This is a genomic window from Sphingomonas sp. BK481, assembly GCF_014194875.1.
Classification (GTDB): Bacteria; Pseudomonadota; Alphaproteobacteria; order Sphingomonadales; family Sphingomonadaceae; genus Sphingomonas; species Sphingomonas aerolata.
The window spans coordinates 288,358-346,028 of record NZ_JACIAP010000005.1 but is presented as its reverse complement, the minus strand read 5'-3'; the positions used below and the strand labels follow the sequence as shown (position 1 = coordinate 346,028).

Below are 57,671 nucleotides of genomic sequence, written 5' to 3'. Positions count from 1 at the left end.
CGGTCCACGCTGTCGTCGCTGTCGGTCGCGCGCGAGACGTCGCTCGACCGCGCGCTGGTCGCCTATCTCGAGCAATTGTGCGCGCGCGCCTACTTCCAGCTCTACGGCGTGTCGGATTCGGCTTGGCGGAATCTCGGGCGCTTCTTCACCAGGGGATGGCCGACTGCGGTCGCCGCGCTGTGGTGCGAGACTCTGGTCATGGCGTTCCTGACGGTCGCGGGCGCGGTCGCGGCCTATATGCTGGTCCGGGCCGATCCGACCTGGTTCGCAAGCCTCGTCCCCCCCGGGATGGCGGGCGGGCGCGATCCGAGCGCGTCGGTGGCAGCGCTGCGTGCGACGCTGTACCAGAGCAAGGACGACGGGCTGGGCGTGTTCGCGAGCTTCCTGTTCGGCCATAACGCCCAAATCGCGATCTTCGCCTTCGCGCTCGGTTTCGCCTTCGTCGTGCCGACCGCGCTGCTGATCTTCTACAACGGGCTGATGCTCGGCGCGATGGTCGCGGTGTTCGCGGCCAAGGGGCTGGGTCCGAACTTCTTGGCCTGGCTGGCGATCCACGGCACGACCGAATTGTTCGCGGTCATGATCGCGGGCGCGGCCGGGATGCGCATCGGCACCGCCATCGCGTTTCCCGGCGGGCAGGAACGGATGGAGGCGGTGGTCGCCGCCGGCCGCACCGCCGCGATCGCCACGGCGGGCGTGGTGCTGATGCTCGCGATCGCAGCGGTGCTGGAGGGCGTCGGTCGTCAGGTGGTGACCGGCGACGGTGCGCGCGCGGGGATCGGCGCGGCGATGCTTGCTGCGTGGCTGATCTATTATTGCGGCATGGGGAGGCGTCATGCGCACCGCTCGGCAGACTAAGGCACCCGTGGCCCGGCGCCGCAGCTTCGTCACGCCCGAAGGTGTCGACCTGCAGCTGGAACTGGGCGGGGCGGGGACGCGCGCTGCGGCGTTCCTGATCGACATGCTCCTGATGCTGGTCGTGCTGATCGCCGTGACGTTCGCCTTGTCCGCACTGGATCACGCCACCCGCGCGGATATCGCCGAGATCCTGTGGCTGATCGGCGCATTCGTGTTGCGCAACGGCTGGTTCGTCCTGTTCGAGATGGGTGGGCGCGGCGCGACCCCGGGCAAGCGCGTGATGAAGCTGCGCGTAGTCGCGCGTGACGGCGCGCGGCTGACCGCGGGCGCCGTGCTCGCGCGCAACGCGATGCGCGAGATCGAGGTGTTCCTGCCGCTCTCGTTCCTCGGCGCGCACGCGGCGATGGGAACCGCGGATGCGTTCCTGACGATCTTCGCGTTGTTGTGGAGCGGCATCTTCCTGTTCTTCCCGCTGTTCAACCGCGACCGGTTGCGGATCGGGGATCTGGTCGCGGGAACCTGGGTGGTGCAGACCGCCGTCCGCACGCTGGCGGCCGATCTTGCATCGGCCGGCGATCGGCCGCGACACGTCTTTTCCGAAGCTGCGCTGGCGCTGTACGGCATCTACGAATTGCAGGCGCTGGAAGACGTGATCCGTGGCGGCGACGATCTTGCCCGGATCACCGTCGCGGCGGCGATCCGGCGCAAGGCGGGGCTCCCCGACGATCGTGACGACGACGGCTTCCTCGCTGATTATTACGCCGCGCTCTGTGCTAGGTTGGAGGGCGGACTACTGGTGGGCCGACGCCGCCTCGACAAGCTCAGCGCCGTAAGCCAACCGTAGTTCGGACCGCGCGGTGATTGATAAAAACTGCGACCGCTGCCTAGAAGCTCTTGAGGCACTCTTATCTATTTTCGAGGCGCCGAAAGCGGGTGCCGCAAGACGACAAGAGGTCGGCCCAGGACCTGTAGAAATGTGCAATCCACGCAGCACCCTAGAGCGCTGGACTGCGGCTTTCTGTGCGCGGCGGACTTACCTTCGTGATGAACAAATGGCGTAAGTCGAGTTGCTTTGATGCAGCAGTAGTGGCCAACTCGCAATGGTGGCGGTCCCGCAAAACGCTCCTGCCTTGCTATCATACCCAGGTCAGATCGGGGGGGCTTCACTCAAGTCGCTACCTACTCCGCGTCTGCACCGTTCCTGCACATCTTTTCCCGAAAGTCTTCACGGAGTCATCATCTCGGCTCGGCATCGTTGCGGCAAACGGCTCCCGAAGGAGCCATTCGCCATGTCGTATCCTGACCATTCCCGCCCGGGCACAGGCGCGCTTGTCGTCGCTAGTATCTTTCCCGCCATCGTCATCCTGATCGAACTGGTGACGGGGATCTGTGCCGGCGCGTTCTTCGATCCGGTGCCGACGGTCGGCCATGTCGTCATCATCTCCCTGGTACCGATCGTCAACTTTCTGCTCTGGCGCGCACTGCGGACGGAGGATACGGCGCCTGTGTGGTTGGTGATCGTCGGCGGCGTGAGTATCGCGGTGGCGGCGAGCTATAGTCTCTTGTTTCTGCCGATGCTGCCCTTCGCGTTCATCGCGATCATTCTCGTCGGTATCGGCTTGTTGCCGTTCGCCCCGCTCGCGGGACTAGTTTTTGCGGTTCGTTGGACGGGTGAAACGGCGGCATCGCGCGACTGCGGCGGCCGAATCGCTGTCGGCGGTGTCGCGTTGGGCGTGGTCGCGCTGCTGCTGGTCGATCTGCCCGCCACGATCACGCAGGTCGCCCTGGATCGCTATGACGGGAGCGTCCAGCGGCGGCGGAGCGCGGTGGCGCTCATGCGCGCGCTCGGCGACCGCGACATGCTGCTCCGCCAATCCTATGGCGATAGCGCACGTGCGAGCGGCGTCGCGAGCTTCCTCGTGTCCGCCTGGACCAACGGGGTGTTCTGGAACGAACCGCGCCGGACCGACGCGGCGCGCGAGCTTTATTACCGAGTGACGGGGAAGGCATTCAACGCCGCTGCGCGGCCGGGGTACGCCGTCGGCGATCGGACGAGGCTGTTCGCGTGGGACGATGACCAGGGCGGCGAGGCGGTCGGCGGGGGCGTGCCGGATCTGGCACTGGCGGGATCGCGTATCGACGGCGCGGTCGCCGCACGCGACAGTCTCGCCTATCTCGAATGGACGATCGACTTGGCCAACCGGGGCGACATACAGCGCGAGGCGCGTTTCACCATTGCGCTGCCGGAGGGGGCAGTCGCGTCGCGCGCGACCTTGTGGATCAACGGCGAGCCGCGCGAGGCGAGCATCGCCGGCCGCGGCGAGACGCGGGCTGCGTACAGGAAGGTGGTCAGCGCGTCGCGCGATCCCCTGCTGGTGACGACCGATGGCGCGCAACGTTTACTCGTACAGGTGTTCCCGATCCAGCCGCGTGCGTCGATGCGGCTTAGGATCGGCGTGACCGCGCCGTTCGCGATCCGGCCGGACGGGCGCCGGACGCTGGCTTTGCCGACCATGGTCGAGCGCAATTTCGATCTCGACGCCGACCTGCGACACGCCATCTGGATCGAGGGGGGCAGGGCGGCGCGCACGGCGCTGAACGATGCGGCTTTGCTTACCGGGCGATTTCGCCTGACATTGCCGCCGGTGACGGTGCCATTGACGACGTTCGGCAGCATGACGATGCAAGGCAAGGCTGCAGCTGTGTCGGTCGAGCAGCGGATCGTACGGGAAACCTCATCACGCGGCCCGGTCATGCTCGTCGTAGACAGCGCAGCGGACATGGCGGCCATCGCCACCGCGCTGCCGGCTGCGTTGGAGGCGATTGCTCCCGGACGTGTCGTCGGGCTGGTCGTCGCTGGCGACGAGCCCGGCTTCGTTATGCCGCGTCCCTGGTCGCGCGAGCAGGCTGCGGAGGTGCGCGCGGTGCTGGCGGGTATGAGCTTCCGGGGAGGACAGGACGACCGTGCCGGGCTTGCGGTTGCGCTCCAGGCGATGCCACGTGCCGATGCCACGCTGCTGTGGCTGCACGGTGCGCAGCCTATCCGGTTCACTTCGCCCGAGCCGGCGCTGGAGCAAGCGCTCGAGCGGCTTCCCGCGCTGCCGCGATTGGTTCGGTATCAGGTCGCACCAGGACGAGCGATGACGCTCGCCGGAAGCCGCTGGTTTGACACGGCGCGATTGCCCGCCCCGAGCGGCGATGCAACGGCGGATCTCCGCATAATCCTAGCCGATGTTGGCGGGAACGCGCCGCGCTGGACGGTCGCGAGGACCGCGCTTGCTCGCGCTGCAATTCCGGGGTCGCCGCATATCGTGCGGCTCTGGGCAGCCGAGCGATTAGCGGGAATGGGCGGCAGTCGGGGCAAAGCACGCGAGGGCGCAATAAGCCTCGCGCATCGGGTCAACGTGATCACGCCCGTCAGCGGCGCTGTCGTCCTTGAGACCGTGCGCGACTATACCGCGAACGGGCTGCCGGTCCCCGATCCTGACGCGGTGCCTACGGTGCCCGAGCCGGAAACCTGGGCGCTCTTGATCCTGACGGCGCTGGCCGGCGCATGGCTGGTCAAACGACAGCGCGACTTGCGGGCGGTGGCGGCGTGATCCCCGCGCGGATCGCCGCCGTGACCGTCGCGGGCGGCGGTTGGCACGGCCTGTTCTTGCTGGCCGGTCGCGCCGACGGCGTCGGGCTCGCGACGACACTGGCGCTGCTCGCCGCGCTCGGCTGGGCGCTGGTCCACGCAACGCACGAAGTCCGAGCCGATGGGGTGGTCGCCGTGCTGGTCGCCAGCGCCGCTGCAGCGCTGACCAGCGTGGCGCTGATCGAGATCGGCGTGGTTGTCGCCGGGCTGAGCTGGAGCGCGATGCCGCGGTTGCGATGGCCGGTGCTGGCGCTGGCGCTGCTGGCGGTGCCGATCCTGCCGACGCTCGACATATTGGTCGCCGGACCGCTGCGCCGTGTCTCCGCGCTCCTGACAGCGGGGTTGCTACGGATGAACGGGATCGGCGTCACGCTTGAGGGCGTCGCGCTAGAATGGCATGGCCGCGAACTGCTGTTCGACGGGCCGTGCAGTGGTGTGCGGATGCTGTGGGCGCTCCTTGTTTTGGCGAGCCTCGTAGGAGCGATCGTTCGGGCCCCGCCGCTCCGTTTCGCCTTGCTGCTGGCGGGCGCTGTTGCGGTCGCGATCACGGGCAACGCATTGCGTGCCGCAAGCCTGTTCTATGTCGAGAGCAGTTTCATCCCGATGCTGCACGGCCCGGTAGTCCATGAGGCGGTGGGACTTGCCGCGTTCCTGTCGCCGCGCTTCGTGGCGACGCACGGTGGCGCGGCCGAAAGCGTGCGGCAGGGGCTGATCGCGATGGCCGATGCCGGCTATGCGGGTTGCGGTGCAGCGATCCGTGATATGGCGCTGATCGAGCGGTTGCCGGCGATCGGTATGCCGACACTCGTCGTCGCGGGCGGTCGCGATATCTCGACGCCGTTTGCGGGGCATGGCGACCGCATCGTGGCAGCGGTTCCCGGCGCACGGGTGGTGCATCTCGATGCCGCACATCTCGCACCAATTGAGACACCCGCGGTGCTTGCAGTAACGCTTCGCGATTTCCTGAAACCGGCCGATACCCACGATGCCGCAAACACATTGTTCGAGGCGGGGCTGCTCAACCGGCGCCGGGTACTCGGCGATGCGTGGGTCGACGCGTCGCTGGCCGGGCGGACTGACTTCACCGCCGATTTCCAGGCGATGATCACCCGGATCGCCTGGAATGAAATTTGGGGCCGGCCGGGCCTCGATGACCGCAGCCGTAGGTTCATCGTGCTTGCGATCACCATAGCACTCGGTCGTTGGGAGGAGTTCGCGCTTCACGTTCGCACCGGATTGATGCGTGCCGGCTTCACCCGTGAGGAACTCAAGGAAGTGCTGATGCAATCGGCCATCTACGCGGGCGTCCCCGCGGCAAATACCGCCTTCGCCGAAGCGGGCAAGATCATTGCCGAGCTCGATTCTGACAGTTGAAATTTGAAGGACACGACGCTCGGCTGGCGGTTCGTCAACCCGCCTTGACGACGGCGCGGGCACGATGAAATAGGGCCGCAGAGCTCTGGCGCGGCGATGAACGAATGGCCAAAATTGGGAATGGGGAAGGGCGCTTTGAATGACCGGTTATGGGTCATCTGGAAGATCTCGCGAGGAGGAGCACACCGCCGAGAACGCCCCCCTAAGGTAAGACGACGAAATCGCCCCTCGGCAGGCGTCTGGACCCGTCCGTCCGGCAGGATTCCCGTCGACAGCTCTCGGTCCTTTCAGGCTGTGTCGTCGGGCAACTTGGCCACGCGTGCGATCGACGTGGCAAGGCATGCATTTGTCGCGGCGAGGATCTGGTAGAATACGTGGCGGCCAACATCGCGCGGCGGTGTCTGCTCATTGGGAAGACGATGGTGACAGAGCAGCTTGCGCCGTCACCATCGCCCCGAGCCTGGTGACGGTCGTCAGTCGGACGTCGGCGTCGACGCTGCCAGCGCCGGATATTTGATGCCGAGCTGGTCGAGATAGGTCGGATATTTGGCCGGGTCGTAGTAGAATTTCTTCATCGCCGGGCGCATCCGCTCCATGATCTCCGTGTTCAGGTGGATGGCGGGCGGGTCGTTGGCGGTGACGACGGGGTCGTATTTCTGGTCCTTGAACTGCACGGTCTGCTGGAACGCCTTGGCGTCGGTCACGAGTTGCGGCGTCGTCATGATGTCGAGCACGGTCATCGACACCGCCTTGGCGCCCGCCACCGCGCCCTTGTGCGCGATCGGCGTGGCCATCGCGATCGCCGACAGCACGTTGTGGCCGATCATGCTGGGGATGTTGGAGGGATAGCGCACCGTGATCGTCGGCACGGTCCACATGATGTCGCCGATATCGTCCGATCCGCCGCCGAGCGAGCGTTCGCGGTTGGCCGGCGTCGACAGTTCGGCGACCGTGCTGGGCAGCGGCTTGACGGTTCGCTTGTTGGTCTGCTGCACCGTCCTGGCGAAGGCCTGGTCATCGGCGCTCCAGCTCGGCATGCCGACCGCGCTGATATTGGCATAGGCGGCCTCCGCCAGCGGCTTGTTGCCGTAATTGGGCGCGGCATAGCCGAGCAGCTTGTGTTCGACGGTGGTGCCGGTCGCCCTGGCGGCCGCATCGGCGATCTCGTTGCCGGTCGTGTAGAGGTCGCGGACGCTGCCGAAATCCAGGTCGCGGAAATAATACCAGACGCTGGCGATGTCGGGGACGATGTTGGGCTGCCCGCCGCCATTGGTGATGACGTAGTGCGAGCGCTGCGTGACGGGCAGGTGCTCGCGGCGCATGTTCCAGGCGACGTCCATCACCTCGACCCCGTCGAGCGCGCTGCGCCCCTCCCACGGCATCCCCGCCGCATGCGCGGTCTTGCCGTGGAAGGTGTATTCGGCGGACACCAGCGCATTGTTGCCGCTATTGCCCCAGCCGGTGCTGAAATCGCTGCTGACATGGGCGAAGATCGACATGTCCACGCCCTTGAACAGGCCTTCGCGGACATACCAGGCCTTGGTCGCGAGCAGTTCCTCGGCGACCCCGGGCCACAGCATCAGCCGGCCGGCGATCCTGTTCTTCACCATCACGTCCTTTGCCGCGATCGCGGCGGCGATCATCATCGGCATGCCCGAATTATGCCCTTCGCCATGGCCCGGCGCGCCTGCGATCATTGGTTTCAGCGCCGGCGAGCCGGGATATTGCGACAGGCCGAGCAGTCCGTCGACGTCGCTGCCGAGCGCGACCAGCGGTCCGCCGGTGCCCCAGGTCGCGGTCCAGGCGGTCGGGATGCCCGCGACGCCCCGGGTGATGGTGAAGCCTTCCTTCTTCAGGATGCCGGTCAGATATTCCATCGTCTGGAATTCCTGAAAGCCCGGTTCGGCGAAGCTGAAGAGGGAATCGACCATCTGCTGGATCAGCTTGGCGTGCGCCTCGACATCGGCGACCGCCTGTTTCTTCAAGGCGTCGCGATCGATGCCTGCGGCGGCGGGGGAGGCCTGGATCGGGGCAGGTTCGGCGGCAGCGGCGGTGCTGCACAGGGCGGCGGCGATCAGCGCGGTAATCATCGGGCGGGTATCGGCCATGTCTTTATCTCCTGAACGGTGATGTCGTAGGGGTGGGAGAGGGCACGTGCCCTCAGAGGCCGATCCGCACGCCCATCCGGAACACGCGGCCGAGCACGTCGTAGAGCGCGCGGTTGGTCTGCGGATAAGCGGGGGTGTTGTTGCCGGTCGGCCCGTTGGCGACGAGCACCGGCTCGCTGTTCAGCACGTTGCGGATCGACAGGAAGACCTGTGCCTTCGCGCCGCCGGTCTCGAACGCGTAGCTTGCGTTGACGTCGTAGAAGAACTGCCCGTCGATCCGGTTCATGTTGACCGTGCGGTAATCGGCAGTCGAGAGCGGGCAGTCGGTGGCGCAGACGACGTAGTTGTTGTTGTACACCCCGCCGCTGACGCCGCGGGCGATGCCCTGGACGCTGAACCCGGAATCGTGATCGTAGCCAGCGGTGAAACGATAGGTCCAGTCGGGCAGGCCACCGGTATTCTGGCCGGCCAGATCGGTGGTCGCGGTCACGCCGTTGTTGCTGGTCAGTTCGAACGCGTAGCTGGCCAGTGCGCGCAGCGTCATCGTGCCGGGCCCGACCTGCCGACGATAGCTCGACTCGATATCGATGCCGCGCGTCTTCACGCTGACGAAGTTGGTCGGTTTCACCTCGATGCTGGTCACCGGCAGGCCCAAGGTCGTGACGCCGCGGCCGCCGGTGGTCGAGATGAACGAACACGCATCGGCAATGCCCTGCTGATAGCATTGGTCGACGATCGTCTGCGCGAGCAGCGAGTCGATCGCCCCGTCGAGCTTGATGTCGTAATAGTCCACCGAGGCGGCGAAGCCCGGTAGGAAGGTCGGCGTCAGCACCACGCCTGCGCCATAGGTCTTGGCGATTTCGGGGCGCAGGTCGGGATTGCCGACGGTGGATTCGTTGAACTGGTTGGCAGCGATGCTGCCGTTGACCTGCGGCACGTTGACGGTGTTGGTGCGACCCGTGCCGGGCGCAAACAGTTCGCTGAGATTGGGCGCACGGATATCGCGCGAGATCGTGCCGCGCAGCTTGATGTCCGGGATGACCTGCCAGGTCAGGCCGGTCTTCCACGTCTCGACGGTGCCCGAGGTCGAATAATCGGTGAAGCGGAACGCGCCGTTGAAATCCATGCCCTTGAAGATCGGAACGACCGATTCGAGATAAGCTTCCTTGACGGTGTACCGGCCCTTGGTCGGCAGGTAGTTGCCGTAGATCCAGGTGCCGGTGGTGACGCCGTTGGCGACGATCGGCTGGTAGAGCTGGTCGACCGACCCGGTGACCGATTCTTTGCGGGATTCCGCGCCGAACGCCACCGAGATCGGGCCTGCCCAGAGATCGACCAGGCTGTTGGTCGAAAAGTTGATCGCCGCGACTTCCTGCTTCAACGTCTGTTTGCGCAGCGGCTGGCGGCCATTGTAGAGGACATAGGCGATCGCCTCGGGCGATGCGCCGTTGGTGCCGAGCCGGTTGAGCGGCGCGCAGGACGGGTCATTGTTGCCCGCATTCGCATCGACATTGATCCGGCACACGATTGTGCCGGGAGCGTAGCCGCCGCTGTTGCCCGCTACGGCAACGACCGAGTCGGTCGCCGCCGCCATCCGCGAGACGTTCCAGGCGTTGGTCAGCCGCTCGTTCGTCTTCGTCTTGCCCAGCTGATAATAGCCGCCCCATTTCCAGTCGATCGTGCCGGTCGAGAAGGCCCCGTCGGCGCCGGCGACGTAGCGGAACACCTGCCGCTCGTTGTCGCTGCCCTGCGGCGGCAGGAAGATGTTGCTGGTGCCGATCTGGATCGAGCTGAGGTTGTTCGCGGCCATCGCCGCGCGCGTCGCATCGGGCAGATAGGCGTTGTCGCGCTGGATCGTCACGCCGGTGGTCGGCGTCTGCTGATAATAGCTCTGGCCGCGATAGTTGCTGTACGAGAACTGGCCGTAGAGTTCGACCAGCGGCGAGACCTCGTAGCTCAGCCGGCCGAATACGCTGCTGCGCTTTTCCTCGGGCTGCAACGTCGCGCTGCTGCGATGCCCGGCGGTGGTGATGTCGGTGTCGCCGCCGACCATCCACTGGCCGCTGGTGGCGCCGAAGTTCAGCTGGTTGACGCTCGCCTTGCCGGTCGCGGGATCGACCGAGCCGAAATAGGTGCCGCGCAACGGACCGGTGCTGACGAGCCCGCCCGGCGTGAACTGGCCCGTGCCGATGCCCGATGCGATCAGGAATTCATTGACGCAGGGCGTGTTCAGCGACGCGGCGTCGGTGCATCGCGCTGCGGAATAAGCGGGATTGTTGGCAAGGTAATAGCCGCTGTCATTCCAGTCGCGGTCGATCGTCTGGATGCCCTTTTGCGAGAAATGCTCGCCCGACACGATCAGATGGCCGCGCCCGTCCGCGAACGCCTTGCCGCTGGTCGCGGTCACCTTGTGGTTCGGCGCGTCGCCATAGGTGGTGACGCCGTGCTCATACTCCATCTTGAAACCGGTATAGTCGCGGTCGAGGATGAAGTTGATCACACCCGACACCGCGTCCGAGCCATAGGCGGACGAGGCGCCGCCGGTCACGACCTCGACCCGTTCGATCAGCGCCTGGGGGAAGGTGTTGACGTCGACCTGGCCGGTGGTGGTCGAGGCGACCGAGCGCTGGCCGTCGAAGAGCACCAGGGTGCGGTTCGCGCCGAGGTTGCGCAGGTTGACCGAGTTGATGCCGGCGGCCCCGTTGCTGAGCGAGCCGTTGCTGCTGGCCGAGGTACCGCTGCCGCGCACCGCGGGCAGCGTGTTGACGAAATCGGAGATGTTGGCGGGCGCTTCCGCCTTGAGTTCCTTGGCCGTGATGACGCTGACGGGGGTGGGGGCGCTATAGCCGTCGCGTTCGATCCGCGATCCCGTGACGACGATCGTGTCGTCCCCGGGTACGACGTCGCCGGTGACGGGATCGGTCGCGAGTTCGGGCTTGCCGCCCGGGACGTTCGTCGTCTCCTGATCCGTCGGGGCGGACTTGGCCGGGCCACGTTCGGTCTGGAGCGCCGTATCGGGCGGGCCCGCAACCGTCCGGGCTGAAGCCGTCTGCGTGGCGAGGCTCAGCGCCAGCACGCCCACGCTGACGAGGCTGGCGGATTTCAAGCGGGCAGTCGGCCGGGCGCGCATCGAGAAGGCGCCAACGTCGGCGCCATACAGAACAGTCATGGAGAGCCCCCTTCAGGTGATCGGGTGCCGTCCAGATATCCCCTCGTTTATATTTTTCGCTGGTTCCTGCCTGTTGGACTCGATGGCCGGGTATCCCGGTCCTGTTCCGACCCGGAGACTATCAGATGCCGCCTGCCGCTTCCTCGCAATCTAGAGATGAAATCTATGTTACTTTTGCGGAATCGGCGACGTTTTGAGCAACCACTGATGCTTTACGGCGTGCCGGATATTATTAAGTTGTGATTTCGGCGCGCTGAACGTCACCTTTGATCGTTGACCGCCGCCGGCGCGACCGAGCGCTGCGCGACCTCGCGCATCAGGAAGCTGCTGCGGATCCGGGCGACATGCGGCAGCATCGACAGCTCGCGGCGATAGACACGGTCGTAGTCCTCGAACGACCGGACATGGACGATCATGATGAAGTCGACTTCGCCCGACACGAAGCTGCAGAACGACATCGACGGACACAGGATCACCGCGGATTCGAATTCGTTCAGCACATGTTCGGCCTGCGAACTGAGTTCGATCGAGACCATCGCGGTAATGCTGAACCCCAGCTTCGCCATGTTCAGCTTCGCGGTGTAGCCCGCGACGACGCCGTTTTCCTCCAGGATCTTGCGACGCCGCGCGGTCGCGGTGCTCGAGAGATGGATGCGCTCGCCCAGCATCACGTCGGATGCGCGGCCATCGCGGATCAGTTCGCGCAAAAGCCGGTAATCGGTAGGATCGACAAGATTGTTTTCGGTTTCGTGCATCATTCACCCCGATTATTGCCGAATTTCGTCACCCAGGCTTCGAAACTGCGCAATATCGCCGGATACCGCAACCTGGATCATGCTAGTTTGCTGCATGGCAGCAATTGGGGGACGAGGCGATGCGCAGGATCATCTGGGGTACGACGGTCGGGCTGGTGGCCGCAGCGAGCGGGGGCGGACCCGTCGCGGCGCAGCAGGTCGCGCGGGCGGCGACGCAGGCGGCGCTGCTGGCGGTGAGGGCGTTGCCGGCCGAGGGGCGGATCCTCGTCACGCTGCCCGCCGCCGATGCGGACGGAGCGTCGGGACGGTTCCTCTACGCGACCTCGCTCCGGACGGGTATCGGCTCGGCCAATCTGCGGCTCGACCGCGGGATGCTGGGGCCCGAACATATCCTCGCGTTCCGCCGGATCGGCAAGAAAGTCGCGGTGACGTTCGAAAACCACCAGTTCCGCGCGACCGGTGACGACGGCGTCGCAGCGGGCGCGCGCACCAGCTTTCCGACGAGCATCATGGCGATGCACGACATCGTCGCGACCGAAGCCGATGGCGGCGTGACGGTCGACATCGCCCCGTTCCTGACGCGCGACACGGTGGGGATCGCGGAGTCGCTGAACGCGAGCTGGGCGATGGCCGGCGCGGGCGGCGGATCGGCGGCGGGCAAGGGGTTCCGCCTGGTCGATGCGCTCAGCGTCGCGGATGCCGGGTCGGTCAAGGTCTTCCCCGACAATATCGAGGTCGATGCGCTGCAGACCTATCAGACCGACACGCCGGGCCGCGAGGTCGAGCGGATCGCCGCCGAGCCGCGGCAGATCGGTTTCACCGTCCACCACAGCTTTGTCCGGCTGCCTGCGCCCGGCTTCGTCTCGCGCAAGTTCGACATCCGGTCGGCGGCGGGGGGTAACCAATATTACGACTATGGGACGCCGCTGGGCGAGGATGTCGTCCAGCAGTTCGCCAACCGGTTCCGGCTGGAAAAGGTCGATCCGGCCGCCGCCCGCTCCCGCGTCAAGAAGCCGATCATCTTCTATATCGACCGCGCCGCGCCCGAACCGATCCGCACCGCGTTGCTGGAAGGCGTCAATTACTGGGCGACGGCGTTCGACAAGGCCGGGCTGATCGACGCGTTCCGGGCGGAGATCCTGCCCGTCGGCGCCGATCCGCTCGACGTGCGGTACAGCATGGTCAACTGGTCGAACCGGCTGACGCGCGGCTGGTCCTATGGCGGCGGCATCGTCGATCCGCGGACCGGCGAGATCATCAAGGGCAATGTCGTGATCGGCGCGCTGCGCGTGCGGCAGGACATGGCGATCTTCGAGGGGCTGGTCGGCGCCGCGCAGACCAACAGCGGCAGCGGCAATGATCCGGTCAGGGCGTCGCTCGACAGGATCCGCCAGCTCGGCGCGCATGAGGTCGGCCATGCGATCGGCTTCATGCACAATTTCGCGGGCAGCACGCAGGACCGGACGACGGTGATGGATTATCCCGGACCGCGCATCAAGCTGACCGATGGCCGCATCGACCTGTCGGACGCCTATGCGAAGGGCGGGGGGGTATGGGACGACTTCACCGTCGACTGGCTGTATGCCGATGCCGCACCCGGTACCAATCCGGACGTGGCCGCGCGGGCCAAGGCGCTCGCGATCCAGGCGAAGGGCGTCCGCTTCATCACCGACATCGACGGCCGCGCGTCCGACACGCCGAGCCCCTGGGGCAGCATGTGGGATGACGGCCCCGATCCGGTCGCCTCGCTCAACCACATGATGGCGGTCCGCCGCATCGCGATCGCGCAGTTCGGGCCCGGCATGTTGCGCAGTGGCGAGGCGCTGTCCGATCTGCGGCGCAAGTTCGTGCCGGTATGGCTGCTGCATCGCTACGATATCGATGCGGTGGGCAAGCTGGTCGGCGGGATCGACTATGCCTATGCGGTCGCGGGCGACAATCATCCGGCCGCCGCGCCGGTTGCCGCCGCCACGCAGGACGCGGCGCTCGCCGCCTTGCTGGCGACGCTTTCACCGGATGTGCTGACTGTGCCCGCGACGCTGGTGATGCCGCTGTCGTCGCCGATGAACGGCCGCAGCGATGTGCAGTTCGATCAGGAGGTATTCCGCAATGCGGGCGCCGCCGCGTTCGACCCGCTGGTCGCGGCCGATGTCGCCGCGCAGGTGACGCTGGATTCGCTGCTGGCACCGGCGCGGCTGGCGCGGGTGTACGAACAGCATCGCCGCGATCCGGGAATGCCCGGCGTCGACACGCTGCTCGACCGGCTGATCGCCGCCACCGTCGCGGCACGGCGTGACGCGGTCGGCCGCCGGATCGCCTATCGCACGATCATGACGCTGGCCGCGACGGCGCGCGACGATGCGACGTCGCCCGACGTCGCGGCGCTGCTCGGCGATCGGCTGCGCGGGATCGCGACGCGACTGGCCAAGGCCGGCAGCGACGAGGATGGCGCCTGGAGCCGCCACGTCGCGCTGCTCCTGACCGACGAGGACCGGCTGACGCGCGAACTGGACAAGCGTCGCGCGGTGCCGACGATCCCGCCGGGCATGCCGATCGGGGGCGATACGGGCTGGTTCGACGATTGAGCGATCCGATCACGTCGGATCGAGATGAACGAATGTCGGGAGTCGGGAGGTGGAACGAACGCTTTGGACGGCCGCTTGTGGGTCTGCCCGGAAGCATGGGCCGGTACTCCCGCCCCGTAGCTGACGTTCCTAGCTAAGCTCCCCTGGCGGCTCGAGCCTCCATTTGGCAGCAAGCATCGCCTGCAATAGATTGACGTAGCTCCAACCGTTGGCGCGGGCGGCGATGGCCGAGAGGCAATCCTGATCTTCGCGCCCCGGGCGGCCCGGCCCGGTCATGTTGGGCTTCATGTTGAGGTCGAACAATTTGAACACACCATGACGATCGGCCCGGCAATCGATCCGGATCGCGGTGCGCGCGTCGACCAGCGCGGCTGCCGCCACGCAGCTTTCGATCATCGCCACGATGGCCGGATCGAGTAGTCGCTCCGGGGCGATTGCGATGCTGTTGGCGGTGACCGGAACGTCGCCGTTGTACGGCGCTACTCCGCCGCGCTGATCGAAGCGGTACACGGGCGGCAAGGCCCAGTGCGTCGGTGCCCGCGAACCATCCGGGCGCGGGGACGCGGGCGGCATGAGGTTGACGGTCATCTCGTCACCGCCGAGAAACTCTTCCACCATCAGCATGTCGCCGAAGGTGGCGGCTGCGATCAACGCAGTCGCGGCATCGCGCAGGGCAACGAGGCTCTCCACCAGGGTTACGCCCTGGCTGCCACGTCCGCGCACCGGCTTGACGATCATCGGAAAGGACATGCCGCGGGACGCGCACGCGTGCTCGACATCGGCCAGTGCGCAGACGTTCTCCTTCGCCGTGCCGGACAGCAGAAACGATCGTGCTACCGGCAGGCCAGCCTCGGCAAGAAGGTGGTTGGTCTCGAACTTGTCGTCGAACGCCTGCATCGCCGCAGGAAGCTGCCCGACGATGTCGAAGTCGACCATTGCCGTCTCGAGCGGATGTCCTTCGAACAGGACCGTGTTCGCCCACAGGACCGATGCGCCGGCAGCGCCTGCGCTACGGATGCCTTCGGCCGTGTCCGGGAATACCCAGTCGAGTGCCTTGGAAGGGTCTGGCGCGGGGGCGGGTGTGACAACGTTCACGCCCGCACTCCGCAAGGCGAAAGCAATGTCGGCGCCGCCATCTGAATATCCGCCCGGCTTCGCGTCCTTTCGCAGTCCGTCGATCAGCGGCGGTGGAAGCGCTTGGTAGAGAAGGGCGACCGGCGCTGTTTTCATGAATATTCTCCTGCGCACCGCGCATTAGCCCGGAACGGCGCGCGCATGAAGGGGGCATCGATTGCGGTCATGCGTCAGTGATACCTCATGCATCGGCTTGACCCTGACCGTCGCGCCATTTGCGCTGGGGTACCCTGATCGATCGGACCGGCTAACACCCGGCAATCCGCTCGACGATGGTCCTGATCGCATCGCGCTCTAGGGGGGCGCGATCGATCGAATTGTGGATGCCGATACCCTCGATCAGCGCGTCGAGCGCGCGCGCCGTGAGCGGGTCGAAGAAGCGGCCCAGGGCGCCTCGGCTGCTGTCCATCCAATGTTGCATGACCGCGCTGACCGGTGGGTGCCGGGCCGCGAAGGCGTAGAGTTCGTAGCTCAACAACAGGGTGCGCGGTTCCGCCCAGACCTGGTTGGCGATGATGTCGATGACTGCCGTACACGCCTCTGCGCGGTCCGTCGCGGACTCCAGGCGCTCGCGGAACGCCGCAGAGGATTCCGCCGCCAGTTGCAGGAAGGCGGCCGTGAGCAGGTCCTCGAGCGTCGCAAAATAATAGGTGACCGAGCCGAGCGGCACCTGCGCCGCCTCGGCGATGCGGCGATGAGTCGTTGCCGCGGTTCCAAGATCGGCAATAACTCCTAGCGTCGCATCGACGATGCGCTGCCGCCGTGTCGGATCATTGCGCCGGGACTGTTGGGTCATCGCCTCTTTACCTCGATCTCGGCATGTGTACATATGTACATAATATCGAGGGTGATTGGAAGGCAGCGGCTATGATGGAGGATCGGGTGAGCAGGCGAGCGGTGATCGGTGGTGCCGCGGCGCTGACGATCGCGGGCAGTGCTGGCGTCGCAACGGCGCAGGGCTCGGCAATCTCGGCGCTTGGGCGCCGTGACGGTCGCTGGCTGAATGCGCCCAAGGCCTGGAAGGCCGCACCCGGCGGAGACCTTACGCTCGTCACCGACAAGGGCAGCGATTTCTGGCGCGAGACGCATTACGGCTTCACCCGTGACAGCGGCCATTTCCTCGGCTTCACCGCGCCTGCCGCGTTCACCGCCCAATTGCGCATTCGCGGCCAGTATCAGAAACTCTACGATCAGGCTGGCATCATGGTGCGGGTCGACGAACGACGCTGGGTCAAGGCGGGGATCGAATTGTCAGACGGGCGCGCCATGCTGAGCAGCGTGCTGACCGATGGCAAGTCCGACTGGGCGACCGGCCCCTATGAGCATGACTCGCAGGATTTCTGGATGCGCGCGACGGTCGCCAAGGGCGTCCTGCGGTTGCAGGTTTCGGCGGACGGCAAGACGTGGCCTCTGGTCAGACTGGCGCCTTTTCCGATCGCCCCTGAATATCAGGTTGGACCGATGGCCTGCACGCCGGAACGTGCCGGACTGGAAGTGCATTTTTCAGACCTGAGCATCACAGCCCCGTTGGGCAAGGACCTCCACGACCTGAGTTGATGGCGATGACGCAGAAGGAGCGGATGCTGGCGGGCGAGCTCTATGTTGCCGACGATCCGGAACTCGTCGCGGACGCGGCGCGCGCCGCTGGGTGGCTCGACCGCTATAACCGCGCATCGACAGCGATCGTGATCGCGAAAAGGGCCTGCCCGCCTGAACGGTGCGTGACAACCATCGGTGCCGGTGACGCCTCGGTCCTCCCGTGGCCATGGCCGATCCAACAAACGCGGACGGAATAGTGAAGTACAGACTTGACCAAAGGACTCCTAGAAGTTAGTGAAGTCTAAACTTCACTGGGGGGCGAGTCGATGACCATTACACACGATACCTTCGAAATCCGCAAAACCTGCGATGCCGCTCCGCCCGCGATTTTTGGCGCCTTCGCTTTTCAGGACCGCAAGAGCAGGTGGTACGCCGCCAGTCCCGGACACGAGCCACTGTCCTACAGCTTCGACTTTCGTCCGGGCGGTGAGGAGAAGCTCACCGCCAGGATGCTGCCAGGCACTCCTATCGCGGGAAAGCAGCTGTGCTGGACCTCAAGCTATGCTGAGATCGTCGATAACGCTCGGATCGTGTTCTTCCAAACGCTCGACGTCGATCAGGCCCGCGTGTCTGCTGCCGTGGTCACCGTGGAAATTTCGCCGCTCGACGACAAGAGCGAGGTCTTGCTGACGCACCAGGCGGTCTATTTCGAAGGCGCCGACGGCCCGGCAATGCGCCGGATGGGGTGGGACTTCCTGCTCGACACGATGGCTTCGGAACTGCAGCCCGCATGATGCAGCCTGCCGTAGAGTCTGTCCGCTCGTCGAGGGTCGACCTTCTGTTTCATGCGCTCGGTGACGCCAATCGCCGTCGCATGGTGAGTCATCTTGCGGAGCGGCCCGCGAGCGTTTCGGAACTCGCTGCGGTACTGGCGATCAGCAAGACGGCAATAGGCCAGCACCTTGCCGTGCTTGAGGAAGCCAAGCTCGCCCGCTCGACCAAGCTTGGACGGGTGCGCACCTGTCAATTCGATCCTGCCGGGCTCGCGCCGTTGCAGGATTGGATCGACTATCACCGTCAGGAATGGAACGCGCGGCTGAACCGCCTTGATGATTTGATCAGCGGCATCGTTTCCAACGAAGACTGCGCCTGAACGTCGGCTTCTGCATAGAGCTGTCGTTCGGGTTATCACTGCAATCGGCGGGAATGTCCCTAACCAAGCCGCTCGGATCGGGCTTTTGCGATATGAACGAGCGGCCGAAGTTGAGAAGCCGAAACGAGCCCGCGAACGTCCGCAACGGGTCGTCGTGGCCTCTAAGTAGCCCAACAGTTTTCTCCTCCGTCGTCATGCGCTGCCGATCCCATGGACATCCATGGATCAGACTTAAGCGTATTTGAAACCCCGAGTGTCGACCCTGCCTAGTTGGCCACTACATCCGGCCCGAGCCACGCGGCGCGAAACGCGAGTTGTTGGGCGGTTGGTTTAACCCCTGTGGTTTCGTAGCGGACCACCTCGACAGTGGGGTCGGCGAGGAAGGTCAGCGTGGCGCGGCGGTCGAGGCCGCGTTGGCGGTAGGTGATGTCGGCGGTCTGGCCGGGTTTGTAACGGCCAAGCGCCGCAGCCGCGTCAGCATCGCTGGTGATCACCGTCCCGCCTAGGCTGACGATCTGGTCGCCGTTGTCGAGGCCGGCGCGGTAGAGCGGAGTATCGGGGGCGGGCGCGCCGTCGATGCGAACGTCGGTGCCGGTAGTCTTGAGGCGGACGTTGCCGAGCCACGCGGCGGTCGGGTTGGCGGGACGGAGCTTCAGACCCGCCTGGTCGAGAAGGGGAGCATAGTCGGGAAGCGCCTCGGCATCGACCGAGGTCCTGAAGAAGGCGTCCGCGAAGGCGGGATCCTTGGTCACCTCGCCTAACGCGCGCGACAGGTCGGCGCGGGTATAGGGGCGCTCAGGCTTGCCGAAGGTCTGCCACAGGTGGCGCATAAACGTGTCGAGCGTGATGCCCGGGTAACGCTGGCGCAATGTCAGGTCGAGGGCGAGCGCGAGGCCGGCGCCATAGGTGTAATAAGACACGAAGATGTTGGGGTTCGTCGCGTCGATCGACTTTGCCGCATCGACGAACGGCGCCCGCAGGCTCATTTCCTGCGGACCGCCGTAACGGCGTGCGGTGCCAGTGGTTAGCGCGTTGACGGTAGAGCCGACCCCGCGCAGATACGCGTCGATCGCGGATTCGCCCGCTCGGCGGATCATCAGCGGCCCGTAATATTGGGTGAACCCTTCCGCAAGCCAGAGCGACGGGGTCGGGTTGGCGCGGGTGAAGTCGAACGGTTCGAGCTCGGCAGGGCGGATGCGCTCGACGTTCCAGCTGTGGAAGAATTCATGGCTGAGTGTGTCGATCTGCGCAAAATTCGCCGCGGTGAACGAACGCGGCTGCGATATGATCGTCGAGTTGCGATGCTCCATGCCGTCGCCGCTGATCTGCGGCACATAGTCGGCGATGAAGGTGTAGGTGCCGAAGTCGTAGGCGGGGTGTCCGCCCCACATCGCGATGTGCTGCGCGACGACCTTTTTGGCGCTGGCGGCGAAGCGATCGAGGTCGGCGGGCGAGCCGTCGTGATGGACCGCGAGCCGGATCGTGGCGCGCGTCGGTCCCTCTCCGACCTGCCATTCGCGCAAATCGAAATTGGACAGCTCGGTGGGGCTGTCCATGAAATATTGGAAATTGGGCGCGGCAAACGTGTAGGGGTCGCCGGTCGGCTGGAGCTGGGTCGCGACCTTCCACTTGGCGTCGAAGGGCACGAACCGGACGCTGATCGGGCGCGCGTCCTGCCCGACCGCCCACAAAAAGGTCGCGGGCATATTGAGATGCGCGTGGGTTGCGTCGATCTGCGCATATGTGCCGTCTCCGTGATCACCGAACAGCGTGTAGGTGACGCTTACCGTCCCGTCGTGCCCGGGAATCGTCCAGCCATAGGGGTCGGTCCGCGTCATCGCGAGCGCGCGACCGCGGCCATCCTTGGCGGCGAGCGAATAGACGTTCTTGGCGAATTCGTGGATCGCGTAGCGGCCGGGCGAGGAGCGCGACATCTGGACGCGCAAGGGGGCCGGTCCGAGGTCGCGCCAGGTGACGGTCACCTGTGCCTCATGATGGACCGCGTTGGGGAAAGCGATCTCGTACCGGGTCGCCGCTGGCGGCTTGCTCTGTGCAATCGCGGGGCCGGCAAGCAACGCCAGCGTGGCGGTGCAGGTCGCGAAAATCGTCTTCATGGCTGGTCCCCCGGATCGTCTATCGGCACCTAGGATCGATCGACATTCACCTTGTCAATGCTCCCGCCAGCCGAGGAGGAACGGCGGCAAAGACCTAAAGCCGAGATTATCGCGTAACCGTGTGACGGATATGAACGAGCGTCCGGAGTTGCGAGACGCTGAAAGCTGTCGGACCGACCGGTCTTGGGGGCGAATCTGACTTGGGAGCAAACTGGGGCAAGAGCCCCAACTTTGGTTGGTTAAATCAAAGCGTTAGGATGGTCTCTTGAGTGTAGTTATGCAGAAACAGATCAGATCCGGCCAAGGCGGCAGGCGTCGGATACACACGCATCGTTAAGCCTGCCCAGTAGCGCAAGCGAACATGGCGCTCTCCTTCAAGTCGAAAGCTACGCCATATCACGCCGGTTTTCCCGAGTCCGAACATGGCCACGTGACAGGGCTGCTGCATCGTTCACGCCGGCGAGCGTCAACGTGCGCTCGAACTCTTCTGTCAACAACGTGAGAGCGCGATCGACGCCTGCTTCTCCGCCGGCTGCGAGGCCGTACAGATAGGGGCGCCCGATCGAACAGGCGGTTGCCCCGAGCGCCAACGCCTTCGCCACGTCCGAGCCGCGTCGGATGCCGCCGTCGCAAATGACGTCCGGCCCACCGCCAACCGCGTCGCGTACCGCTGCGATCTGGTCGATCGGGGCGGGCGCTCCATCGAGCTGGCGTCCGCCGTGGTTCGATACCATCACGCCGGTCGCGCCCGACGCGATCGAACGCCGCGCGTCCTCGGGAGTCATCACGCCCTTGATCGCGAGCGGCCCGTTCCACTCGCGTGCGAGCCATTCGACGTCGCGCCAACCGACCGACCGATCGAATTGGCCGCCGATATAATCGAACAGGCTCATCGGCCCCGACGCGAGCGCATCGATCCTGTGGCTGACGTTCGCGAGATCGAACTTGGACCCTGTCAGCGAAGGCAGCGACCATGACGGATGACGCGCGAAACTCAGTACCGACTTCAGCGTCAGCTTGGGCGGCAGGGACAATCCGCTGCGCCGGTCTCGCTCGCGGTTGCCGGCGACCGGCGTGTCGACGGTCAGCGCCAGCCCGTGAAAGCCTGCATCCCGGCAACGCGCGACGAACTCTGCGGTCAGACCGCGGTCCTTGAAGATATATATCTGGAAAACCTTCGGTCCGGCGAATGCCTGGGCAAGGTCTTCCAGCCGCGTCGTTCCCATCGTCGACAGACTGTACAGTATTCCGTGACGCGCAGCAGCGCGAGCGACGGCCAGTTCGGCATGGCCGTGGAACATACGGGTGAGCCCCGTCGGCGCCAGCATTAGTGGCCAGCGCGATGGTTGTCCGAACAGCGTCGTGCCGGTGCGGACTGCAGAGACGTCGTTCAGTATGTCCGGCACCAGCTCGTAGTTTGAAAATGCGGTGACGTTTCGGCGCAGCGACACTTCGTCGTCGGCGCCACCGTCAATATAGTCGAAGATCGGTCGAGGCAGCCGTTTGCGTGCCATGAGGCGCAGGTCAGCAACATTGTTCGCCCGGTGAAGCTGCCTCATGGTCGTGCCCGCGTCTTGATCGCAAACAGCTGCGCACCCTGATTCACCATCACTCTCCCACGTCTTCGCCCCTCGCCGATGTCCGGGATGGCAAGCACGGCGAGCAGACGTATTCCCGACGCGTCGTCCCCGTGATCCGGATATCAGGAGAGCTGTCGCAGTCTGCGCGCATTTGGGGCAGGCGACGAAACCAATTACTGTGCAAGGCTGCTGCATGACTATGCGCACCGAAGGCATTTGGAGCGTACGGCCCTGTTCTAGAGTATCACCGCGAAGCGTCGACTACAGGCAGGGAAGCGAGCGCGTGGGGATATATCATCGGATGGTCGGCAGGGTAGCAAGGCTGGTCTGGCGGATCAGCCGGCCGCGCACGATCGGTGTCCGCGCTGTGTTGCTGGATCCGGACGAGAGGGTCGCGTTGGTGCGGCATACCTATGTCGATCAATGGTATCTTCCGGGCGGCGGCGTGAAAAAGGGCGAAAGTATCGCCGCCGCGCTTGTGCGGGAGCTTGCCGAGGAAGTGGCGATTGCCGCCCCGGTGATCGAGCGGGTGCTGGGCGTCTATCACAGTCGCCGAGAGAGCAAGGACGACCATATCGTGATCTTTATCGTGCGAACGGCAGCAAGCGGAACCCTGGGGCGTGCTGATCTGCAAGAGATCGAACAGGCTGACTGGTTCCCGGTGGACGACCTGCCTGAGACTACGTCCCCGACGACCCGACGGCGTATCGCCGAATACCGGCAGGGCGCGACGGGAACTGGAGCCTGGTAACGCGGGCGGGTGCTTGCCCGCCGTACGGCACGATCAAAACAACGATTGGCATAGCCTGAGTTCAAGACTGGCGCCTCGCGGCTGCTACCTTTGCCCTTCGATCGCTGCTGCGGATCGGAAGGAGAGAATATCGTGAGCGAACCTATGGTCTCGACCGCCGACGGTATCGTGCAGGGAGGGGCCACGGGCGGTGTGCTGCGGTTCCTCGGCTTGCCTTACGCCGCGGCGCCGGTGGGTGCGGACCGGTTCGCGCCGCCACAACCGGTCACGCCGTGGCCCGGGGTGCGCGACGCGACGGTGGCCGGATCCAACGCGCCGCAGCGGACCAAGGCATTTCCCGGCCTCGATATCGTACCGCTGATCGGCAAAGGCTGGGTGTCGGGCGATGAATATCTGACGGCGAATATCTGGCGCCCCGATGACGACCGGACCGGCTTGCCGGTGATGGTGTTCATCCACGGCGGCGGCTTCGTGATCGGCAGCAAGGATGCACCCGTGCAGGACGGCGGCACCTTCGCGCGCGACGGCGTGATCTGCGTCGCGATCAACTATCGGATGGGGGTGGACGGCTTCCTGCCGATCCCGGGCGTGCCGACGAACCTCGGCCTCCGCGACATGATCGCGGCGTTGACATGGGTACGGGACGGCATAACGCGGTTCGGCGGCGATCCGGGCAATGTCACGGTGTTCGGCGAATCCGCCGGCGCGATGGCGATCGCCGACCTGATGGCATCCCCGCTCTCAAGGGGATTGTTCCGGCGCGCGATCGTTCAGAGCGGGCATGGCGGGATGACGCGCTCGGTGCCGGTGATGCAGCGTCTAGTGGAGAAGCTGGCGAAGATCCTGAAGATCACCCCCGACGTCAGTGGTTTTGGCAGCGTGCCGTACGATGCGCTGATCGATGCGGTAGAGGCGGTATCCGCGCCGACCGCACGGATTGATCTGCGCGACGAAGGCGGGCACGAACCGGTGTTCGGGATCAGCCGCTTCGTGCCCGTCCACGGCGACGACGTGCTGCCGCAGCGTCCGCTCGATGCGCTAGCGAGCGGTGCGGGCGCGCAAGTCGACCTGTTGATCGGCACCAACGCGGAAGAGATGAACCTGTACCTCGTCCCGACCGGCGTGCGGGACAAGATCGGGCGGTTGCTGGCCACCTATGCCCTCCACAAGTCGCAACCGCATGCCCGCAAGGTATTGAAGGCATATGGTATCGGGACGAAGGGCAGGAAGCCCGGCCAGGCGCTGACCGACGCGATGAACGACCTCGTCTTTCGCTGGCCCGCACGCAGGTTTGCTGAGGCGCACCAAGGGCGCACGCACATGTACGAGTTCGACTGGCGTTCGCCGATGTTCGGCGGCCAACTCGGTGCGTCGCACGGGATGGAGTTGCCGTTCGTGTTCGATACGCTGGCGACCGCAACCGGCGAGCAGGGCTTGTGCGGACCCAACCCGCCGCAAGACCTCGCCAACCGGATGCACGCGCTGTGGATCCGCTTCGCAACGGATGGCAGCCTGCCTTGGGCCGAATTCGATACCGAGACTCGGCAGGTCTATTCCCTGGTCCGGCAGGAGGCGCGGCATGAGCCCGTCATGCCCGCCGCACCCTATCTGCCGTGAAGGACCGGTCATGTATCTCGAACGACTAAAGCTCACCGGCCGCCGTGCTGTCGTGACGGGTGGCGCGGCGGGAATCGGTCTCGCCTGTGCCGAGGCGTTAGCCGAAATGGGCGCGCACGTGACGTTAGTCGACCGCGACGCGACGGCGATCGCGGCGGGGCGAGCTGCGCTTGCGGACAAGGGCCATGCGGTCGACGGCCATGTGGTGGACGTGACGAACTCTGCACAGGTCACCGCCCTGGCCGATCAGCTCGGGGCAATCGACATTCTCGTCAACAATGCCGGCATTGCACGGAGCGAAACCGCCGCTGAGGACGTCGCCGACGAGCATTGGCTGAACGTGCTCGACGTCAATCTCAACGGCACCTTCTGGTGTGCCCGCGCCTTTGGACGGCACATGCTGGCGGCAGGGAAGGGCGCGATCGTTAACGTCGGTTCGATGAGCGGCTTCATCGTCAACCGGCCGCAACCACAAAGCTATTACAACGCATCCAAAGCCGCGGTGCATCAGCTCACCAAGAGCCTCGCGGCTGAATGGGCGCCGCGCGGTGTGCGCGTGAACGCCGTCGCGCCGACCTATATCAACACCGTCCTCAACAGCTTCGCGGACCGCGAGGGCGAGATGTACAAGCGTTGGATCGACGGTACGCCGCAGGGGCGCTTGGGGGAACCTGAAGAAGTCGCGGCGATCGTCGCCTTTCTCGCCTCGGACGCTGCCAGTCTGATGACCGGCAGCATCGTGCTCGCCGATGGCGGCTATAGCTGCTGGTAGCGTACCGATCGGCGAAGCCCGCGAGCCGCGCGGCACAGTCGATAACCTTTCAGACAGGTCAGCTATCAGATAGCTTGAAGCCTAGAAGTAGCCGGCGATGGATCGGCGCTCTGAGGGGATGAGGATCCAATGCGCTTCAAGACATTGCTCGCCGGAGGATGCGCCGTCGCCGCGCTCGTCACCACGCCGGTATCCGCGCAAGACGCCGCCGATCAGGCAAAGGCGACACCTCCCGCACGCTCCGACGACATCATCGTCACCGCACGTCAGCGCCAGGAATCGTTGAAGGATGTGCCGATCGCGGTGACGGCGATCTCCGGCGACCGACTGAAGGAATTGCAGGTCAATACGGTGAAGGACATCGCGTCCTACACGCCAGGCCTCAACATCAATTCCGACAGCGTCGGCCGCGCATTCGTGTCGATCCGCGGTATCGGTACGACGCTGATCGACACGGTGCAGCCCGGCGTCGGCATTTTCATTGACGGCGTCTATCAGCCGAACACATCATATCTGAACTCTCCGATCGTTGACGTTGCGCGGATCGAGGTGTTGCGCGGGCCGCAGGGGACGCTGTTCGGCAACAACACGCTGGGCGGCGCGATCAACGTCATCACGCGCCAGCCGGGTAACGAGTGGGAGGGGCGGTTCGACGCCGCGATCGCCGGTACCGACAACTACGCCTCGGTCTCGGGGTCGGTCAGCGGGCCGATCGTCCGCGACCTGCTCCAGTTCCGGATCGGCGCGTCCTATCATGAGCAGGACGGCTTCATGCGCAACACGCTGACGATCGGCGACATGAACCCGCTGAAGCAGCAGAGCGTCGGTGGCACGCTCCGCTTCACGCCCGCCGACTGGGCGGTGTTCACCGTCAACGGCAACTACGACCGGGCCGCAGGCGGCAGCACGTCGTACATCCATGTCGCCGGGCCGACCGATTACCGGCTCGATGGCGCGACAAACGTGCTGAACCGGGCGGTGATCGATTATTACGGCGCGAACGTGAAGGGCGAGTTCGACGTCGCATCGCTCAAGACCAAGATCACCGCAATCGGGGCGTACAACCAGAAGAACCTCTCCGGGGTCAATGACGGCGATTTCGGTGCGGTCGACCTCCTCCGTACCCGCGGTGGTTCGACCTTGAAGACCAAGACGGCCGAATTGCGCTTCGATACGCAGTGGAGCGATGCGTTTTCGACGCTCATCGGGCTGTACGGCAATCGCTACACGCAGGTGAGTGATCAGCTGACGACGATCGATTTCCGCGCGCTGCTGGGCCCGACCTTCCCGCTGCCCGCCTCGACCACGCCTTCGTCGACCTATGTCCGCAACGACACGCGCGCGATCTTCGCGACCGCTTTCTTGAAGGTTGGCACGCTCGATCTCGCGGTCGGTGGGCGCTACGATCATCAGAAGCTGGTCGCGAGCCAAGTCAACGGCGTGACGCCCTATACCGCGCCGGTCTATAAGAAGGACCAGTTCCAACCCCGCGTCACGCTGACCCAACATTGGACGCCGGCGGTGATGAGCTATGCCTCGGTCGCCAAGGGGATCCGCGGCGGTGGCCAGAACGGTCCGGGTACGCGGCCGCAGGACGCGACGTACAAGGGCGATAATGTCTGGACCTATGAGCTGGGCACGAAGTTCGATGCATTCGACCGCCGCCTGACGATCAACGCGGACATATTCTACAACGACTACAAGGACTTCATCGGTCAGAACTCGCTGGCGCCGAGTGCCACGGGCGGCTTCGTCGCGATCAACCTGAACACCGGCACCGTCAAGAGTTACGGCGCCGAACTGGAAGCGCACCTCCGCCTTACCGATCATTGGCGGATCGACGCTGGCGCCTCCTATCTCCATGCCCGCATCACCGACGACAGCCAGTATTTCGCGACCACCGGCGTCCATGTATCAAGCGACCGTGTGATCTTCACGCCCGACTACAACTTCAACGTCAATACGACCTACACCGTCCCGGTCGGCGATAACGCGGTGTTGCTGGACGCGGGGATCTTCGGGAAGGGCAGCCGGATCGGGTCGTCGCTCGACCCCGATGTCGCGCCAAGACTATCGGCCTATGCTATCACGAACGCCTCGCTCGGCTTCCGCTTCTCCAGTGGTCTGACGGTGACTGCGTTCGGCACCAATCTGTTCAATACCAAATTCATCGAAAGCTATATCGACAAGTCGGCGTTGGTGCGGGCCGGGCTTGCGCCGCTGGCGTCGAACCTCGCCATCCAGGGCGACCGCCGCCGATATGGCGTGCGCGCGAGCTTCCGGTTCTAGGATGACCATGCACGTCGAACAGATCGAAAGGGCGCCGCTCGATCCGGCGTTCGTCACAGCGCTCCAGCAGCGTTTCGGCACTGCGCTGCACATGAGCGACGCGATGCGCCTTCACCACGGCAGCAGCGAGGCGCATTTCGCTCCGATGCTGCCCGACGCGGTCGTCTTCGCGCGGTCGACCGAGGAGGTGGTAGATCTCGTCAAGCTGTGCGCTGCGGCCAAGGTGCCGATCGTCCCGTTCGGTGCGGGGACCTCGATCGAGGGCAACACGCTGGCGGTGCATGGTGGCGTTTCGGTCGACCTGTCCGAGATGACCCAGATCGTGTCGATCAACGCCGAGGACTTTGATTGTACGGTACAGGCCGGCGTCCGTCGTGAGCAGCTCAACGAGCATATCCGCGACCTGGGGCTGTTCTTCCCGATCGATCCCGGTGCGAATGCAACGATCGGCGGAATGGCTGCGACGCGCGCGAGCGGCACCAATGCGGTGCGCTATGGCACGATGCGCGAGGCCGTGCTGAGCCTGCGCGTGGTGACGCCCGATGGCCGCGAGATCCGTACGAGCCGTCGCGCGCGGAAGTCGGCGGCGGGCTATGATCTGACCCGGCTGTTCGTAGGCTCCGAAGGCACGCTCGGCATCATCACCGAGGTGACGCTGCGGCTGCACGGCATTCCCGAGGCGATCTCGTCCGCGGTGTGCAGCTTCCAAACGCTGAACGGCGCGGTCGATACCGTGGTTCAGGCGATCCAGATCGGCGTGCCGCTCGCTCGCGTCGAAATTCTCGACGACATGCAGATGAAGGCGGTCAACGCCTGGTCGAAGCTAGATTACCCCGAACTAACCACGCTGTTCTTCGAATTCCACGGCTCGCCAAGCTATGTCGACGAACAGGCGGAGACCGTGCGCGAGCTCGCGGCGGCGAATGGCGGCGGCGACTTCCGCTGGTCGAACCTGCCCGAGGAACGCTCGAAGCTGTGGAAGGCCCGGCACGAGGCATATTACGCGGCGGTCAACCTGCGTCCGGGCGCAGTCGGCTGGGCGACCGACGTGTGCGTGCCGATCAGCCGCCTGGCGCAGTGCATCGGCGAGACCAAGGCCGACCTCCAGGCGTCGTCGGTCCCCGCGACCATTCTCGGGCATGTCGGCGACGGCAATTTCCATGTCGTCTTCTCGATCGATCCGGAGTCCGAGGCGGAGCTGGCCGAGGTCTCGGTAATCAACGCGCGGATGGTCGAGCGTGCGCTGGCGATGGACGGCACCTGCACCGGCGAACACGGCATCGGCATCGGCAAGCAGGACTGGCTGGTCGCCGAACTGGGCGACGCGGTCGAGCTGATGCGGACGCTGAAGCACGCGCTGGACCCAGACAATCTGTTCAATCCGGGCAAGATCTTCGCGTTCTAAACGCCGTTCCGGTATCGGACGCGCGTCGCAATAAGGATCGTGGAGAGAATGATGGACAGCCTGCACCTGGTGGATCCGACGCTGCGCCCGCTGCTCGAGATGATGCCGCAGATCTCGCTCACCGCCGACATCCTGCCGGCGATGCGCAACCGACCGTCGATGCTGCCGCCCGCCGACGAAACTCTGGCGACGCTGGAGATCCATACGGTTCCAGGGCCTGCCGGGGCGCCTGATATCGACCTGCACGTCTTCCGCCCGGCGGGCGTCACCGGCGACCTGCCGTGCATCTATCACATCCACGGCGGCGGCTATGTGATGGGCAAGGTGTCCGACTATGATCCGCTGCTTCGTCCGCTCGTCGCCGATCTGCAATGCGTCGTGGTGTCGGTCGAATACCGGCTGGCGCCGGAGACGAACTTTCCCGGCCCGATCGAGGATTGCTACGCAGGACTGGTATGGACGATCGCCCATGCCGACCGGCTCGGGATCGATCCGGCGCGGCTCGGCGTGATGGGGCAGAGTGCGGGCGGCGGGTATGCCGCGGCATTGGCCTTGATGGTGCGCGACCGGGGCGAACATGCGCTCGCATTCCAGCACCTGATCTACCCGATGCTCGACGACCGTAGCTGTACCGCACCGCCGCATCCCTATGCCGGCGAGTTCGTCTGGACCGCGCAGAGCAATCGTTTTGGCTGGACCGCGTTGCTCGGCCACGCGCCTGGTGGCGACGCCGTGTCACCCTATGCGGCACCAGCGCGGGCGACGGATCTCGGCAACCTGCCGCCCGCCTATATCGCGACCGGCGCGCTCGATCTCTTCGTCGAAGAGGACATCGACTATGCGACGCGGCTGATCCGCTCCGGAGTGCCGGTCGAGCTTCACGTCTATCCCGGCGGCTATCACGCCTTCGACATCTTCGCCGACGGTCCGGTCTCGCAACAGGCACGCCGCGACAGCCACGAGGCTCTGCGCCGTGCGCTTGCATAAGGATCCAGAATGACCGATTTCGCCCGACCGATGGAGGCGGCCGCACCGCCGTTTGCCAAGACGCTGTTGCCGCTGCTCGCGCTCGCGCTGGCCATGGCGGTCGGCTTCACGATGATGGGCGCATTCGGCACGGTGCAGGAAGGCGCAAAAGCCGAACTCCACCTCAGCGACTATACGCTGAGCCTTATCCAGGGGCTGTCGGCGGCGCTGCCGCTGGCGGTGTTCTCGATCCCGATCGGTATCATGGTCGATCGCTACAACCGCGTACGAATGATGATTGTTCTCGCGTTCGTGTGGACGCTGGGCACGGTGCTGACCGGGCTCGCGCATAGCGTTCCGTTGCTGTTCGTCGCACGCATGCTGACCGGGATCGGCACGACCGGCGCGCTGACCGCGGCGCTCTCGCTGTGCGCCGACTTCTGCGTTCCGACGCAGCGGGGCAGGGCGATGCTGATCGTCAACCTCGGCAAGTCGCTCGGCGTCGCGCTCGCCTTGGCACTGTCGGGCGCACTGTTCGGGCTGTTCGCGCATGGTCGCGCGCCAGCGTGGTTCGCAGGAATGATGCCGTGGCGAAGTGTGCATCTGTGCCTGGCGGTCGTCAGCGTGCTCGCCATCCTGCCACTGTTCCTGCTGCGCGAACCGGTGCGGCAGGAGGTTGCGGCCGGCACGCATGCGCCGTTCAAGGTCGTGGCCGGCGAACTCTGGGCGCGTCGCGAGTTCCTGATCCCGTTGTTCATCGGCCAGATCAGCGTGGTGATGGCCGATGCCGCGGCTGGGATCTGGGTTTCGCCGGTCCTGTCGCGAACGTTCCACCTCCAACCAGACCAGTTCGCCGGCTGGATGGGCGCGCTGCTGTTCGGTGCCGGCGTGGTCGGTGCGATCGTCGGTGGTCTGTCCGCCGATCGCGGGCAAAAGAGTGGCCGCCGCGGTGGCCTGCTGATCGGTGCGATCCTTGCCGCCGCGCTCGGCGTACCCGCGGCGTTGTTCCCGATCATGCCTTCGGTCCCGCTGTTCGGGCTCGCCGTGGGTCTGCTGGTAACGTGCGGTGCGGTGACGGGCGTTGTGACTTCGGTGGCGTTGACCGTGCTGATCCCCAACGAACTGCGCGGGTTGTGCATCGGCGCGTTCATCGCGATCGCTGGGCTGATCGGCTACGGCCTCGCACCCACGCTGGTCGCGGCGGCAAGCGGCATGCTGGGCGGCGAAGCGCATCTTGCGCAAGGTCTCGCGATCGTCGGCGTGGTGACCAGCGCGATCTCCGTCGTCGCCTTTACGATGGCAATGCGTCGCGCGCCGGTGTCAGCAACGCCCTGACCTGTAAGATAGCTCTTGCAGGAGCTATCTGATAGCTGCATGATCGACCCAAGCCCGGCAAACGGGAGAAGGAGAGCGGTGGTGGGCGAGGGAAGCATGCAGAAGGAACGCGTCACGGTGTCGCCCGAGATGGCGGCATTCATCGGCGAGGGTATGGTCGACCCGACGACGTTTCCCGCCGATGCCGTGGTCCTCTGCTTCACGCTGGGTGAGCACACGCCGGCGCAGGTCACCGTCACGACCGGTGCGGCTCTTTCGGTGGAGCGTGCAGACCTCATTCTTGCGGTCGAACGCGGTGCCTGCCTGCGGGTCTTCGATTACGCGCCCGACGCGAACATCGCGTGCCATCTGCCAAGCGAATTGCGGCTGATCGTTGTCGCGATCCGCGATTGCGCGCTCTCCGAACCCTGGCGCAGCACACACCGGTCCGCGAAATGCATCGAACTCCTGTCCATCACGTTTCAGCGGATCGTCGAGGACGACCTTGTGCCGCTCGCGGGCGCCGGGCAGTTGTCTGCGAGGGACAGCCAGCGGATCGTCGCGGCCAAGCGCATGATCGACGAGCGCTGGGGTGAGAAGATGACGCTCGATTCGATCGCGCGCGCTTGTGGACTGAACCGTGCGAAGCTGACCCGCGGCTTCCGCGACATGTTCGCCTGCACGGTCGCCGACGCGCTGCTGGACAGGCGGCTCGGAGCGGCACGCCAGTTGCTGATCGCGACCGATCTGCCGGTATCGTCGATCGGATACCAGTGCGGCTATCTCAACAATGCCAGCTTCACGCGGGCCTTCTCGCGGCAGTTCGGCGCGACCCCGTCGTCGCTGCGCGCACCACGGCTCGCGGCATGAGCGCGACGAGCGTGCGACTGATCGAGGGCGGCTCGCTGGTCGATCAGGCGGTCCATGCGGTCCGCACACATATCCGCACGAACGACATGAAAGTCGGCGACACGCTGCCGTCCGAAGGGCATTTTGCGACAGAACTGGGTGTCAGCCGCCCAGTACTCCGCGAGGCGTTCGGCGCTCTAGCGGCGTTGCGACTTATCGACGTGGGCAACGGCAGGCGCGCGCGCGTAGCCGCGATCGACGGATCTGTGATGGCAACGTCGCTCGACCACGCGGTGGCAACGGCGCAAATCTCGATGGTACAGATCTGGGACGTGCGCCGTACGCTGGAACTGCGCACTGCCGAGCTCGCCGCGATCGACCGCACCGACGAAGAGGCGCAGACGATCATCGGTCTGGCCGAGGCAATGGAAGCAGCCGGTAGCGATATCGATGCGCTGACCCGCCACGACATCGCTTTTCACCAAGCAATCGCGCAGGCTGGACGCAACATGTTGTTCTTGCAGATCATCCGCTCGTTCGCACCGATGATGGTTCATGCCGTCCCTGCAGCGTGGGCAACGCGGACCACCGCGCGGCAGCGTGCCGCCGTGCTGGCACATCATCATGCGTTAGCGCGCACGATCGCCGATCGTGACCCGAAAGCTGCGACCGCAGCAATGAATACGCATTTTGTCGCGTCCATCGGTGATCTGTTTGCCCGTCGTGAGAATGATAATTAGCCAGCGCTTTCTGGACGAGCATCGATCGTTATTCGAAGAGGTTGGAGTACCGGCTGTCCCAACAGAATGACATCAAGGATTAGCGGGTGTGGACGCGTATATGTCGTCTCAAAGGACGTAGCTCTGCGAGCCGGCACGGGCAATGAAGCTTGCGAAATGCCTGGGCCCTGGAAGGTCTGGGATCAGATGCATATGGCTTGGCGACGAATTGGCGACGCCTCCAATCATCCTTCGTTGCGTTACTCCGCCAAAACCTGCTCCAATCAATGATAAACGAGCGTCCACTTTCGGGACGCAGCCGACTGCATTTGAACGTCCGCAACTGGGTCATCCTCCGCAAATATTGCGACCCGGCGAGCCATCCAGGCTGTCTGCTCACCGGCGGAAAGAATCAAATGCCGAATATGTATCAAGAACTCGACGAGCGCGATCGACGACGGGTTTGTCGATCAGTTTGCCGTCGACGGCAACGGCTCCGAACGCGCCGTCGATAGCGGCGACCACGCGGGTGGCCCAGTCCACGTCAGAGGCGGAGGGCAGGAATGCCGTGTTGACGATCCCCACCTGATGTGGATGGACGCAAAGCTTTCCGCCGAAGCCAAAACGACGTGCGTGGTCGGTGTCGCGTGCCAGCGCCTCGTCGTTAGAGAGATCCGTCGAAACGCCATCAACTGGTGCTGCAAGTCCGGCGCTTCGCGAGTGAAGGACGAGCTGGGTACGGACATAGTCGATCTCCGCCTGGTCGCCGTCGATGCCGGCGTCCGCCTGAAAGTCCACTGTGCCGAACGACAGCCGTGAGAGACCGGGCGCGGTGACGAGGTCCGCTAGGTTCAAGACCGCCGAAACGGTTTCTACCAGTGCATGGAGCGGCTTGCCGGCTGCTGCCTCGTGCATCGCCGCGAAGTCCGACGCGCGCTCGGCCTTGGGTAGCATCAGTCCAGCGACGCCTGGCAATGCCGCGAGGGCACGTACGTCGTCCGCATGCCACTCGGTATCCAGACTGTTGACGCGCACGAAGAAGCGCGGTTCCGTAAGACTGGCGAGCGCATCGTAAATCGTATCGCGCGCGGCAACTTTGCGGTCGGGGAGGACGGCGTCTTCGAGATCGATCACAACGATGTCCGCGCCGCTCGCGCGCGCCTTTTCGAAACGCTCGGCACGATCGCCGGGCACGAACAGGATACTGCGGGCGGCACTGGTCATGGGATGTCCTCTACAGGCCGGATACGGGATCGCGGCGGAAGGTCTGAGAATAGGAGTATCGGTCCGCGGGATGGGTGTTGATCGCCATCTCGACGACCTCGCCGCGTGCGTTCAGATACTGGCGCGTCAGGCGCAGGCCCGGCGCGCCGGTCTTGGTTTCGAGCAATTTGGCGATCGGTGCGGGGATCGCCATCGCTTCAATATGCTGGCGGACCTCGGCGACGCGCTCGCCGAATTGCTCCTCGATCCGGCTGAAGATCGGCACATCGCCGACATCGTCGTCAAGCTTCAGGCTGCGGAACGCGGGGTGGAGATAGATGTCCGAAAAGGAGATCGGGCTTGTCCCGGCGGCGCGGCGCAACGCCATGAGATGCAGCCAGGTCTGGCCTGATGTCGCGCCGACTTGTTCAGAGAGCGGGCCGTCCAGCGCGATCGTCTCGCGCGCGATGATCGTGAGGCTGGTCTCGTTGGTGTATTGCTGGAGATCGGACAGCCCCTCCATCACCTGACGATACGCCGCCGGGCGCGACAGCCCGAGGACGCGCGTGCCGACCCCGGCCTGTCGCGAAACCATGCCCGATTGCACGAGCCGCTTGATCGCCTCGCGCACGGTGAAGCGGCTCGCGCCGAACTGGTCGCACAGCTCGAACTCGGTCGGCAGCAGCGTGCCGATTGGATAGCGCCCATCCTCGATCTCGTTGATCAGCGTCTGGGCGAGTTGCAGGTAACGCGGTTGCTGACGAAGCTGGGGCATCAAATATCCATCGGTCGCTTTGTCGGGTGATCCGGACAATAGCGCACCGTCCAATGCCTTGGCGTTTGATGCAAGCGCGGGTGTCACCGGACCGCGCCGCGGGTCCGCAAGGCTGCCACGTCGTCATCGGTGTAGCCAAGCGTCGCGAGGATGGCGCTGGTATCCGCACCGAGTGTGGGAGCAGCCTTGTCCGGATGTTCGACGCCGCCCGCGCGGATCGAGGAAGCGATGCCGGGCAGGGGGCCGTGTTCGGGATGTTGGAAATCGATGATCCGCTTCGATTCTGCGAGAAACGGATTGTCGAGCGCCTGCTGAACGTCGAGCACCGGCGCGGCCGGCACGCGTCCTTCGAACAGCTGCATCCAGTCCGCCGTGGTGCGGGTCGACAGCACCGCATCGAGATCCGCGTTGAACGCCGGACGGTTCTCCAGCCGGGCGGCGAAGGTCGCGTAGCGCGGATCGGTCGCCCATTCGGGACGCTCGATCAGCCCGCACAGGACCTCGAAGAACTTCTCCTTGTTGCACATCACGAAGATCCAGCCGTCGCTGGTCGTGTAGAGCTGGCTGGGGGTGAGCGAGGGATGGCTCGATCGCGACGTGCGTTCGACGGTGACGCCGCCGTTGAGATACCATTCGGCGACATAATTGAGGTTGCCGAGCGCGACGTCGAACAGGCTGACGTCGAGATCGCGGCCGATCCCGCTGCCGCGCGCCGAGACGACGCCGGCCAGGATCGCGAGCGCAGCGGTGGTACCGGTCATGAAGTCGACGATCGACAGCCCGAAGCGTGCGGGCGGCGTTCCCGGCTCGCCGGTGAGCGACAGATAGCCGGCCTCGGCCTGCATCAGGTAATCATAGCCTGGCCATGCCGCGCGGCTGCCGGTACGACCATAGGCGGAGAGGTGGACGCAAGCGATCGCGGGGTTGAACTGCGACAGTGCGTCATAGTCGAGCCCGAGCTTTGCCGGCAGGTCGCCGCGCAAATTGTTGAACACCACGTCCGACTCCGCGACGAGCTTCTCGAGCACCGCGCGCCCGTCCGCGCTCTTCAGGTCGAGGCCGATGCTCCGCTTGTTGCGGTTGAGCGATTCGTAGAAGTGGCTGTCGCCCGGTGCGAAGAAATACGGCCCGACGTGACGGCCGATGTCGCCGCCATCCTTATGGTTCTCGATCTTGATGACCTCGGCGCCGAGATCCGCGAGCTGCTGCGTGCCGAAGGGGCCCGCGCCATATTGTTCGACCGCGACGATGCGGAGACCCGCGAGTGGCTGGTTCATGCCGGGTTCCGCGCGATGATCTGCTTGGCGATGATGATGCGTTGCAGTTCGTTGGTGCCTTCGCCGATCGTCAGCAGCGGTGCATCGCGGTAGAGCCGCTCGACATTATATTCCTTCGAATAGCCGTAGCCGCCGAAAATCCGCATCGCCTCGATCGCGTTCTCCAGGCCAGCTTCGGTCGCGAAATACTTGGCCATGCCGGCTTCCATGTCGCAGCGCTCGCCGCGGTCATACGCCTTGGCGGCGGCTTCGGTGAGTAGCCGCGCGGCGTAGGTGCGCGTCGTCATCTCGCCGAGTTTCAGCTGGATCGCCTGATGCTCGCAGATCGGCTTGCCGAACGTCTTGCGCGTTTGCGCATAGGCGACCGCCTCGTCGAGTGCTGCCTGCGCGATGCCGACGCCGCGCGCCGCAACGTTGATGCGGCCGAGTTCGAGCCCGCCCAGCACCTGCTTCAGGCCGATGCCCTCGACGCCTCCGATCAGGCGGTCGACTGGCACACGGTAGCCGTCGAAGGTCAGCGCGTTGCTGTCGATCCCCTTGTAGCCGAGCTTCTCCAGCTTCTTCGACACGATGAAGCCGTCGCCCTTCTCGGCGATCAGCAGGCTCATCCCCTTGTGGCGTGGCTCGGCGGCCGTGTCGGTCTTGACCAGCAACAGGATGGTGTTCCCCGAGCCCGAATTGGTGATCCACATCTTGCTGCCGTTGACGACATAGTCGTCGCCGTCGCGGACCGCGGTGGTGCGGATCGCCTGAAGGTCGGTGCCCGCGTCGGGCTCGGTCAGGCCGATGCCGCCGCGCAGTTCGCCGGTCGCGAATTTGGGCAGATAATGATCCTTCTGCGCCTCGGTACCGCAGCGCTGGACCGTCATCGCCATGATCATGTGGCTGTTGATGATCCCTGCGACCGACATCCACACGGTCGAGATCTTCTCGATGATCCGCGCATAGGTCAGCGTCGAGACGCCGAAACCACCGAATTCGGGTGCGATCATGAGCCCGAACAGGCCCATCTCCTTCATCGTGTCGACGATCTTCTGCGGATATTCGTCGTCATGCTCAAGCTGGTGAACGAAGGGCTTCACGTCGGTTTCGAGGAACTTGTCGATCGAATCGAGGATCATGATCTCTTCGTCGGTCATCGCGCCATCGGCGGCGATCGCGTTTGCCAGGGTCATGCGGATACTCCTTGAGGGGCAGTGGCGCCGGCGAGGATGTCGCCGAGCGCGGAAGTGGGGTGCAGGTGCAGGTCGAGCACGGCGGCGCGGATATGCGCCGCGCGGGTCGCGTCGACCGTGCGAGCGGCGTTCTCGAAATATTTGGCGTCGATGTCGGCGTTGCTGAGCGGCCGGTCGGATGCACCGCGGTTGATCGCCTCGCGGTGGCGCAGCATCCGGCCATCTCGGGTTTCGACCATGACTTCGCCGGTGAAGTGCTTGGGATAATCGCTGTCGGGGTCGACTGCGTATGAGACGCGGGCGGCCAGATCGAGCACCGCCGGATCGTTCAGTGCTGCCGGATCAAGCGAATCGAGCGTGAACTTGCCCGTCAGCAGCGCGGTCGCGACCGTGTAGGGGATCGAGAATTGCGCGTCGTAGCCGGTGTGTGGCGTCCGCTTGGGAGTGACCGGCTCGCAGACGATCGGAATGACCGCCTCGGGGACCAGTACGATGACCTTGGCGATATCGGCAGCGGTCAGGTCGTATTCCGCACGCAGCGCGATCGCCGCATCGATCGCGGCATGCGTCATGTGGCAGGCGGGAAGCGGCTTTACCGACACCGCCTCGATCTCCCAGGTCTCGCCAAGCGCTTCGGTCGCCTGCGCGAGCAGGGCAGGGGCGGCGTCGCGAAGATACAGGGCATAAAGACCGAAGCGCCCTTCATAGGCAGCCGGCGGTCCGACGAAGCCGCGCTTGGCAAGCGTCGCCGCGGTCAGTGCCGAACTCGCCGCCCAGCCTGGATGCAAGCGCTTGGTCCACGCACCGTCGGCCAGGAACTCCAGACTCCCGCCGGCCATCGACAACACGATCCCCTGCGCCATCGCGATCTGCTGCGCGTCAAGTCCGAGCAACCTGCCGGCCGCGAGCGTCGATCCGAACGCGCCGATCAATCCCGTCGGGTGAAAGCCGAAGCCGTGAAATCCACCAGCGCCGACCGCCGCGACGCGGGTCGAGACCTCCATCGCCGCGATATAGGCGACGAGCAGATCGGCGCCCGATGCGCCGGCTTTGTCCGCCGCGACCAGCGCAGTCGGAAAGGCGCTGACGGTCGCATGGATGATCCCGCGTGAATGCGTGTCGTCATAGTCGAGGCCGTGCGTAACGATGCCGTTCATCAGCGCCGCGTCCCGCATTGCCAGCGTGCGGCCATAGCCGAGCACCGGCGCTGTTCCGCTGCCGAGGTCCCCCGCGGCGGCGAAAGTCGCCTCGGCCCAGTCTGCGCCGACTGCCGCTAGGCCAGTGCCGACCGAGTCGAGGATCAGGTGGCGTGCGCGCTCCTTGACCCGCTCGGGAATGGCATCGATCGTCAGGCCAGTCGCGAAATCGGCGAAGGTTTGCGAGAGCGTCACTTGGCGGCTCCCCCAAGGACCAGCGAGTCGTCGGCGACGTCGTCGAGCGACTGACCGGTGGTCTCGATGTTCAAAAGACCGACGGCGGCGATCATGCAGGCGAGCACCACGCCGACCATGCCGAGCACGCCCTCCAGCCCGAAGCGCTCAAACAGCGCGACGGTGGCATAGGGCGTGACCATCGACGCGGCCCGTCCGCACATGCCCGCGAAACCGGTGCCACGCAGCCGATAGGCGGTCGGGAACAGCTCGGGGATGTAGGCAAACAGCGCCAGCGTCACGAGCGTGTAGATGCTCGACACGAGCAGGAAGCCCGTTAGCGGCACCATCAGGTCGCCGTGCGCATTGGGATATAGGAAGCCGAAGATCATGATCGCGACAGCCGCCGCGATCAGCGAGGCGCGGCGCGAGATGCGGTCGGCGATACCGATCGCGACGATCGCACCGAACACGCTGCCGAACGACATCAGCGTCGTGTACCAGAGCGAGGTGACGATCCCCGTGCCGTGGCTCACCAGGAAGGTCGGCAACCACGCGACGAACCCATAGACCGAGACGTTGACGGCGATCGCGGCGAGCGTCGCGGCGATCAGACGGCGGCGAAGTTTGGCGCCGAAGAGCGCGCTGAGCGGTGCGTGGACCTTTGGCACGATGCGGACTTCGGGGACGGCGGCAAGGGGCCCCTTATGCTTGACGACGTCGGCTTCGATCTCGCGAAGCGTCGCCTCTGCCTCCTCGTTGCGGCCGACCGATTCCAGCCACCGCGGCGATTCCGGCATCTTCTTGCGCATCACCCAGACGATCAGCGCAAGGATGCCGCCGATCGCGAACATGTAGCGCCAGCCGAGCGTCGGGATGACGATATAGCCGACCGAGGTCGCGACCAGCAGGCCCGAATTGACGACCATGCCCATGATCGACACCCAGCGACCACGATAGGCCGGCGGGATGAACTCGCCGAGCGTGCCCGCCGCGACCACCAGCTCGGCGCCGAGGCCGATGCCCATGATGAAGCGGCAGACGATCAGGAACGTCATGTTGGGCGAGAAGATCGCCGCGATCGAGGCTAGCCCGAACAGCGCGAGGTTGAACTGGTAAGAGGCGCGACGTCCGAAGCGATCGCCGACATAGCCGGCCATGCCTGCGCCGATCATCATGCCGAGGAAGGTCATCGACATGAACACCGCAGCCTGCGCCAGCGTCGAGAAGCCCTCGGCCTTCAGCGCGGCGATGACACCCCCCGCGAGATACACGTCGAACGCGTCTAGGAATGCGCCCGCGCTGATCAGCCCCAGGATGCGCCAGTGGAATCGGGAGATAGGCAGACGGTCCAGCCTGGCTCCGGCGTTGACGGCGATGGTATCGGCCATGGGGCTACCTCTCTTCGTAATGACGACGGGCCGGGACTTCTTTTGTCGAAGTTCTCGCAGGCCGCGCTGGGGGCGTCCGGTCACCAACGGCGACCGGTTAGTCGATCAGTCGGGCTATTTGTCGTCGGGAGATTCGCCGCGCTTGTAGACCAGCGAGTTGCGCGTGAACTCCATGATCTGCTTGGCGTCCTGGTTGAACGCCCGAGTGCGGGTGGTGACGATCCCCTGCGTCGGGCGCGACTTGGACTCGCGGATTTCGAGTACTTCGGTTTCCGCGATCAGCGTGTCGCCGCCGAACACCGGATGGGTAAGCTTGATCTCGGTCCAGCCGAGATTGGCGGGGGACTTGCCGCTCACGTCGTTGACGGTCATGCCGAGCACGATCGCCAGGGTCAGCCCGCTATTCACCAGCAGCCGCCCGAACTCGCTCTTGGCGGCATATTGCGCATCGCAATGCATCGGGTGCGAATTCATCGTCATCAACGAGAACTGGATATTGTCCGCGTCGGTTATCGTCCGCCCGGGGCGATGCTCGTATATGTCGCCGACGACGAAATCCTCGAGATACCGGCCATAGCTCGCGCGGTAGCGCTGCTCGCCAACCTTGATAGCCGAAAGGCTCATACATCCTCCTTATCGCTTTGTACGGACATTATCGAACTTATCGTACGCTGGCAAGGTGAAGCCGGCGTCGACGGTCAGAACGCCACTTCGGCCCTTGCCGCGAACGTGTCGCCGCTATCGCGCCCGATGAAACTGCCGGCCCGGTTGTCGGTACGGAAATGGGTATAGTCCGCCATGAACCGGAAATTGTTGGTCAGCGACCAGTTCAGGCCGACCGTACCTGCCGTACCGGTGCCGCCGAGCGGGAGGCTCGAACTGTCGAGATCCTCGTAGCGTACCACCGCCTCCAGCGCCCCCCATCCGCCATCGAGCACCGAGTTCAGCACGTTCGGCGCGACATAGGTGCCGCTGCGCGAAGCATAGGTCGGCGTCTCGCCGGTGATCCAGAAGCCGCCATTGACCGACAAGGCCTTGATCTTGCCGCTGCGGAAGGTCGAGGTCGGGCCGCCATGCACGGTCCGCTGACCATATTCGCCAAACGCGTAGAATGGCCCGAGCGTGCCGCCGAGTTCGAGGCCGAACGCCTTTGATCCGTCCGCGCCAGCCAGCGCCGCGGACTCGACACGGACGCTGTTGTTGAGCGCGCCCGCCATGCCTTGCGCGAACGTGGTCGGCAGCGTCGTATCGGGGATGTTCTCGCTATATGCCCAACCGCCGATCTGGATCAGGCCATGCTTGGTGAGGATCGGGTTCCAGTGCGCACGGCCCAGCAGCATGCGATTGTCGCTACGCGTGAAATCGCTGTCGATCGCATCGCCGTGAACGCCAAGGCTCGCATGCCAGTTCTTGCCGCCCGCACGGCCGACCGCGCCCATCAGGAAGACCTTGCCGCCCTGCGTCGCGAGCGCGGTGGTATTAATGTTGGTGGTGATGAAGGGGTTGGCGGTCGACGCGGTGCCGATGTCGATGCCGCGATCGGTGATGAGATTGCCGAACCGGACATCGGCGTCGGTCTTGCCGAACTTCTGGCGGTAACCGACGAACGCCTGCACGACCTCGGTCGCGTTGCGCCGGAAATCGGTTTCGAACTGATAGAAGAGGTGATCGCCAATCGTGCCAATCGCGCCGACGCGAAACTGGCGCAGCGTCGAGACGGTGATGTTGCGACGGTCGAAATCCGACCCCCCGGTCGAAGAGATATCCGCCAACAACCGCCCGCGCATCTTGAAGGTGAACTTTCCGTCGCGGCTGCTGAACACGGGGGCCCCCCGGCTCCAGTCGACCGCGAGATCGGCGGGCAGCGCGACCCCGCCGGCGTTGACGACCTGCGGGTTACCGACCGGCACGGGAGCGATCTTCGCGCCGGGATCGGCCGTCTGGTTGGCGACCTGCACGCGGGTCGGGGCCGCTGACGGGGGTGCTGGCACAGGCGCTGCCAGTTGCGGGGCTGTTGATGGCGCAGCGGCCGGAGGTGGGGCATTCGCGGCAAGCGCACGGCCGGCTTTCGCCTTGGCATTGGCGATCAGCGTATCGGCGCGCTCGCGGCTGACCAGCTTGTTCTCGACCATCTCGTCGATCAGCGCCAGCATCGTCTGGTACGACGGATCGGTATCGAGTGGAGACGCCGTCTGCGCCCGCGCTGCCGATGGCAGCACGGCTAGCAACGCGCACAGCGATACGGCGTACGAATGACGCATACAGACATCCTCATCGATTGGGATCGTCCGTCTTGCGCGGCGCGACATCCTGGAACCAGCTTTACTGGCGTAAGATGATCCTAATGTCCGTACAAATGCGCTGTCAACATGGTTTTGCGCGGCGACCCGATCCGGGGCGCACCGATCAGGGCATATGCGGGATCGTCGTACGTGGCGCGAGATCGGGCCGCATGCGAATCAATCCCTCTTGCGTGACATGCGCGATCGCTCGCCCGTCGCGGCTATGGAAGACACCGCGTGCGATGCCGCGGCCATGTCCCGACCACGCGCTTTCGCTGGTATAGAGCAGCCAATCGTCCAGCGGCACGTCGTCGTGAAACCACATTGCGTGATCGAGGCTCGCGGTCTGCATGCTGTGCTCGAACATGTTGACGCCGTGCGGGATCAGCGACGCACTGAGCAGCGCATAATCGGACAGATAGGCGAGCACGCCGCGGCGCACGACGGGATCGGTTGGCACGCTTCCCCAAAACCGGATCCAGACATGGGATACGGGCATGCCGGGCTTGGTTTGGAGGAACGCGGGAACGCCGCAGGGCCGGATATCGAAGGCGGACGGCTGGCCGAGGAACGCGACGGCTTGCGCGGAAATACCCGCATAGTCCCCAGCGAGGATGTCGAGCGAGCGCAGTTCCTCTGGCGGGGGAAGGTCGGGCATCGCGACCGCATGCTCCAGGCCGGCTTCCGGGCGCTGGAACGATGCGGCCAACGTCAGGATCGTCGCGCCGTTCTGGCTTGCGGTGACGCGGCGGTTCGCGAACGACTTGCCGTCGAAATCGCGCTCTACCCGGAAGATGATCGGTCGCGTCTCGGTGCCGGCGCGCAGGAAATAGGCGTGCATGCTGTGCGCCACGGCGGGTGCGTCGACCGAACGCTGCGCCGCCATCAGCGCCTGCGCCACGACCTGACCGCCGAAGACGCGCGCGGTTGCGCCGGGTCGCTGGGGTCCGCGGAACAGGTCGGTATCGAGCGGTTCGAGGTCGAGCAGCGCGACCAGTTCGGTGGCGAGGTCGGGCGTCGATAAGGTTTCGGTCATCGCCGCCCGTACCGCGCGCGGGGCCAGTGGCAAAGTTGCGCGGTCAGTTTTGTTCGGCAGCGAGCACCTTGGTCGGGGCGATTTCGTCGACGCGACCGGCAAGGTCGAGCAGGTCGCGGTGAAGCCGACCCGCGGCGAAGGCGAGCCCGAATACGCGGCCCGATGCGTCGAAATCCAGGGTCGCCGCGGCCTCGCTCCGTCGGAACAGATCGAGCGCGGTACCGAACATCCGATAACAGGTTTCGACGTCGCCCCGATCGACCTTGCCCCGCGTGCGCAGCGCCTCCGAACACCGGGTCGCCAGCGCGGCCTGCGCGGTCAGCATCGCCGCCGATGGCTTGGCGAGCGCGGCCATCGCAGCCGGGGGCAGCGGCTCGTCGAGTGCGCGACCGCTCAGCACCAAATCGTTGCGGATACGCCAGAGCGTGCGCGGGACGGCGGCGGGGATACCGTGATCGGCGAGACGCGAGGCGCGTTCGCGGTCGGCGTCCTTCATCGCCAACTCCACCGCGGCCAGCGCATGACGCAGCGCGGCGTGTTCGGGGGACGATGGCAGCGCCAGCCCGGTGGTCAACGCGTCGGCCTGCGCCCACAACATCCGTTCGATATGGCTCAACACGGCCAAAGTGCGCGCGATCACAACGCCGTGCGAGCGTGCCGGCAGGATCAGCATCGCCGCCAGCACACCGATCATGCCGCCCAGGCCGATCTCGATGATGCGATCCCGGACGAAGATTTCCACCGAAGAGCCCGGCGGCGCGCTGAGCAGCATGATTGCCGCGGTGACCGGCGCGATCCGCAGCCGCGGTCGGATCGACGCGACGAGCGCCGCGATGCCGGTAACGGTGACGAGCACCAGCCCGAGTTCGAGCGTATCGGTTCGCCCGAGCGCCGCGCCGATGCCGCCCAGCACCGCGCCCAGCAAGGTCCCCATCAACCGATCGGTCGCTGCGCCGAGCGTTCCCCCGATCGATGCCTGCATCACGATCAGCACGGTGAACACCGCCCAATAGCCTTCGTGCAGACCGAGCGCCTTGTACGCCGCAAACGCCGCCGCCGTCCCGGCGATGACACGGACCGTCTGACGCAGGCTGTCCGCATTCGCCTTGATCAACGCGCTCGGTCGGAGATCCAATGTCAGCGCTTTTCCCTCAACTATCTGTAAATTAGCCCGTCGGCGGTAACGCTCGTACCTGCGATCGTAAATCGCCATGATTGGCGTAGCTACAGTTCGGTTGGCTGATATCGTCGCCCTCCTGGCGTGGTCTTTGCCCTAGCCTTACGCTCGCGCAGGACGCCTTAGGATCTGATTCTCGGAAGATCGGCCATGCCGCATCACTCCCCTCCATCTGACGAGATAACTTACCAGTCAGGTGAATTCTGAGGAGCGGGTCAAGGGAGATCAGTGCACCAGATATACATCGCTGGCCCGCGCAAGCTGCTCCGTACCGCTGGCATGACTGAAAGCCCAAGTCAGCGGCGAACATGAACGGATGTCGGAAGCTGGAACGGCCAAAGCCGCATCAAGATGACCGAATGTTGGTCTTGGCAGCCCTGCGAGGCCCAACGGTTTCGCCAACTTCCGGACGTTCAGGCTGGTGATCCGAGCTCCCGATAACGGCCATTTGTTGAGCGCGCGCATTCCTCATTTTCCAATTCAGAGCGGCGATTTCGGGAACGAGCAACCGGTAACAGATTTGGGGAAAGCGACCCCCGCCTGTGGCCGTCAGCCCGATTGGGGGGGGCCGGTTTCCCCCTCTAAGTTCCCAATCGGGAAAGACTTGCTCCGTCTATTTGCCGGCGCGGTCGCAGCGATCATTGAAGGTATGGACGAGTGCCGCGAGGCTGATTGATCCCAAGCGCGTAACCAGCAGCCGCTCCGCTTCCTGTAGCGCGTCCCCCAAGGCTTCGTTGACGACGCTGGCGATTTGGCAGCCGGGCTCGGGATGCTCAATTCCAATTGCAAAGAGGCGGGGGCCGCCAACGGCACGATGCACGTCCAGCAGCGTCACGGCATTCAGATCGGCTGCGATAGCCCAACCGCCGCCGTGCCCCTTTTCCGATCTGACGTAACCCGCATCCCGCAGGCCCGACATCGTGCGTCGGATCAGGACAGGATTGGTGCCCAGCATCCGGGCGATCGTCTCCGAAGTCATCGGGCCATCGTGCCGCGCCATATGGATCAGCACGTGCAACATACGAGAGAGGCGACCGTCGTTCCGCATGACGCCACCTTCGTTGCTGGCACCGACTTGGCAAGCCCCCACTATCAAGATACCTATTGAGTTGCATGATTCGTGGAGCATAGCCGGTGCGTGAGTTTAACAAGGCCGACCACTGGGACAGCGCGGCCGATCGATACGAGAAGACGGCGCATCCCTACACGGCCCGCTATGTCGAAGCTGCGCTGGCGCGTGTACCGTTGACGCCAGCGTCCCGGGTGCTCGACATTGCAGCCGGGACCGGCGCGCTCGCCTTAGCAGCTGCACGAATCGGAGCGCAGGTTCTGGCAACCGACTTCTCGCCAGGCATGATTGCGCGCATCGAGGCCAAGGCGGTGCCGAACGTCGAAGCGCGGGTGATGGATGGTCAGGCGCTCGACCTGCCCGACGCTGACTTCGACGCGGTGTTCTCGATCTTCGGCGTGTTCATGTTCCCGGACTGGCGAAAGGGGCTGGCCGAGATGGCAAGGGTCACACGACCCGGTGGCTACGGCGTTGTTGCGGTCTGGCAAGATCGTGGCGCCGGCGCGTTCATGCTGCTCGGCCAGCTGATCCGGAGACTGTTTCCGGAGCGCGACCTGTCTCCCATGCCGGAGGCTATGGCGACCCTCAGCACGGAGAAGGGCCTTGCCGACGCGCTGTTCGAAGCAGGTTATCGTGATCCGCAAATCGAACTTGTGACTCGCGACTTCGAACTCGACATGACCGCGATGGACGACCTCGACGCCCTTTTCGGCCCATCGCCCGACTGGACGAGTCTGGACGCTGGACAGAAGGGGGTGATCGTCGCTGAGCTGCGTCGAATGATGGAAGGCCGGCCACAACTTCCGATCCCTTCCACGGCGTTGATCGGTGTGGCGCGACGAGGATAGGTCTCGGGATCGCGTCCATGTCGCTTAGATCATGAGGGCTGCCGCCATTCTCAAAACACCATCCTTTTTGGGACAAGCAGCAGCCCGCAATGCCGCCCATAGTCCTTCGGCGCATCACACCAGCGTAGCCCGTTGCGATTGACAAAAAGCGATGCCGCGGAGCACCCGCCGATCATCGACCGAGGCTTGCCATGGCTCTTGGGAAAGGACGGTTGCAGACGCGCCATCTGCTCATCCGTCAGCCAGTACAGGTCGCTCATTTACGCTCTCCTCGCGGAGCCTGGATCAGATCGCGCCTCTCGCATCAATGGGTCCTGACCCTAAGACGGTGTCTGAGCCTTCATCTCGGACGCGCCGTTTAAAGGTCGGCGGCTTAAGACGCTGACGGCGATCGGCAACCATTCGCCGAAATCTCTGAGCATTGATGTCGAATGTCGCGGTCGACACATCATCGAGACTGCCCCAAACTTGGCATTCGTTCACCGTGATGGATGCGACACCGTAGCGATGCTCGACAGATCGGTTGTCGGATCGATCGGGACGCCGCGATCCTTCCGCTCCGAATACCGGTCGACGAGTTGGGCCGCGTGAGGGCGGAGCAGGACCGTGAAGCGGACCATCTCCTCCATCACGTCGACGATGCGATCATAGTAGCTGGACGGCTTCATCCGGCCGGCGTCGTCAAACTCCTCGAACGCCTTGGCGACGCTCGACTGGTTCGGAATCGTCACCATCCGCATCCAGCGGCCGAGGACGCGCAGCGTGTTCACGCTGTTGAACGACTGCGATCCGGCCGACACCTGCATGACGGCGAGCGTCCGACCCTGCGTCGGTCGCATCCCGCCCATCGACAGCGGCAGGTGATCCACCTGCAGCTTCATGATGCCGGTGATCTGACCGTGCCGCTCGGGGCTGCACCAGACATGCCCCTCGGACCATAGCGACAGCTCGCGCAATTCATGGACCGCCGGATGGTCGTCGCCAACCACCTGATCGGGCAGCGGCAGGGTCGAGGGATCAAATATGCGCGTCTCGGCTCCGAAGAACCGGAGCAGGCGCGCGGCCTCCTCGACGCAGAGCCGGGAATATGACCGCTCGCGCAGTGAGCCATAGAGCAGCAGGATGCGCGGGGGCGGGTCGCCCACACCCAGTCCGATGGCTGGCCGGTCGCGCGTGTAGCGTCGATCGAGTGCGGGCAGATGGTCGGGGTCGGAAAGCGTGCGCAGGGGCATCAGGGGTATGTCCTGTCTTTGGTTCGATTCAACGGCATCAGGCGGCACCGAGCCGCAGGGCGAGCGCGGCGAGCGTTACCAGCAGCACCGGGATCGTTAAGGTCGCGCCGATCCTGAAATAATAGCCCCAGCCGATGCGGATGCCCTTCTGCTCGAGCACGTGCAGCCACAGCAACGTCGCGAGCGAGCCGATCGGCGTGATCTTGGGGCCAAGGTCGCAGCCGATCACGTTGGCGTAGATCATGGCGTCCTTGATCGCACCCGTGGCGTGGGTCGCGTCGATCGACAGCGCGCCGACGAGCACGGTCGGCATGTTGTTCATGACCGACGACAGCAGCGCGGCGATGATGCCGGTGCCGAACGCCGCGCCCCACACACCGCCCTGGGCGGTGCGGTCGAGCAGACCGGCGAGGTGGTCGGTCAGGCCGGCGTTCCGCAGGCCGTAGACGACAAGGTACATGCCGAGCGAGAAGATCACGACCTGCCACGGCGCGCCGCGCAGCACCTTGCGCGTCTCGATGACGCGGCCGCGCCCGGCGACGACGAGCAGCAGCACCGCGCCGGCAGCGGCGACTGCACTGACCGGTATGCCGACAGGTTCGAGAAGGAAAAAGCCCGCCAGAAGGGCCGCAAGTACGACCCAACCGGCCCGGAATGTCGCCCGATCGCGGACGGCGTCGGCCGGCGCGCGGAGCTGCGCCACGTCGTAGTTTGCTGGGACGTCACGGCGGAAGTACAGCAGCAGCACGATCAGCGTCGCACCGATCGACGCGAGGTCGACCGGCACCATCACCGACGCATAGTCGGCGAACCCGATGCCGAAGAAGTCGGCCGACACGATGTTGACCAGGTTGGAGACGATCAGCGGCAGGCTTGCCGTGTCGGCGACGAAACCGGCCGCCATGACGAACGCCAGCGTCGCCCTGTCGCGGTAGCCCAGCGCCCGCAGCATTGCGATGACGATCGGGGTCAGGATCAGCGCCGCGCCGTCGTTCGCGAACAGCGCCGACACGGCCGCGCCGAGAAGGACAATCAGGACGAATAGCCTATGGCCATGTCCTCCCGCCCAGCGAGCGACGTGCAGCGCCGCCCATTCGAAGAAGCCGGCCTCGTCCAACAGCAGGCTGACGATGATGATGGCGACGAACGTCGCGGTCGCGTTCCAGACGATACCCCACACCACCGGGACGTCGGAGAGCGAGACCACCCCGACGAGCAGCGCCACGACCGCACCACCCAGCGCGCTCCACCCGATACCGAGCCCCTTGGGCTGCCAGATGACGAGCGTGATCGTGGCGACGAAGATGGCGAGCGCGAGCAGCATCAAGCGATGCGCTGACCCGAGGCGTCCACCACCGCTTCGCCGTCTTCCTTGGCAAAGGCCCCCAGTTGCGGCTCGGGAAGCAGACCGAGGACCGCTTCGGATGGTCGGCACAGCTGCACGCCGAGCGGCGAGACGACCAGTGGCCGGTTGATGAGGATCGGATGCGCCATCATCGCGTCCACCAGCGCGTCGTCCGTCAGCGTCTCATCACCAAGCCCCAACTCCGCATAGGGCGTCCCCTTCTCGCGCAGCAGTTCGCGAGGCGTCATACCGGCGCGGTCAATCAGCTGGACCAGCAAAGCGCGCGAGGGCGGGGTTTTCAGATATTCGATGACGTGCGGCTCGATGCCGGCATTGCGGATCATCGCCAGCGTGTTGCGCGACGTGCCGCAGGCGGGGTTGTGGTAGATCACGATGTCGACGGCCATGACGCGTCCTTTCAGCAGCAGGGGGTGAGTTCGGCCAGAAGCGGCACGCACAGCTCGGGCGAGCCGGCGCAGCAGTCGTTGACCAGGAAGAGCGTGAGTGCGCGCAGGCCGTCCAGATCGGCGCGGTAGATAATCGACCGGCTCTGTCGCTCGGCGCGGACGATGCCGGCGCGCGCTAGGATGCCGAGATGCGCGGACATGGTGTTCTGCGGCACGTCGAGCCGGCGGGCGATTTCGCCCGCCGCCATGCCCTCCGGTTCGTGGCGCACCAGCAGCCGGAATACGTCGAGCCTGGTGCCCTGAGCGAGCGCAGCAAACGCAACGATAGCCGAATCCTTATCCATAAATCCAGCATAGCGGATATATCTGACGGCAACAGCACGAACTTCCGACATGCCGGTTTTAGAGACTGCCGACCGTTTTCGATAAGGGCGAGGGCGCTGCGGATCTCAGCCATACCCAGTCGGACACCCCCGTGGCAATTCATACGGCCGAGATCGCGGACATTCGCTCAGCCCGATGACGTCTGATCGTTCGTTGCCAGCGGTAACTTCCGAAAAGGTCTATCGAGAGAGTATTTCGTGAAAGCGGACTGACCCGGCGGATGTCAGCGCCAAGGAGCGGGCTGTCCAACAGCGGGCTTCTGCTCCGGTAAACCGGCTCAGTGGAAACCGGCAAGATTTGCTAGCCGCCCAACATTCACTATCTCTGCTGAACCGACTTGGCTGCCGATAAGCACTAGTGCTAATATCAACCGGCAGCTCAATAACGGAGACAAAGATGTTTGCCGTTGCTCTTATGTTTTCCGAGGCGGTGGCCGTCGCTTCCAACCCGCTCGAATCCGGCAACGTCGTCAGGAGCGTGCGGGAATCGATATGTGAACTGCGCGCACCCTCGATTGCCGACGACGCCATTGGTCTTCTGGCCCTGCCAGCGCCGAAGCAAAAGAACGAGATGGGGGTCTTGCTCCTGGTCAATTGTTCGGACCGAAAGATCATAAGCCTGCGAGATCCAAGTCGATCACGACGGCACGTTAACGAGTTTCCGTACGACCCGCGGGTCGTGACGAAATTGCGCCATGACCCCGGGCGCTACGAGATCCTCAACTTCAACCAGAGGGCCAACAATTCCGTTGGGGACCACACGACCCATTCAAAATCGACTTATTGGACGGGGCCTTGCGAATATACGGGGCTTCAACTGACAACTGCCGCCGCAGGCGACGATCACAGCCGGCAAACGGTCGTCTTCGATCTCAACATCTGCAAGAACCAGATTCTTGCAATGCTCGAGCCCAACAGGGCGGTAATATCCCCGTAAGGAGACGCCAGAGAGCCGCCTGCAGAATACCACCGCGTGGCGCGATCAAGGTCCTGCCCCATACGTGGTTGGGCGAATGCCCCTCGTCAGGGCGGCTTCGCTATAATCATAGGGAGGCGGATGCGGTGGCGCAGTTAACACTCCACGCTCTGAAAACGGCCACCCGGTTGACCGCTCATCTATCGAGAGAGTCGGCATTCCTCTCCGGCTAAGTCATTCGCTGCTGCAAAGACAAAAGTTTCGCAATACAGTCACTGATGCGAGGTCAGGCTTGCGGCGTTGCAAGGTGCGACTCGAAGTGGAGGCCGGGTGATGATTGCTTTATTTTTCGCATTGTCGCTGCAGGCCGCCACCCCCGATATCGTAATTTCTGGCAGGCAGCTTTCGGAAGCGTATGCAGCCTGCGTCGAGCAGGGCTGTGCGCCGTTGCGCGATGCACAAGCGTCGATCGCCTTTGCCGAGCAGCAATTCCGGGATGGTGCGTACCTCAAGGCGCGTCACACGCTTATGCGCGCCATATCTCGTAACAAGCGTCACGCTGCGACGGACCCGAAACCGGTGTCCGCATTGTATGAAGCGTATGCGACCGTCTCTTTACACGACGGTGATCTGGATGCGTTCAAGAGCGCGGTCGGTGAGCAGGTTCGCACGCTGCACGACAATCTGCCGGCCAATGACCCGGCTGTCGTTGCCGCGGCATTTGCAACCGGCGATATGTGGCTCGCGATGCGCAAGGGGCGTAGTGCCGAGATTTCGTATAAGGCGGTGGAGCGTCAGGCGTTGGCGGACGGAAACGCGGTGCTCGCCCTGCAGGCGACGTTGCGCCGCGTCAGACTGGCCAACGCACGGGCCGACACGGCCGGTGCGGCCAGGCTTATGGCCGAAGCCGAAGCCCGGCCGATCGCGGCGGATCCAAAGTTGCGCAACCTGCTGCAAGTTGTCCGGTTGCGCTTGGCGGCGGGGCAAAAGGACAACGCGCAGATTGACCAGCTGGTGCGTGCGATCGGCCGCGATGGCTCGACCCGCCCTGAGCTGGTATGGGCGCCGCCTTATCGACCTACGGCGCTGGCGGCTGCGCAAGACGAAGCGCGCAAGTTCGACTTGCGCAATCCGCTTCCCGCGAGATCGTCCGATGCCGATCCGATCAAATGGGTCGACATCGGCTTCTGGATCCGACCCGACGGTAAGACGGACGAACCCGAAATCTTGCGCGGCTCGCGTTCGACGGGATGGGCAGGGTACCTCCTCAAGCAGGTTGCCGAACGACGCTACACCGGCTTTTCGACCAGCAGCACTGATCGGGGTGTGTACCGTGTCGAGCGGTTCACCTTACGCGGTACGTACCAGGTTCCAGTGGGGAGCCTGATTGCAAGGCGAGGCGACGCTGCAAGGTTGGAAGTGCTAGACTTGACGCAGCCAGATACATCCGGCTCGTCGAACCGCTCATAACGACAAATGTGAGACGGGCTCCGGCGGCGGCTGATGATGCAAAAGCTGCTTCGCTGGGGACGGCCATTTGGCGGGGCAGTTCGGGCACATTCATCGGTCGCCGTGCCACGTTGCAGGTACGACACCACATCATCCGCGCCGACGACCGCGTTCCGGCGTTAGGCCATTACCCCATCCAGGCCGACGATGTTGGCAATAGGTCGTCTGGAACTTCTGATGGTGCGATGGTCGCCGGAATGCGTATCGGCCGTCTGTATCTCGTTGCAGACGAAGGAGCACCAGCGTCAAAGGGGCGGCGCGATGGTGACCGGACGCCTTACATTGCATCGAACGCGAACTATCTCACAGCGGCGCATGACACTCGACCGACCTTTGATACTCGCAATCGGCGACAGCCTGATTGCCGGTTACGGCCTTCCCGCCGACGGTAGCTTTCCCGTACAGCTCCAGGCATCGCTGCGGCGGGCATGCCCTTCTGCCCGCGTGGTGAATGCCGGGGTGTCGGGTGATACCACCGCTGATGTCCTACGACGCTTGCCCCGAATGCTCTCCGCGCTCGACCAGCGACCCGCACTTGCGATCGTCCAGGTGGGACCGAACGATGTCCTGCGGCAGGTGCCGGTGGGTCGCACCCGAGCGCAGCTCGGGCAGGTCCTGCTGAGCCTGGGCAGTTGTGGCATTCCCGTTTTGTTGACGACCGTCGATCCCCCGATGTTCATCCGTGATCGGGCTGCTGCATATCTAGGCATTCATGCCGCGTTGGCGGCCGAACACGGCGCGACCGTCTGGCCGTTCTTTCCGCCGGGCATATTGGGACATGCCGATATGGTGCTGGCGGACCGGGTGCATCCCAATGCCAAGGCGATTGCTGCGGTGGTCGCAGCGATGCTGCCGATCGTGGAGAGGATGCTGTAGTGCCCGCATTTGAGCGTAACCGCAGACGCGTTCGTATCTCGGCCCCAGGGGCGGGCGGATCATGGTGACGGATCCGAAGTGGCTGAAAGTGGCGCGCACGAAGCTCGGCACGAAGGAAGCTGCAGGATCAGCGAACAGCGCGACGATCCTCGGTTGGGCAAAGCGGCTTGGAACGCGGGTGTTGGGCATGGTCTACAACGCCGACAGCGTCCCGTGGTGCGGCGTGTTCGTCGCATATTGCCTGCAGGACGATGGTATCGAGCCGGTCTCTATTGCGGTGCGGGCGACGTCATGGTCGACATGGGGATTGTCGTTGCGGCCGGAGCGCCTGGCGCCGGGGGCTGTGCTGGTGTTCGAGCGTCCTGGCGGCGGGCATGTCGGTTTCTATGTCGGCGAAGACGCGACGGCCTATCATGTCCTTGGTGGCAATCAGGGCGACGCGGTGACCATAGCCCGGATAGCAAAGGATCGCTGTATTGCTCGCCGATGGCCAGCCGGCCGCCCCGTGATAGGCAGGCCAATCCAGATGGCGGCAAGGAAGCCGATCTCGACCGACGAAGCCTGATGGACATGCGCTTATTTCGTAATGCGCGCATCGGATCCAGATCCATTCGTAACAGACAATATCGGTAAGTGGTGGGTTCGGCCTGACCGCGCCGTGCGGCCTCGACGATGAGATCCCCCGTCTCGAGCCGCTGCGTGTCTGGCTCCCGGAACCCAAAGCTTCGATCGCCCCGGTAGATACGGTGGCCTAGACCAGCACGGATTTCCGACAGTGCGATTCCCACCTCTGTCGCGGTCTGTGCTCGTTCGTGCAGGACGACCTGTCCGCCGGCCGCGGCGAGATCCGTTGATACGACGCGATATGCGCGCAGTGGGTCCGACCCTGTCAACAGGACGCCGGCGAGACTTGCGGGGTTCAGGACGATCGGAATCGGATGTGTCGTCCCATCCCGCAGCAACGGTCAGGGCACGCGCACGGGCGAGCTGTGCTGCCTCCAGAGCGGCATTGCGGGTCGCATCGCCCTGCATCATGGTCGGGCCCATGCTTCAGTGGCGTCGAGCTCGACCATCCGATCGTCGATGACCACGATTGTTTCGGGATCCGCACCACGCTTGACGAGTTCGTCGACGGCTCCGTGCCACTCGTGCCATAGCCGGCGGTCGTGACCGTGATCACGGTGGAATAGAGCCCATCAAGGAAGCTGATCGCGCCTTCAGTGTTATAGCGCAGCCCCTCACGGTTAAACCAGTGACCAGGTACGCGATGGCTGTAGGCGCGCCGGCAAGCCTCACCCGCCATAGCAGCCGAAGCCAAACGGCGTTGTGCCGTGCCGTCTCGGGGTAAAACTGTGTCGATGCGGACGGCGCATGACGTGGTCTACGCACAGTTACGAACGACCCAAGGCGCTGCCGATCCGTTTTCGCCGTCGTGGCTTCGCGCCCAGGGTTGATGGGGTAGACGATACGATCTTCCGAAGCCGTGCCGGCCTATCGCAGACCGAACCCCGCGGTGCTGCTTGCGCCATCGTCGGTCCGCTCACGACCAGCCAGCACGTTCTCGAGTTCAGCCAATGAATGGGGCACGTCGAGGTGCTGCGCCCCGATGAACAGGCGCGACCCGTTCGCCTCGGGTACTGCATGGGTCAGCTTGTCGATATCGACCAGCGCCTTGCCCTGCGGCAGTATTTCGATCTGAACAAATCGCATGTGATTTCCCATCTTGCGTCTGAGGGCTGGAGTGTTGCGCGGTCGATAGCGAAGTTCTGTGCCCTGAGGGTACCCGACATGCTGACTTACGTCGCTAGAGTCGGCTTAAGGGCGAGGTGACGAATCCCGGAGCCAGAAAGCGGGTAGGGCGGTCGGAATGCCTGCGAGTCGGTCTCTTTTTCAGCGAGATTAGTGGAGTTTGCTCTCACGCTCCCGTCTGCCTTGAGCATCCCACGCCACCATTGCGTGTCCGATGCCGGCCCGCAGCGTCTCGGTCGGAACGCCGTCCCGCGCCTGGATCGAGATCCCCAGCACCAGCCCGTCGTACAACGCGGCGAGACCCGCGACGTCCGTGGCGGGATCGAGATCGCCGGCGCTGACTCCGGCGGCGATACACCGCTGCAACGCCTGCCGGGTGATCTCCCGCTCGGCACGAGTCAGCGCCCGGGTCGGCGCGCCGGCTTCGGACGAAATGATCGATGACAGCGTCATCATGCAGCCCTTCGGATGGGCAGGATCGGTCTGCACCGCAACCGACGCGATTAAGGCCTGTTCGAGCCGTGAGCGTGGCGGTAGCGTCTCGTCGTCGAGCGCGCAGACGATGCCGCCATGCACGGCGAGATAGCGCGCGAGCGTTTCGCGGTAGAGCGCTTCCTTCGACCCGAAGGCCGCGTAGAAACTGGCCGACGAGATGTCGCCCATCGCCTGACGCAGCGTAAGCAGAGACGCACCCTCATACCCGTGTTCCCAGAACAGGTGCATCGCGCGGTCCAGCGCTGCATCCCGGTCGAAACCACGCGGTCGTCCGCTCCGTGTCATACATGTCCGCTCCTCATTGTGGACTAATCAATCCATTACCCGTTGACAAGGCACGCCGCGGGGCCGAACGCACTGGACCAGTCGATCCAGAAGTGAGTGTTGCGTGATTCCGAGATCCGGTCAGACCGATGATGGCGCGAGCGAGACGTTGCCGATCTCCGCATTGCTGGCGCTGGCAATGACCGGCTTCACCGCGATCCTCACCGAAACGCTCCCTGCCGGGCTGTTGCCACACATGGCCGCCGGGCTCGGCGTATCGGAGTCACTCGCGGGGCAGACTATCACGGTCTATGCGGTCGGGTCGCTGCTCGCGGCGATCCCGCTGACGCTGTACACGCAAGGATGGCGCCGCAAGCCGACCCTGCTCGTCGCGATCATCGGTTTTCTGATCTTCAACTGCGTGACCGCGGTGTCGACCTCCTATGCGCTGACGCTCGTCGCGCGGTTCATGGGCGGCGTTGCGGCGGGGCTGGGGTGGGGCATCATCGCGGGCTATGCCAGGCGGATGGTCGCCCCGCCGTTGCGCGGCAAGGCGCTCGCGATCGCGATGGTCGGTACGCCACTGGCGCTGTCGATCGGCGTCCCCTTGGGGGCGATGCTGGGCACGACGCTGGGCTGGCGCATGGCGTTCGGGCTGATGGCGATCACCACTTTGGTACTGATCGGCTGGGTGCTGTGGCGCGTGCCGGACTTTGCCGGCCAGCCTGCCGAGCAGCGGCTGTCGATCGCGAACGTGTTTCGCACGCCGGGCGTTCGTCCCGTCCTGATCACGCTGTTTGCGTGGATCACGGGTCACAATATCCTGTACACCTACATCGCCCCGGTCGCCGCCTTGTCGGGCGTGGGGGAGAGGCTGGATCTGTTGCTGCTCGGATTCGGGCTCGCCGCGCTGGTCGGGATCTGGGTGACGGGCGTGCTGATCGATCGCGCGCTGCGTCCGCTCGTGCTGGTCAGCCTCACGATGTTCGCAGTTGTCTCGCTGGCCTTCGCGCTGTTCGCGACGGTCCCCGAGATGACGATCATCGCGACAATCCTGTGGGGACTGTCGTTCGGCGGCGCAGCGACACAGCTGTCGACCGCGCTCGCCGATGCGGCGGGCGAGGGCGTCGACCTCGCCAATGCGATGCTCACGACGGTCTGGAACGGCGCCATCGCGACGGGCGGGATCGTCGGCGGGGTGATCCTCGACCATGCGGGGGCAGGGCCGCTCGCCTGGGCCGTACTGGTGCCGACCCTTCTTGCCCTGGCGGTCGCAGCCGGCGCGCGCCGCCATGCCTTCAAGCCCGGTCCCCGTGCCTTCGAATAACGTGCCTTCGAATAAGGTGCCCGTCGTGCGCGCCCATCAGGAGAAGATTGCGATGAAAGCCTTTCACATCGGTGCCCAGAACGGCATCAGCGGACTAGTCGCCACGACCCGGCCCGCGCCGGTCGCCGGTCCCGGCGAAGCGCTGGTAGCGCCGCGTCTCGTCGGCCTGATAAGCCGCGACGTTCAGCTCCTGCAAGGCACCTATGGCGCCCGACAGCCTGAGACCCGCATTCCGATGTCCGAAGGCGTGGGCGATGTCGTGGCGATCGGTGCGGGCGTGACCGAGGTCGCGGTCGGCGACCGCGTCGTCTGCGGTCATTTCGCGACCTGGCTGGACGGCCCGTTCCGGTCGGACGTCTTTGCGCATGATATCGGCATCACGCATGACGGCTGGCTTGCAGAAAGGGTCGTTCTTCCCGCGGCTGCGCTGATCCGGGTGCCCGACGCGCTGGCCGATGCGGATGTCGCAGGCCTCGCCTCCGCCGGCCTGACCGCCTGGAATGCACTGGTCGAGGTCTGTCGGGTCGGGGCAGGCGACACCGTGCTCTGCCTCGGCACCGGTAGCGTTGCGCTGGCGGCACTCAAGATCGGCAAGACCCGTGGCGCACGCGTGGCGATCACGTCGTCGCAGGACGCGAAACTCGAGACGGCGCGCAGCCTCGGCGCGGACATCACGGTCAATTACCGGACGTCACCGCGTTGGGGGGCCGAGGTGATCGCAAAAACCGAGGGAAAGGGCGCCGACATCGTGATCGAAACCGGCGGCGTCGATACGCTGGGGAACTCGATCGCAGCCGCGGCGATCAATGCGCGGATCATCGTCATCGGCGTTTCACCTGGCGAGGGGCTGGCGATCCCCGACTATCTGTCACTCATC

General features: G+C 64.8%; 49 protein-coding genes and 1 pseudogene (2 of these 50 only partly in view). 25 read left to right on the top strand and 25 right to left on the bottom strand.

Going from position 1 to position 57,671, the window contains the following annotated elements:
- The 4 genes from FHY04_RS12605 to FHY04_RS12590 form a co-directional block, all read left to right on the top strand.
- Positions 1 to 858, top strand: partial view of a stage II sporulation protein M gene (locus FHY04_RS12605; RefSeq protein ID WP_183936658.1) — the 3' portion only. 165 nt of this gene lie to the left of the window's left edge; the window shows 858 of its 1,023 coding nt (coding positions 166-1,023); its start codon lies beyond the left edge, outside the window; it ends in the stop codon at positions 856 to 858.
- Positions 836 to 1,702, top strand: a complete 867-nt coding sequence (locus FHY04_RS12600) for an RDD family protein (RefSeq protein WP_183936657.1) — start codon at positions 836 to 838, stop codon at positions 1,700 to 1,702. The genes FHY04_RS12605 and FHY04_RS12600 overlap by 23 nt, the downstream gene beginning before the upstream one ends.
- A 445-nt stretch (positions 1,703 to 2,147) precedes the next feature.
- Positions 2,148 to 4,457, top strand: a complete 2,310-nt coding sequence (locus FHY04_RS12595) for a VIT domain-containing protein (RefSeq protein ID WP_183936656.1) — start codon at positions 2,148 to 2,150, stop codon at positions 4,455 to 4,457.
- Positions 4,412 to 5,869 carry an archaeosortase/exosortase family protein gene (locus FHY04_RS12590; protein ID WP_183936655.1) on the top strand — a complete coding sequence of 486 codons (1,458 nt, stop codon included), beginning with the start codon at positions 4,412 to 4,414 and terminating at the stop codon, positions 5,867 to 5,869. The genes FHY04_RS12595 and FHY04_RS12590 overlap by 46 nt, the downstream gene beginning before the upstream one ends.
- Positions 5,870 to 6,342: 473 nt before the next feature.
- Here FHY04_RS12590 and FHY04_RS12585 read toward each other — a convergent pair whose 3' ends face one another.
- The 3 genes from FHY04_RS12585 to FHY04_RS12575 form a co-directional block, all read right to left on the bottom strand.
- A complete protein-coding gene (locus tag FHY04_RS12585) occupies positions 6,343 to 7,977 on the bottom strand; it encodes an amidohydrolase (RefSeq protein WP_183936654.1) in 1,635 nt (544 codons plus the stop codon).
- Positions 7,978 to 8,029: 52 nt separating this feature from the next.
- A complete protein-coding gene (locus tag FHY04_RS12580; protein WP_260171484.1) occupies positions 8,030 to 11,146 on the bottom strand; it encodes a TonB-dependent siderophore receptor in 3,117 nt (1,038 codons plus the stop codon).
- Positions 11,147 to 11,406: 260 nt separating this feature from the next.
- The gene (locus tag FHY04_RS12575) at positions 11,407 to 11,901 is read right to left on the bottom strand and encodes an Lrp/AsnC family transcriptional regulator (RefSeq protein ID WP_056409979.1); all 495 of its coding nucleotides are present in this window, start codon (positions 11,899 to 11,901) and stop codon (positions 11,407 to 11,409) included.
- 119 nt (positions 11,902 to 12,020) lie between these two features.
- Here FHY04_RS12575 and FHY04_RS12570 point away from each other — a divergent pair, with 119 nt between their 5' ends.
- On the top strand, positions 12,021 to 14,486 hold the full coding sequence (locus tag FHY04_RS12570) for a zinc-dependent metalloprotease (protein ID WP_183936653.1): 2,466 nt from the start codon (positions 12,021 to 12,023) through the stop codon (positions 14,484 to 14,486).
- A 129-nt stretch (positions 14,487 to 14,615) separates the two neighbouring features.
- Here FHY04_RS12570 and FHY04_RS12565 read toward each other — a convergent pair whose 3' ends face one another.
- A complete protein-coding gene (locus tag FHY04_RS12565; RefSeq protein ID WP_183936652.1) occupies positions 14,616 to 15,716 on the bottom strand; it encodes a biotin carboxylase in 1,101 nt (366 codons plus the stop codon).
- Positions 15,717 to 15,867: 151 nt separating this feature from the next.
- Positions 15,868 to 16,416 carry a TetR/AcrR family transcriptional regulator gene (locus tag FHY04_RS12560; RefSeq protein WP_183936651.1) on the bottom strand — a complete coding sequence of 183 codons (549 nt, stop codon included), beginning with the start codon at positions 16,414 to 16,416 and terminating at the stop codon, positions 15,868 to 15,870.
- Between the two features lie 86 nt (positions 16,417 to 16,502).
- On the opposite strand from FHY04_RS12560, the gene FHY04_RS12555 reads away from it, so the two are divergent.
- The 4 genes from FHY04_RS12555 to FHY04_RS12540 all read left to right on the top strand — a co-directional run bounded on the left by FHY04_RS12555 (position 16,503) and on the right by FHY04_RS12540 (position 18,312).
- Complete coding sequence (locus FHY04_RS12555; protein ID WP_221211757.1) at positions 16,503 to 17,177, top strand: DUF1349 domain-containing protein; 675 nt, start codon at positions 16,503 to 16,505, stop codon at positions 17,175 to 17,177.
- Positions 17,177 to 17,416: a maltose acetyltransferase domain-containing protein gene (locus FHY04_RS22930; RefSeq protein ID WP_183936650.1), complete on the top strand. Its 240-nt coding sequence runs from the start codon at positions 17,177 to 17,179 to the stop codon at positions 17,414 to 17,416. The genes FHY04_RS12555 and FHY04_RS22930 overlap by 1 nt, the downstream gene beginning before the upstream one ends.
- Before the next feature lie 69 nt (positions 17,417 to 17,485).
- Entirely contained in the window at positions 17,486 to 17,953 is a 468-nt protein-coding gene (locus tag FHY04_RS12545; RefSeq protein WP_183936649.1) for an SRPBCC domain-containing protein, read from the top strand.
- The gene (locus FHY04_RS12540) at positions 17,950 to 18,312 is read left to right on the top strand and encodes a helix-turn-helix transcriptional regulator (protein ID WP_200874055.1); all 363 of its coding nucleotides are present in this window, start codon (positions 17,950 to 17,952) and stop codon (positions 18,310 to 18,312) included. The genes FHY04_RS12545 and FHY04_RS12540 overlap by 4 nt, the downstream gene beginning before the upstream one ends.
- Before the next feature lie 266 nt (positions 18,313 to 18,578).
- On the opposite strand, the gene FHY04_RS12535 is transcribed toward FHY04_RS12540, so the two are convergent.
- Positions 18,579 to 20,426 (bottom strand): M61 family metallopeptidase, encoded by a 1,848-nt coding sequence (locus FHY04_RS12535; RefSeq protein WP_183936648.1) that lies wholly within the window; start codon positions 20,424 to 20,426, stop codon positions 18,579 to 18,581.
- Positions 20,427 to 20,812: 386 nt separating this feature from the next.
- Positions 20,813 to 21,985, bottom strand: coding sequence for an alpha-hydroxy acid oxidase (locus FHY04_RS12530; RefSeq protein ID WP_183936647.1), 1,173 nt, complete (start codon positions 21,983 to 21,985; stop codon positions 20,813 to 20,815).
- Positions 21,986 to 22,307: 322 nt separating this feature from the next.
- Here FHY04_RS12530 and FHY04_RS12525 point away from each other — a divergent pair, with 322 nt between their 5' ends.
- From FHY04_RS12525 to FHY04_RS12485, 9 genes are all read left to right on the top strand, one after another.
- On the top strand, positions 22,308 to 22,757 hold the full coding sequence (locus FHY04_RS12525; protein WP_260171483.1) for an NUDIX domain-containing protein: 450 nt from the start codon (positions 22,308 to 22,310) through the stop codon (positions 22,755 to 22,757).
- Between the two features lie 132 nt (positions 22,758 to 22,889).
- Positions 22,890 to 24,374 (top strand): carboxylesterase family protein, encoded by a 1,485-nt coding sequence (locus FHY04_RS12520; RefSeq protein ID WP_311724724.1) that lies wholly within the window; start codon positions 22,890 to 22,892, stop codon positions 24,372 to 24,374.
- Between the two features lie 10 nt (positions 24,375 to 24,384).
- Entirely contained in the window at positions 24,385 to 25,146 is a 762-nt protein-coding gene (locus tag FHY04_RS12515; RefSeq protein WP_183936646.1) for an SDR family NAD(P)-dependent oxidoreductase, read from the top strand.
- Positions 25,147 to 25,275: 129 nt separating this feature from the next.
- Positions 25,276 to 27,435 carry a TonB-dependent receptor gene (locus FHY04_RS12510; RefSeq protein WP_183936645.1) on the top strand — a complete coding sequence of 720 codons (2,160 nt, stop codon included), beginning with the start codon at positions 25,276 to 25,278 and terminating at the stop codon, positions 27,433 to 27,435.
- A 1-nt stretch (position 27,436) separates the two neighbouring features.
- Entirely contained in the window at positions 27,437 to 28,840 is a 1,404-nt protein-coding gene (locus FHY04_RS12505) for an FAD-binding oxidoreductase (RefSeq protein WP_409349161.1), read from the top strand.
- A 51-nt stretch (positions 28,841 to 28,891) separates the two neighbouring features.
- On the top strand, positions 28,892 to 29,827 hold the full coding sequence (locus FHY04_RS12500) for an alpha/beta hydrolase (protein WP_183936644.1): 936 nt from the start codon (positions 28,892 to 28,894) through the stop codon (positions 29,825 to 29,827).
- Between the two features lie 9 nt (positions 29,828 to 29,836).
- Positions 29,837 to 31,141, top strand: coding sequence for an MFS transporter (locus FHY04_RS12495; RefSeq protein ID WP_260171482.1), 1,305 nt, complete (start codon positions 29,837 to 29,839; stop codon positions 31,139 to 31,141).
- A gap of 81 nt (positions 31,142 to 31,222) precedes the next feature.
- Entirely contained in the window at positions 31,223 to 31,990 is a 768-nt protein-coding gene (locus FHY04_RS12490) for an AraC family transcriptional regulator (protein ID WP_311724719.1), read from the top strand.
- Complete coding sequence (locus FHY04_RS12485; RefSeq protein WP_056409886.1) at positions 31,987 to 32,709, top strand: FadR/GntR family transcriptional regulator; 723 nt, start codon at positions 31,987 to 31,989, stop codon at positions 32,707 to 32,709. Before FHY04_RS12490 ends, FHY04_RS12485 begins: the two co-directional genes overlap by 4 nt.
- A gap of 375 nt (positions 32,710 to 33,084) precedes the next feature.
- Here FHY04_RS12485 and FHY04_RS12480 read toward each other — a convergent pair whose 3' ends face one another.
- The 11 genes from FHY04_RS12480 to FHY04_RS12430 all read right to left on the bottom strand — a co-directional run bounded on the left by FHY04_RS12480 (position 33,085) and on the right by FHY04_RS12430 (position 45,422).
- Complete coding sequence (locus FHY04_RS12480; protein ID WP_183936643.1) at positions 33,085 to 33,912, bottom strand: CoA ester lyase; 828 nt, start codon at positions 33,910 to 33,912, stop codon at positions 33,085 to 33,087.
- Positions 33,913 to 33,922: 10 nt separating this feature from the next.
- Positions 33,923 to 34,666, bottom strand: coding sequence for a GntR family transcriptional regulator (locus FHY04_RS12475; RefSeq protein WP_183936642.1), 744 nt, complete (start codon positions 34,664 to 34,666; stop codon positions 33,923 to 33,925).
- A gap of 83 nt (positions 34,667 to 34,749) precedes the next feature.
- A complete protein-coding gene (locus tag FHY04_RS12470) occupies positions 34,750 to 35,943 on the bottom strand; it encodes a CaiB/BaiF CoA-transferase family protein (protein ID WP_183936641.1) in 1,194 nt (397 codons plus the stop codon).
- Entirely contained in the window at positions 35,940 to 37,118 is a 1,179-nt protein-coding gene (locus FHY04_RS12465) for an acyl-CoA dehydrogenase family protein (RefSeq protein WP_183936640.1), read from the bottom strand. The genes FHY04_RS12470 and FHY04_RS12465 overlap by 4 nt, the downstream gene beginning before the upstream one ends.
- The gene (locus FHY04_RS12460) at positions 37,115 to 38,509 is read right to left on the bottom strand and encodes an MmgE/PrpD family protein (RefSeq protein ID WP_183936639.1); all 1,395 of its coding nucleotides are present in this window, start codon (positions 38,507 to 38,509) and stop codon (positions 37,115 to 37,117) included. Before FHY04_RS12460 ends, FHY04_RS12465 begins: the two co-directional genes overlap by 4 nt.
- The gene (locus FHY04_RS12455; RefSeq protein ID WP_056677742.1) at positions 38,506 to 39,879 is read right to left on the bottom strand and encodes an MFS transporter; all 1,374 of its coding nucleotides are present in this window, start codon (positions 39,877 to 39,879) and stop codon (positions 38,506 to 38,508) included. The genes FHY04_RS12460 and FHY04_RS12455 overlap by 4 nt, the downstream gene beginning before the upstream one ends.
- 114 nt (positions 39,880 to 39,993) lie before the next feature.
- Positions 39,994 to 40,503, bottom strand: coding sequence for a MaoC family dehydratase (locus FHY04_RS12450; RefSeq protein ID WP_183936638.1), 510 nt, complete (start codon positions 40,501 to 40,503; stop codon positions 39,994 to 39,996).
- 74 nt (positions 40,504 to 40,577) lie between these two features.
- Complete coding sequence (locus FHY04_RS12445) at positions 40,578 to 42,140, bottom strand: OprO/OprP family phosphate-selective porin (protein ID WP_183936637.1); 1,563 nt, start codon at positions 42,138 to 42,140, stop codon at positions 40,578 to 40,580.
- Between the two features lie 145 nt (positions 42,141 to 42,285).
- The gene (locus FHY04_RS12440; RefSeq protein ID WP_183936636.1) at positions 42,286 to 43,197 is read right to left on the bottom strand and encodes an acyl-CoA thioesterase II; all 912 of its coding nucleotides are present in this window, start codon (positions 43,195 to 43,197) and stop codon (positions 42,286 to 42,288) included.
- Between the two features lie 43 nt (positions 43,198 to 43,240).
- Positions 43,241 to 44,332 carry an FUSC family protein gene (locus FHY04_RS12435; RefSeq protein ID WP_221211756.1) on the bottom strand — a complete coding sequence of 364 codons (1,092 nt, stop codon included), beginning with the start codon at positions 44,330 to 44,332 and terminating at the stop codon, positions 43,241 to 43,243.
- Between the two features lie 655 nt (positions 44,333 to 44,987).
- Complete coding sequence (locus FHY04_RS12430; protein ID WP_166747252.1) at positions 44,988 to 45,422, bottom strand: Rrf2 family transcriptional regulator; 435 nt, start codon at positions 45,420 to 45,422, stop codon at positions 44,988 to 44,990.
- An 86-nt stretch (positions 45,423 to 45,508) separates the two neighbouring features.
- Here FHY04_RS12430 and FHY04_RS12425 point away from each other — a divergent pair, with 86 nt between their 5' ends.
- On the top strand, positions 45,509 to 46,291 hold the full coding sequence (locus tag FHY04_RS12425) for a class I SAM-dependent methyltransferase (protein WP_183936634.1): 783 nt from the start codon (positions 45,509 to 45,511) through the stop codon (positions 46,289 to 46,291).
- 95 nt (positions 46,292 to 46,386) lie between these two features.
- On the opposite strand, the pseudogene FHY04_RS12420 reads toward FHY04_RS12425, so the two are convergent.
- From FHY04_RS12420 to FHY04_RS12400, 5 genes and pseudogenes are all read right to left on the bottom strand, one after another.
- Positions 46,387 to 46,551 (bottom strand): annotated as a pseudogene (locus FHY04_RS12420) (transposase); the annotation flags it as partial.
- Positions 46,552 to 46,770: 219 nt separating this feature from the next.
- Positions 46,771 to 47,523: an arsenical resistance protein ArsH gene (gene arsH / locus FHY04_RS12415; protein ID WP_183936632.1), complete on the bottom strand. Its 753-nt coding sequence runs from the start codon at positions 47,521 to 47,523 to the stop codon at positions 46,771 to 46,773.
- 37 nt (positions 47,524 to 47,560) lie between these two features.
- Positions 47,561 to 48,847, bottom strand: a complete 1,287-nt coding sequence (locus FHY04_RS12410; RefSeq protein ID WP_031441425.1) for an arsenic transporter — start codon at positions 48,845 to 48,847, stop codon at positions 47,561 to 47,563.
- Entirely contained in the window at positions 48,847 to 49,275 is a 429-nt protein-coding gene (arsC, locus tag FHY04_RS12405; protein WP_159511787.1) for an arsenate reductase (glutaredoxin), read from the bottom strand. Before arsC ends, FHY04_RS12410 begins: the two co-directional genes overlap by 1 nt.
- An 11-nt stretch (positions 49,276 to 49,286) precedes the next feature.
- Positions 49,287 to 49,619 (bottom strand): helix-turn-helix transcriptional regulator, encoded by a 333-nt coding sequence (locus FHY04_RS12400; protein ID WP_159512852.1) that lies wholly within the window; start codon positions 49,617 to 49,619, stop codon positions 49,287 to 49,289.
- Between the two features lie 436 nt (positions 49,620 to 50,055).
- Here FHY04_RS12400 and FHY04_RS12395 point away from each other — a divergent pair, with 436 nt between their 5' ends.
- The 4 genes from FHY04_RS12395 to FHY04_RS12380 all read left to right on the top strand — a co-directional run bounded on the left by FHY04_RS12395 (position 50,056) and on the right by FHY04_RS12380 (position 53,524).
- The gene (locus tag FHY04_RS12395) at positions 50,056 to 50,595 is read left to right on the top strand and encodes a hypothetical protein (RefSeq protein WP_183936631.1); all 540 of its coding nucleotides are present in this window, start codon (positions 50,056 to 50,058) and stop codon (positions 50,593 to 50,595) included.
- Between the two features lie 312 nt (positions 50,596 to 50,907).
- Positions 50,908 to 52,044, top strand: coding sequence for a hypothetical protein (locus FHY04_RS12390; protein WP_183936630.1), 1,137 nt, complete (start codon positions 50,908 to 50,910; stop codon positions 52,042 to 52,044).
- Positions 52,045 to 52,398: 354 nt separating this feature from the next.
- Positions 52,399 to 52,959 (top strand): GDSL-type esterase/lipase family protein, encoded by a 561-nt coding sequence (locus FHY04_RS12385; protein WP_183936629.1) that lies wholly within the window; start codon positions 52,399 to 52,401, stop codon positions 52,957 to 52,959.
- A gap of 61 nt (positions 52,960 to 53,020) precedes the next feature.
- A complete protein-coding gene (locus FHY04_RS12380) occupies positions 53,021 to 53,524 on the top strand; it encodes a TIGR02594 family protein (protein ID WP_183936628.1) in 504 nt (167 codons plus the stop codon).
- 926 nt (positions 53,525 to 54,450) lie between these two features.
- Here the strand turns inward: FHY04_RS12380 and FHY04_RS12375 are convergent.
- Together FHY04_RS12375 and FHY04_RS12370 are read right to left on the bottom strand one after the other, a co-directional pair.
- Positions 54,451 to 54,669, bottom strand: coding sequence for a hypothetical protein (locus FHY04_RS12375; protein WP_183936627.1), 219 nt, complete (start codon positions 54,667 to 54,669; stop codon positions 54,451 to 54,453).
- 189 nt (positions 54,670 to 54,858) lie between these two features.
- Positions 54,859 to 55,431 (bottom strand): TetR/AcrR family transcriptional regulator, encoded by a 573-nt coding sequence (locus FHY04_RS12370; RefSeq protein WP_260171506.1) that lies wholly within the window; start codon positions 55,429 to 55,431, stop codon positions 54,859 to 54,861.
- A 160-nt stretch (positions 55,432 to 55,591) separates the two neighbouring features.
- On the opposite strand from FHY04_RS12370, the gene FHY04_RS12365 reads away from it, so the two are divergent.
- A complete protein-coding gene (locus tag FHY04_RS12365; protein ID WP_311724703.1) occupies positions 55,592 to 56,794 on the top strand; it encodes an MFS transporter in 1,203 nt (400 codons plus the stop codon).
- 52 nt (positions 56,795 to 56,846) lie between these two features.
- Positions 56,847 to 57,671: the 5' portion of an NAD(P)-dependent alcohol dehydrogenase gene (locus tag FHY04_RS12360; protein ID WP_183936625.1), read on the top strand. It continues 189 nt past the right edge of the window; the window shows 825 of its 1,014 coding nt (coding positions 1-825); it begins with the start codon at positions 56,847 to 56,849; the stop codon falls past the right edge of the window.

Excerpts from the sequence above, each read along its gene's own strand:
- FHY04_RS12395 (WP_183936631.1), top strand. The coding sequence starts at position 50,056 with ATGTTTGCCGTTGCTCTTATGTTTTCCGAGGCGGTGGCCGTCGCTTCC.
- FHY04_RS12370 (WP_260171506.1), bottom strand. The coding sequence starts at position 55,431 with ATGCACCTGTTCTGGGAACACGGGTATGAGGGTGCGTCTCTGCTTACG.
- arsC (WP_159511787.1), bottom strand. The coding sequence starts at position 49,275 with ATGGCCGTCGACATCGTGATCTACCACAACCCCGCCTGCGGCACGTCG.
- FHY04_RS12390 (WP_183936630.1), top strand. The coding sequence starts at position 50,908 with ATGATTGCTTTATTTTTCGCATTGTCGCTGCAGGCCGCCACCCCCGAT.
- FHY04_RS12500 (WP_183936644.1), top strand. The coding sequence starts at position 28,892 with ATGGACAGCCTGCACCTGGTGGATCCGACGCTGCGCCCGCTGCTCGAG.
- FHY04_RS12535 (WP_183936648.1), bottom strand. The coding sequence starts at position 20,426 with ATGAAGACGATTTTCGCGACCTGCACCGCCACGCTGGCGTTGCTTGCC.
- FHY04_RS12580 (WP_260171484.1), bottom strand. The coding sequence starts at position 11,146 with ATGACTGTTCTGTATGGCGCCGACGTTGGCGCCTTCTCGATGCGCGCC.
- FHY04_RS12465 (WP_183936640.1), bottom strand. The coding sequence starts at position 37,118 with ATGACCCTGGCAAACGCGATCGCCGCCGATGGCGCGATGACCGACGAA.
- FHY04_RS12375 (WP_183936627.1), bottom strand. The coding sequence starts at position 54,669 with ATGCGATTTGTTCAGATCGAAATACTGCCGCAGGGCAAGGCGCTGGTC.
- FHY04_RS22930 (WP_183936650.1), top strand. The coding sequence starts at position 17,177 with ATGGCGATGACGCAGAAGGAGCGGATGCTGGCGGGCGAGCTCTATGTT.
- FHY04_RS12525 (WP_260171483.1), top strand. The coding sequence starts at position 22,308 with ATGGTCGGCAGGGTAGCAAGGCTGGTCTGGCGGATCAGCCGGCCGCGC.
- FHY04_RS12485 (WP_056409886.1), top strand. The coding sequence starts at position 31,987 with ATGAGCGCGACGAGCGTGCGACTGATCGAGGGCGGCTCGCTGGTCGAT.
- FHY04_RS12540 (WP_200874055.1), top strand. The coding sequence starts at position 17,950 with ATGATGCAGCCTGCCGTAGAGTCTGTCCGCTCGTCGAGGGTCGACCTT.
- FHY04_RS12585 (WP_183936654.1), bottom strand. The coding sequence starts at position 7,977 with ATGGCCGATACCCGCCCGATGATTACCGCGCTGATCGCCGCCGCCCTG.
- FHY04_RS12545 (WP_183936649.1), top strand. The coding sequence starts at position 17,486 with ATGACCATTACACACGATACCTTCGAAATCCGCAAAACCTGCGATGCC.
- FHY04_RS12565 (WP_183936652.1), bottom strand. The coding sequence starts at position 15,716 with ATGAAAACAGCGCCGGTCGCCCTTCTCTACCAAGCGCTTCCACCGCCG.
- FHY04_RS12450 (WP_183936638.1), bottom strand. The coding sequence starts at position 40,503 with ATGAGCCTTTCGGCTATCAAGGTTGGCGAGCAGCGCTACCGCGCGAGC.
- FHY04_RS12575 (WP_056409979.1), bottom strand. The coding sequence starts at position 11,901 with ATGCACGAAACCGAAAACAATCTTGTCGATCCTACCGATTACCGGCTT.
- arsH (WP_183936632.1), bottom strand. The coding sequence starts at position 47,523 with ATGCCCCTGCGCACGCTTTCCGACCCCGACCATCTGCCCGCACTCGAT.
- FHY04_RS12430 (WP_166747252.1), bottom strand. The coding sequence starts at position 45,422 with ATGCGGAACGACGGTCGCCTCTCTCGTATGTTGCACGTGCTGATCCAT.
- FHY04_RS12445 (WP_183936637.1), bottom strand. The coding sequence starts at position 42,140 with ATGCGTCATTCGTACGCCGTATCGCTGTGCGCGTTGCTAGCCGTGCTG.
- FHY04_RS12380 (WP_183936628.1), top strand. The coding sequence starts at position 53,021 with ATGGTGACGGATCCGAAGTGGCTGAAAGTGGCGCGCACGAAGCTCGGC.
- FHY04_RS12440 (WP_183936636.1), bottom strand. The coding sequence starts at position 43,197 with ATGACCGAAACCTTATCGACGCCCGACCTCGCCACCGAACTGGTCGCG.
- FHY04_RS12530 (WP_183936647.1), bottom strand. The coding sequence starts at position 21,985 with ATGAGGCAGCTTCACCGGGCGAACAATGTTGCTGACCTGCGCCTCATG.
- FHY04_RS12495 (WP_260171482.1), top strand. The coding sequence starts at position 29,837 with ATGACCGATTTCGCCCGACCGATGGAGGCGGCCGCACCGCCGTTTGCC.
- FHY04_RS12600 (WP_183936657.1), top strand. The coding sequence starts at position 836 with ATGCGCACCGCTCGGCAGACTAAGGCACCCGTGGCCCGGCGCCGCAGC.
- FHY04_RS12455 (WP_056677742.1), bottom strand. The coding sequence starts at position 39,879 with ATGGCCGATACCATCGCCGTCAACGCCGGAGCCAGGCTGGACCGTCTG.
- FHY04_RS12470 (WP_183936641.1), bottom strand. The coding sequence starts at position 35,943 with ATGAACCAGCCACTCGCGGGTCTCCGCATCGTCGCGGTCGAACAATAT.
- FHY04_RS12595 (WP_183936656.1), top strand. The coding sequence starts at position 2,148 with ATGTCGTATCCTGACCATTCCCGCCCGGGCACAGGCGCGCTTGTCGTC.
- FHY04_RS12475 (WP_183936642.1), bottom strand. The coding sequence starts at position 34,666 with ATGCCCCAGCTTCGTCAGCAACCGCGTTACCTGCAACTCGCCCAGACG.
- FHY04_RS12400 (WP_159512852.1), bottom strand. The coding sequence starts at position 49,619 with ATGGATAAGGATTCGGCTATCGTTGCGTTTGCTGCGCTCGCTCAGGGC.
- FHY04_RS12480 (WP_183936643.1), bottom strand. The coding sequence starts at position 33,912 with ATGACCAGTGCCGCCCGCAGTATCCTGTTCGTGCCCGGCGATCGTGCC.
- FHY04_RS12570 (WP_183936653.1), top strand. The coding sequence starts at position 12,021 with ATGCGCAGGATCATCTGGGGTACGACGGTCGGGCTGGTGGCCGCAGCG.
- FHY04_RS12410 (WP_031441425.1), bottom strand. The coding sequence starts at position 48,847 with ATGCTGCTCGCGCTCGCCATCTTCGTCGCCACGATCACGCTCGTCATC.
- FHY04_RS12590 (WP_183936655.1), top strand. The coding sequence starts at position 4,412 with ATGGCTGGTCAAACGACAGCGCGACTTGCGGGCGGTGGCGGCGTGATC.
- FHY04_RS12560 (WP_183936651.1), bottom strand. The coding sequence starts at position 16,416 with ATGACCCAACAGTCCCGGCGCAATGATCCGACACGGCGGCAGCGCATC.
- FHY04_RS12505 (WP_409349161.1), top strand. The coding sequence starts at position 27,437 with ATGACCATGCACGTCGAACAGATCGAAAGGGCGCCGCTCGATCCGGCG.
- FHY04_RS12515 (WP_183936646.1), top strand. The coding sequence starts at position 24,385 with ATGTATCTCGAACGACTAAAGCTCACCGGCCGCCGTGCTGTCGTGACG.
- FHY04_RS12385 (WP_183936629.1), top strand. The coding sequence starts at position 52,399 with ATGACACTCGACCGACCTTTGATACTCGCAATCGGCGACAGCCTGATT.
- FHY04_RS12510 (WP_183936645.1), top strand. The coding sequence starts at position 25,276 with ATGCGCTTCAAGACATTGCTCGCCGGAGGATGCGCCGTCGCCGCGCTC.